This window comes from Pseudomonas sp. GW822-FHT04C11, from assembly GCF_058800905.1.
The window spans coordinates 1-57671 of sequence record NZ_JBXAMS010000005.1; the positions used below are offsets into that span (position 1 = coordinate 1).

Below are 57671 nucleotides of genomic sequence, written 5' to 3' on the forward strand. Positions count from 1 at the left end.
CTGCTCCTACGGTTTTGTGTCGTACCCACTAAAACCGTAGGAGCAGGGGGGCGCCTAGCTCTTGCTCGCGATGAAGGCGACACGGCCTCAATGATTGACGGTGTAAGCCAGCATCATCGATATCTGACACATTGGCCGGCCGCTCTCGGCGTGCCATTGGTTGAAGGCGTTCTGCACCGTCGCCAGATCGCGCAGGCTGGTCGGCACCTTGTCGATGATCTGTTGCGCATTCAACGCCGCGACCACGTCATAGCTCGGCACGAAGGTGTCCTTGCCGATCATCCGCAAAAACCGTGGTGCCGATAACCCACCCAATTGATGCCCGTGTTTGGCCAGGTACTTCCACAGGCCAACGATGTCGGTCACCGGCCATTCGGCGATCAACTCGCCGAAGCTGCCCTTCTCTTTCGCCACATCCAGGATGAACTGCGCATTGCGCGGCACGCTCTTGAGCTTGCCCAGGTGGCGGATGATCCGTGCGTCCTGCATCAGTCGCTCAAGGTGTTCGGCGCCCATCAGCACGACCTTTTCCGGATCGAACCCGAAGAATACTTCTTCGAATGCCGGCCACTTGGCGTCCACCAGGCTGTGCTTGAGGCCTGCGCGAAACACCCGCAACGCCAAGGTCGACAGGTAGCGATCATCGCTGATCTGGCGCAGCTGTGCCGGGGTCTTGGGCACGGGCAGATGGGCTTCCAGTTCGGCTGCCGAACCAAAACGGTTCAGACAGTATTCGTGCAGCCACTTGTAATCGCGCATGCCCTCTCCTGAGCAATGAAATAAAAACGGCGCCCGCGAGCGCCGTTAAGTCAGAACAGTCCAGCAATCAGAGATTCACCACGTTCACAAAACGCGACGCAGCGGTTTCGTCGATACGCAGGTTGGTGAAGTCGAACAGGTTACGGTCCGCCAACTGCGACGGAATGACGTTCTGCAAACCACGGAAAATGCTTTCGGTACGGCCCGGCGTCTTGCGCTCCCACTCCTGAAGCATTTCCTTGACCACCTGACGCTGCAGGTTTTCCTGGGAGCCGCAGAGGTTGCACGGGATGATCGGGAACTGCTTGAAGTCCGAGTAAGCCTGAATGTCTTTCTCGTTACAGTAGGCCAATGGGCGGATCACTACGTTACGGCCGTCGTCGGCACGCAACTTCGGCGGCATGGCCTTGAGCGAGCCGTTGTAGAACATGTTCAGGAAAAACGTCTCGACGATGTCGTCGCGGTGATGACCGAGGGCCATTTTGGTCGCGCCGATTTCGTCGGCGAAGGTGTAGAGCGTGCCGCGACGCAGGCGCGAGCACAACGAGCAAGTGGTCTTGCCTTCTGGCACCAGTTCCTTGACCACCGAGTAGGTGTCCTTTTCGACGATGTGGTATTCCACACCCAGCTCTTTCAGATAAGCCGGCAGCACATGCTCAGGGAAACCCGGCTGCTTCTGGTCCATGTTCACCGCGACGATCTCGAACTTGATCGGCGCCACCTTCTGCAGGTGCATCAGCACGTCGAGCATGGTGTAGCTGTCCTTGCCGCCGGACAGGCAGACCATGACCTTGTCGCCGTCTTCGATCATGTTGTAATCGGCGACGGCTTCACCGGCCTGTCGACGTAGACGTTTCTGCAGTTTGTTCTGGTTGACCGAAAGAGTGCCCATGGCGCTTGAAATCCGCGAGGTGTGACGAAAGGCCGACATTTTACGCAAAAACCCTTCGGGGGCGAAGAGCCTGGAGTCCGCGCTTTGTCCGACTTGAGCATACCCCTGTGGCGAGGGAGCTTGCTCCCGTTCGACTGCGCAGCAGTCGTAAAACCTGCTGCTACGGTTGCGCTGAAAAAAACGAAGTGTCTGTATTGGGGCCGCTTCGCGCCCCAGCGGGAGCAAGCTCCCTCGCCACAGGGGCGATACCCAGATCGAGCAGCAATTAACCCCGGCTTTTACAGCGCGATTTGCTCTAAAGCCCCCCACCTGTGACAGCCAGTACTTTCTATACTGCGTCATAAGGTCGCGCGCATTTCAGACCTCTACTTACTTGGCCGCTGGCCCGTAGGCGCTCCGCTGGGGGGCGATAGCAATCACGAAGGAGTGACTGACTATGATCCATCACGTCGTGGGGCTTTTCACCCACCCTGATCAAGAATGGAAAGAAATCCGTGGCGACCAAGAGGAAAGTATCAGCCACATGTACCTCACCCACACGCTGATTCTGGCGGCAATACCGGCTATTTCGGCGTTTATCGGTACCACCAAGGTCGGCTGGGTCATCGGTAGCCGCGCGCCGGTCATGCTGACCCAGGAAAGCGCGCTCTGGATGACCATCATGTCGTACCTGGCGATGCTCGGCGGGGTTGCGGTGATGGGCGCGTTCATTCACTGGATGGCTCGCACCTATGACGCCAGCCCGAGCCTGGCGCGCTGTGTCGCGTTTGCCACCTACACCGCCACGCCACTGTTCATCGGCGGTCTGGCGGCGCTGTATCCGCACATGTGGCTGGGCATGGTCGTTGGCACTGCAGCCATCTGCTACACCGTGTACCTGCTGTACGTGGGGCTACCGACCTTCATGAACATTCCGTCGGACGAAGGTTTTCTGTTCTCAAGTTCAGTGCTTGCCGTAGGGTTGGTGGTGCTGGTGGCGATCATGGCATTCACCGTGATTGTCTGGGGCCTGGGCGTTGGCCCGGTCTATACCAACTAGAATCGGCAACTTAAACGGGCAAATGAAGCGGGCGAAGGACGCTGCCTATAAAACAAACAGGGATCTGCCAACACAGGCCGCCGCAAGGCGGCCTTCTCTATTGCGCGACGACCATTCGGCGCCTGGGCGATTCGCAATGAGCACGGTTTGCAGCATACTCGACGCCTCTGGAGATCCGCCAAGCATGCCCGAGCAACTCAATTCCCGCGTCGAAGACTGTTTCCAACAAGCCGAATCTTTTTTCAAGCGACCTTTCAAACGCCCGGTGGTCAGCCTCAAGTTGCGCGGCCAGAAGGCCGGCGTAGCGCACCTGCATGAAAACCTGCTGCGTTTTAATCCGCAGCTGTACCGGGAAAACGCCGAAGACTTCCTCAAACAGACCGTGGCTCACGAAGTCGCGCACCTGATCGCCCATCAACTGTTCGGTGACCGTATACAACCGCATGGCGAAGAATGGCAATTGATCATGCGCGGGGTGTACGAACTGCCGCCCAACCGCTGCCACACCTACGCCATCAAACGCCGCAGCGTGACCCGCTACATCTACCGCTGCCCCTGCGCCAACAGCGATTTCCCGTTCTCGGCCCAGCGCCATAGCCTGGTGCGACAAGGGCGGCGATATTTGTGCCGACGTTGCCGGCAGACGCTGGTATTTACCGGTGAGTCGCGGGTCGAATGACCGCGTGGGAACGATCACAGCACTACCTTCGCTGTACGCAACTCTTTGATTTGTTCAGCGCTATACCCCAACTCACCCAACACCTGATCGGTATGCTCGCCCAATGCCGCGCCGATATGTCGAGGCTCGGGTAACCCGCCTGAAAACTTCAACGGACAAGCCATCTGCGCCTGCGCGGTGCCGTCGTTGCGTGGCACCTGGGTGACCAGATCCCGAGCCTTCAGCTGAGGGTGCTCAACCGCTTCGGCCAGGCTCAGCACCGGCTCAACGCAAGCATCGAGTCCGGCAAACAATGTGCAGAGCTCGGCAAAGTCATGTTTTTCGAATTCGATCTGAAACGCCAGCTTGAGCGTCTTCTGCTGCTCGGGGACGGGCGACAAACCCAGTACCGCCAGATCCGGCTGCCCCAGCGCCGTGCACAGCTGCTGCATGAAATCCGGTTCCAGGCTGCCGACAGACATCCAGCGACCATCGCGAGTGCGGTAATAGTCGTAGAAGCTGCCGCCATTGAGCATCTGATCTTCACGCCCCGGTGTGACACCACAGGCCAGATACCCCGCGCCCGCCATGGCGTTCAGACTGAATGCGCAATCGGTCATGCTCACGTCCAGGTGTTGCCCCAGGCCACTGTGCTGACGGGCAATCACCGCCGCCAGCAGGCCGATCACCCCATGCAGCGAACCACCGGCAATGTCCGCGACCTGAACGCCCAACGGCAACGGCCCACTATCCTCGTGCCCCGTATAGCTGGACACGCCGGCCAGTGACAGATAGTTGATGTCGTGACCGGCGCGGTCCTTGTAGGGGCCCGTCTGGCCGTAGCCGGTGATCGAGACGTAAATCAGCCGCGGATTGATCGCCTTCAAAGCCTCGTACCCCAACCCCAAACGCTCCATCACTCCCGGGCGAAACTGCTCGAGGAGGATGTCGTGGTCTTGCAGCAGTTGCTTGACCACCTCCAGCGCTGCCGGCTGCTTGAGGTCCAGCGCCAGGCTGCGCTTGTTGCGATTGAGGTAGGCGTGGCTGGCAGAAGTGCCATGGTCGTGGGGCGGTAAAACCCGCAACAGGTCCATCCGGGTCGGTGATTCGATCCGCAGCACTTCGGCGCCCATGTCCGCCAGCAACAACGAGGCGAATGGCCCCGGCAACAGCGTCGAAAAATCCAGAACCTTGAGTGATGCCAGTGGGCCTTGCATGGTCATTCTCCGTCAGCGATACCTAAAGCCTAGGCAGCCGATGACCTGGCAGCAATCACCTTAACCATCAGCCGGACTGACCTTTGCGCTCAAACCTGCGGCAATAAAAAACCCGCCGAAGCGGGTTTTTCATCAACTCAATGAATTACTTCACCGAAGTCGGGGCTGGGCTTTCAGCCACATGCACATCGTCTTCGCCATGCGTATTGGTGATTGCGCGACCACCGGAAGCCAGTTCCTCATGCATCTGGTCGACATCCAGCTCTTTGACCCACTTGGCCACGACCAGGGTAGCAACCGCGTTACCCACCAGGTTGGTCAGGGCGCGGGCTTCGGACATGAAGCGGTCGATCCCGAGGATCAGCGCCAGGCCGGCAACCGGCAGGTGACCGACCGCCGACAGGGTGGCGGCCAGCACGATGAAGCCGCTACCGGTCACACCGGCGGCGCCTTTGGAGGACAGCAGCAACACAACCAGCAAGGTGATCTGGTGAGTGATGTCCATGTGGGTGTCGGTCGCCTGAGCGATGAACACCGCGGCCATGGTCAGGTAGATGGCAGTCCCGTCGAGGTTGAACGAGTAACCGGTCGGGATCACCAGACCCACGACGGATTTCTTCGCGCCCAGGCGCTCCATCTTGATCAGCATGCGTGGCAGTACCGATTCCGAAGAGGAAGTACCCAGTACGATCAGCAGCTCTTCACGGATGTAGCGAATCACTTTCAGCACACTGAAACCGTGAGCGCGCGCGATGCCGCCCAGCACGACCAGAATGAACAACAGGCAGGTGATGTAGAAGCACGCCATCAACTGACCCAGTTGCACCAGCGAGCCGACGCCATAAGCACCAATGGTGAAGGCCATGGCGCCCAGGGCACCGATTGGCGCGAGCTTCATGATCATGTTGATGATGTTGAACATCACGTGGGCGAAGCGATCGATGAAGTCCAGGATCGGCTTGCCGTAGGCACCCAGGCGATGCAGGGCGAAACCGAAGATCACCGAGAACATCAGCACTTGCAGGATGTCGCCGTTGGCGAACGCGCCGACGATGGTGGCCGGGATGATGTTCAGGATGAAGCCAACGACGCTTTGATCCGCACCGGCAGCGACATAAGCAGCCACTTTGGAAGCATCCAGAGTGCTGACATCGATGTGCATGCCGTTACCTGGCTGCACGATGTTGACCACTACCAGACCCACCAGCAATGCGATGGTCGAAACGATTTCGAAGTACAGCAGCGCGTAACCGCCGGTCTTGCCGACCGATTTCATGTTCTGCATGCCCGCGATACCGCTGACCACGGTGCAGAAGATGATCGGAGCGATGACCATTTTGATCAGTTTGATGAACCCGTCACCCAGTGGCTTGAGTGCCACGGCGGTTTGCGGGTAGTAGTGACCGAGCGCGATGCCGATAGCGATGGCAATGATCACCTGGAAATACAGGGATTTGTACAGTGGCTGACGAGTCGTCATTACAAAGTTCCTCAAGAGCACCGCGCTGCAATCAATCATCTGAGGCAGGCGACACCTAAAGTGCGAACCCTCCTGCACCGGAGGGATTTGTTTTGTCGAGCTGCGCGCTGGCAGACCTCTCACCCTTATCGCAAAGCCCGTGCCACCTTGCCAAAATCGTCCAAAAGCCTTTTGCCATCAGGGTTGCCGGGGTTCCTTCATCCCTTGACCACCCGACCGGGGTGGCGGATTTCCGCCCACCAACCGGCTCTCGTCCTACAATTTGGCGGATATCCGCCTTGTCCCGCCACCAGGCCGTGGCTAAGATCCGCCACTCAATGGACGGATCAGACCCCAATGCGCGAACGTACCATCGCCAGTCATTTTGCTCGTGCGGCCCTCGGTGGCGCGCGCCGACGCGGCTATGACTATTCGGGTCTGTTGCAACAGCTGGGGATCAGCGTCGAATTGCTCGACGAACCTCGCGCCAGGATCGCGCCCGAACAGTTCACCAGCCTGCTGCAAGGGCTCTGGCAAGCGCTGGATGACGAATACCTGGGCTTTGCCCGCGGCCCAAGCAAACGTGGCACCTTCGCCATGATGTGCCATGCCTTGATTCACTGCCGCACGCTCGAGAAAGCACTCAGTCGCGGCTTATTATTTTATAGCCTATTCCCCGACGCTCCGCGCCTGACCCTGACCCGCGAAGGTGAAATGGTGCGTTTGAGCCTGGATGATTCTCAGCTGTGGGACCCGGATCACTTTTTCAGCGAATGTCAGCTGGTGATCTGGCATCGACTGGGCAGTTGGCTGATCGGTCAGCGCATTCGCCTGGAACAGGCCTGTTTCAGCTACCCGAAACCCGAGCACGCTGCCGAGTACGACCTGTTGTTCCCCTGCCCGATGGTGTTTTCGGCCGAGCAAAGCAGCCTGTTGTTCCACAGCCGTTACCTGCAGATGCCGTTGTTGCAGGACGAACGTACCCTCAAGCATTTCCTCGAACGCTCGCCCGCCGATCTGCTATCGCGCCCGGATGACGGCGATAGCCTCAGCAGCCAGTTACGCCGCCTGCTCAGCCGCGACAGTGCGCGCTGGCCAGACCTGGAAGCGGTTGCCGCACACCTGCACATCAGCCCGCAGACCTTGCGTCGGCACTTGCGTGAAGAGGGTTCGAGTTTTCAGGAATTGAAAGACCAACTGCGCCGCGACATCGCGATTTATCACCTCAGCCGTGCCGACCTGTCGTTGCAACAGATCGCCGAACAGCTGGGATTCTCCGAGCCGTCGGCGTTTCACCGGGCGTTCAAGAAGTGGACCGGGTTGACGCCTGGCGCTTATCGCGCACAAGAGAATTAAGATCAAAAGATCGCAGCCACACCGCCATTTTCACACCACCGGAAAATGAATCCGGAATGCCGCGCCGCCCAAAGCTGAATCCCCCAGGGTCAACTGTGCGCCGTAGCTCTCGATGATGTCCTTGACCACCGCAAGGCCGATACCCTGCCCCGGGTGCTGGCGGTCCAGCCGTTCGCCGCGCTGAAGAATCCGCGCACGTTGATCCGGCGGTACGCCCGGGCCGTCATCTTCGATGCACAACTCCACACCATTCATGGTTTGCCGCAGGCTGACGCGCACTTCGCCCAGGCACAGGCGATAGGCGTTTTCCAGCAGGTTACCGAGCATTTCCAGCAAGGCGCCCTGCTCGATCGGCACGTAGCACGGGTTCGGCAGGTCGAACGAGGTCCGTACCTGCTTGTCGCGATAGACCTTGTCCAGAGTGTCGCAAAGGCTTTGCAGTACCGGCCGCAACCGCACCTGGTGACGCACCAGACCGCTTTTACGCAAGCTCGCGCGCTGCAACTGATAGCTGATCTGTTGGCTCATGCGCTCGATCTGCGATTGCAGCACCCACGCCTGCTCCCGATCTTCCGGCCGCTGGGCCATGTCTTCACTGACCCCTTGCAACACCGCCAACGGGGTTTTCAGGCTGTGGGCCAGATCATCCAGAGAGTCGCGGTAGCGACTGCGCTGCTCACGCTCGCTGCGCAGCAAACGGTTCAGCGAGCCGGTCAGGCGCAACAATTCGCGGGGGTGTTCTTCGCTGAGGCTTTCAAGGGCACCGTTCTCGATCTGGTCGAGTTCCTGGCTCAAGCGTTTCAAGGCCTGCAAGCCCCAGGTCAGGCCGATCCACAGTAGCGACAGCAACACCAGCAACGCGGCGCCAAACCCCAGGTAGAGATTTTCCCGCAGGCCGTCGAGCGTCTGCTCGTACTCACGCACCGGCTGCAGCGCGACGATACTGAACGCTGCGCTTTTACCGCCGAGCAACTTGACCTCGACGTCATAAACGAAGAATTCCTGGCCGTTGGCCTCACGAATACGCGCGAATTGATCGCCGTGTCCGTCGTAACGCGGTCGGTAACTGATGCCCTCATCATGAGTCGCCCGCGAGCGCCAGACCAGATGACCGTCGCGATCATAGATGTAGCCCAACAGGCGACTGTCGGTGAGGTTGAGGAGCTCATCCGGCAACTGCGTGGGCATCACCAATCGGTTGTTTTCAACCCGCGCAGCAGATATCAGTGTGGTGACATCCGAGGCCAGGCGCTGCTTGATCGAATCTTGCAGCGCCAGGCTGAACGCGCCCTGCATGGCCGGCAACAAGGCCAGCATGAACAGCACCGCCAGTGTCGTGGCGGCCAGCATCAGGCGCAGGCGCAGCGATCGAATCACCGGCAGCGCTCGTTGAACAGGTAGCCCAGGCCACGCACGGTATCGATCGGCTTGAAGCCGGTCGGCCCTTCCAGCTTGCGCCGCAGACGGCCGACCAGCACTTCGATCACGTTTGGATCACGCTCGTCGTCGTCCGGATAGAGCTGTTCCATCAAACGGTCCTTGGCGACCACCTGCTGGTGATGACGCATCAGGTATTCGAGAATCCGGTACTCGTAGGCGGTCAATGCCAACGGCTGCTCGTCGAGGGTCGCCTGCTTGCGATTGAGGTCCAGCACCAGCGGCCCGGCAATGATGGTTGACTGGGTAAAACCGCTGGAGCGGCGCAGCAAGGCGTTCAGGCGCGCGTCCAGCTCTTCGAACTGGAACGGCTTGACCACGTAATCGTCGGCACCGGCGGCCAGGCCTTCGACCTTGTCCTGCCAGTTGCCGCGCGCGGTCAGGATCAGGATCGGAAAGGTCTTGCCTTGTGCACGCAGTTGGCGAATCAGGTCCAGCCCGCCCATGCCCGGCAAACCGAGGTCGATCACCGCCAGGTCATGGTTGAATTGCCCGGTCTGGTACAAGGCCTCTTCGGCATTGGCCACGGACTCGACCACGTGGCCATTGTCGGTCAGGCGGGTTTGCAGGTGATGACGCAACAGCGCTTCGTCTTCGACGACCAGCAGTTTCATAACGCTCTCCCAGGCAAAATCAACATCTCCACAGGTCCCTCGCACCTCGATTGCTAATACGCCAGTAACGGTAACCTGATTCAACCAAGGTGTTTGGCAAAACCTGCTGCATCATCCCGGACAACCCTGACGAAGTAACCGATACCACAGTTGTGACTGTAGGTTAACCACAACCCGCTGAACTCGGACTGAACAGGATCGACTAGGCTGTCTGGACGTCTTTTAAAGGAGCATCAACCATGCGCGTATTGATCGCACTCGTTTTATTCGCCCTGAGCAGCCTCAGCCAAGCGGCAATCAAGACTCAGGAGATTCCTTACAAGAGTGCCGACGGGACTGAAATGATCGGCTATTACGCCTACGACGACAGCATTCAGGGGGCTCGCCCGGGCGTGGTGGTGGTCCATGAGTTCTGGGGGCTCAACGACTACGCCAAGCGCCGGGCCCGCGACCTCGCCGGGCTGGGCTACAGCGCGCTGGCGATCGATATGTATGGCAAAGGCAAAAACACCGAGCACCCGAATGACGCCATGGCATTCATGAATGAAGCGCTGAAAAACAGCGCAACGGCCAGTGCCCGCTTCAATGCCGGGCTTGATCTGCTGAAAAAACAACCGCAGACCGACCCGAAAAAACTCGCGGCGATCGGTTACTGCTTCGGCGGCGGGATTGTCCTCGATGCTGCCCGCCAAGGGGCACCGCTGGCGGGTGTGGTGAGTTTCCACGGCGTATTGGCGACCAACACCCCGGCGACGCCTGGCAGCGTCAAGACCAAGCTACTGGTAGAGCACGGTGCTCTGGACAGCATGATCACCGCGGATCAAGTGGCAGCGTTCAAAACCGAAATGGACAAGGCCGGCGCCGACTATAAGTTCGTCAGCCTGAAAGGTGCCAAGCATGGTTTCAGCAATCCGGACGCTGATCGCCTGAGCCACGGCGATCACGGCGGCCCGGACATCGGCTACAACAAAGCCGCCGATGAAAGCTCGTGGGCGGACATGAAGGCGTTCTTCAAAAAAATCTTTGGCTAATCGCTGACTGCGCCCACCTTGTGGCGAGGGAGCTTGCTCCCGCTGGGTCGCAAAGCGGCCCCCAAAACCTGCACATGCATTCACTCGAATGTACCAAGTACGCAGGGTTTGCGATGGCTACGCCATCGAGCGGGAGCAAGCTCCCTCGCCACAACAGCGCTGCGCGCCAGATGATTACAAAGCGGCCACTACCCAGCGCCAGGTCAACCCGGCAAAATGCCGGGATGAACCCGCTCCCCGCTCTCCCCGCCTGCTGCAAACCGCTCGACGCCCACTGGCCGTTGCCTGATGCGCTGCCCGATACGGTGCTGCTCAGCACTCGTTTCGATCCGTCGTTGCTGGTGTTCGACGACTTCCGGCGCAGCACCATCGAACCGCCCCCCAGTATCCAGCGCTCGGTCGCCAAACGTCAGGCCGAGTTTCTCGCCGGGCGGGTGTGCGCCCGGGCCGCCTTGCAGCAACTGGAGGGTCTGGACTGCATTCCGGCGATTGGCGAGGACCGCGCGCCCGTGTGGCCCGCGCATATCTGCGGCTCGATCACCCACAGCACCGGCCGGGCCGCCGCTATTGTTGCGCGCAAGACGCATTGGCGCAGCCTGGGCATGGACCTGGAGAACCTGCTGAACGCCGAACGCGCCGAGCGTCTGGCCGCCGAGATCCTCACTCCGCCCGAGCTCGAACGCATGGCCGCGGGCCGTCAAGATCTGCTGGCGTTGTGGGTGACCCTGACCTTCTCGGTCAAGGAGAGCCTGTTCAAGGCGCTCTACCCTATCGTGCAGAAGCGTTTCTATTTCGAACATGCCGAAGTGCTGGAATGGGCCGAGAGCGGGCATGTGCGCCTGCGCTTGTTGACCGACCTCTCCAGCGAGTGGCATTACGGCACAGAACTGGATGCGCAATTTGGCGTGCACGATGGGCAGTTGTTGAGCCTGGTCAGTATCAAGGCCTGAAGAACTTCAGTGCCTGTTCGACCGTCATCGCGGGCAAGCCTTGCTCCTACAGGTGTTGAGTCAAATGCGACTAACACAAATCCGTAGGAGCAAAGCTTGCTCGCGATGAGGCCCTTACAGACGGCAAAGATCTCAAGGTTTTTCCTGATTACGTGGCCAGCTCAGACTAAAACACGCGCCACCCAGGCTTTTACTCTTGCTGATCAACGCCCGACCGCCATGCCAATGAACGATCCGGCGTACGATTGAAAGCCCCAGGCCGTGCCCGCCGGACGCTCGGGTGCGGCTGTCATCCAGACGTAAAAATGGCGTGAAGATCTTTTCCCAGGCACTTTCCGGCACGCCCGGCCCATCGTCTTCGACATCGACGCGACAACGCTGCTGCCCCACCTGATAACTGATCGACACCTGGGACTGGGCATGACGCATCGCGTTGCTCACCAGATTCTGCAACGCCCGGTGCAGATAGCGCGGCTCAGCCTCGACCCAGGCGCCATCGCAATCGGCAGCCGACAGGCACAGGCCGCGATGCACCGTCACATCGGCGCGCAATGGCGCCAGTTCACCGATCACCTGATTGACCAAGGCATCGAGGTCGACGCGCTGGAAGTTCAGCGCTGGCGAACCCTGCTCCAACCGCGCATACGTGAGCATCTCGTCCACCAGGCCATCGAGGTCCTGGATATCGTGATCCATGCCCTCCAGGTATTTCTCCCGCGCTTGTGGCGTGTTCGCCGTGCTGATCATCTCCAGTCCAAAACGCAACCGCGCAACAGGCGTGCGCAGCTCATGGGACACCGCGCGCACCAGCTCACGCTGAATCGCCAACAGTTGCTGAAGGTGCTCGGCCATGCCGTTGAACGCCGCCGCCAATCGCCCCACCGAATCCGCACCGCGTGCCGGCACGCGGGTTTCCAGGCTGCCTTTGGCGATCCGTGTGGCGGCCGACTCCAGACCTCGCAAGCGGCGCTCCAACTGGCGCACCAGCAAATAGACGATCAACCCGATCAGGCTCAGGCCCAATGCAGCGATCAGTACCAGCCACTCCGGCGGGTAGGGGTTCATCTGGTACAGCGGGCCGATTTCCAGCACCCAGGGCGTACCGACCATCCCGGCAAACACCCGGATCGAATCGCCGCCCTTGCCCAGCGCCATCACCGTGTCGCCTTCAGAGACCCGACGGCTCTGGTCCTCGTCCATGTCCGCCTGATCGACCGTAATCAGTTGCAGCTCGAAGCCAAAGCCCTTGTCCTTCTTCAACGCCTCAAGACGCTTGGGCTGCTCGGCCACCGGGTAACGCACCAATTCATCGGCCAACAGGTAAATGGTCGCCCGCGCCAGTTGCTCGCTGATCTGTTGCACTTCTCCCGTCAGAACAAGCTGCTCTTTATCGCTGACCAAACGGTAGACCTTTGCCGCGTGCGGGCCGGTCTGCTCCACCAATGCCTGGCCGTGCAGCACCCGCGTGCGCTGGCTCAAGTCGAGGTCGGTCTGGGCGAACGTCTGCAAGCTCAAGGGAATGCCCAGCAAACGCTCCCACACCAGCAACGCTCGATGACGCTCGGTCTCGTTCATCGGTTGCAGATTGTCGGCCATCAAGGAAAACGTGCCGTGGGCCAGGCGTTCACGGTATTGCTCGCTGCGCACCTGGTTGAGCAGGTGCAAGGCCAGTACACCAAGCACCGCCACCAGAATCAGCGCGGCGCACATGCCGCCATAAATGCGCAGGAAGATCGAGTTCACAAGGGTTGATCTACACAGGCTTCAGGAACGAACAGATACCCCTTGCTGCGAATGGTCTTGATCAGTCGCGGATGGTCCGGGTCATCGCCGATCTTCGGCCGGATCCGCGAAATGCGAACATCGATCGAGCGATCCTGACCGTCGTAGCCAATGCCTCGCAGCGCCGTGAAAATTTCCTCGCGGGACAGAATCCGCCCGGCGTTGGCCACCAGCAACCAGAGCAGATCGAACTCGGCACTGGTCAACTCGATGCCAGTGTCCTGCAGCCACGCCTCACGCAGCGCGTTGTCGACGACCAGCGGGCCGAACTGCAAGCGACGGAGTTTTTCCGGTGCCGCAGGCTCGGGTGCTTCACTGCGTCGCAGCAAGGCCTGGACACGCGCCAGCAACAAACGCGGGCGCACCGGTTTGCACACGTAGTCATCGGCGCCCATGTCCAGGCCCTGGATCTGGTCCATGTCGTCAGTGCGCGCCGTGAGCATCAGGATTGGTCCGTCGTAGTGATCACGAACCTTGCGGCAAATCGTCAGGCCGTCTTCGCCGGGGAGCATCAGGTCGAGGATCACCAGGTCCGGTTGCTCGGCGATAATCCGCGCCGCCGCCAGCGCTCCATTGCCTTCGAGGGTGACCCGCAGACCGTGGCTTTCGAGATACTCACGAGTCAACTCAGCCAAGCGCTGGTCATCCTCGACAATCAATACCTGCCAGGCTTCTTGCTCCACGGGTGACCTCTTTGCCGAACGCTATTAAGGAAGGCTCCACTCGTCTTTTTGTAATGATTGGAGTGGATAAGTCTGCGTATGCAGTGACCGATTGTAGCAACGCCTTCCCTTGAGAACACAAGCTGGCAAATGCTCTCGGTAACTGCGTTTTTTTGTGATAGGGTTCGCGCCCTCAAAAATACGCCCAAGGCTATTTTTCAGGGCAAAATTCCATGACAAACGGTCCACCCCAGCAGGGTTGCGGCCTACACGCCGATTGACAGTTTCATACACATTTTACGCACAGCTTTATCCACAGGTAGTACGTTGCAATCACCCCCCAAAACGCATTATCTTGTAGCTCGCGCTAAAAAAACCCCTACATGTAGGGGTTTACGCAAAAAACCAAACACAAATCAGACACCAAATTCAAGCGCTTTTATTGCCTCTGTCTGGTTGAACCAAACGTATTTTCAGAAGCCCAAACCGCACCTGCGGATGGCGACTGTTTTTTAGCCGCCAACGGCGAAAACGGTACGGGTGTTGCAGTCAATTACTGTCACCCAAACGGAATTCGGTTTTCGGCCCCAGGCTTGAGACCAAAGACTTCGGCAAGGAAGCGGCGCTCAACAGCCCCTTCCTGACTGTCCCGAAGTTGTTATGCCCGGCGCTTGCCGGTTGTAGTGCTTCAGGACGGAACGGTGGGCGCCTTCATGGTGCCCAAACAAACATAGAGAACGTGGAGACACCCATGCAAACCGACACAACTCGCGAGAACCCGCAGGGCACCGCGCCGATGGCCACTGATTCGAATTCGGATCTGTCCGCCACCGCGCCAGGCCAACTGCGCGTGATCAAGCGTAACGGCACTGTCGTTCCTTACACCGATGACAAAATCACCGTCGCCATCACCAAAGCGTTTCTCGCAGTTGAGGGCGGCACTGCTGCTGCCTCGTCGCGAATCCACGACACCGTTGCCCGCCTGACCGAACAAGTCACCGCGACCTTCAAGCGTCGCATGCCATCGGGCGGCACCATCCACATCGAAGAAATCCAGGACCAGGTCGAACTGGCCCTGATGCGTGCCGGCGAGCAGAAAGTCGCTCGTGACTACGTGATCTACCGTGACGCCCGCTCCAAAGAGCGCGCAGTACGCGCGCCTGCCGAGGAAGCAGTACAAGCTCACCCGTCGATCCGCATCACCCGTGCCGACGGCACTTTTGCCCCCCTGGACATGGGCCGCCTGAACACCATCGTCACCGAGGCCTGCGAAGGTCTGGAAGAAGTCGACGGCGACCTGATCCAGCGCGAAACCCTGAAGAACCTCTACGACGGCGTGGCCCTGACCGACGTCAACACCGCGCTGGTGATGACCGCTCGTACGCTGGTCGAGCGTGAGCCGAACTACTCGTTCGTGACCGCGCGCCTGCTGATGGACACCCTGCGTGCCGAAGGCCTGAGCTTCCTGGAAGTTGCTGAAAGCGCAACTCACCACGAAATGGTCGACCTGTACGCCAAGGCCCTGCCTGCCTACATCGCCAAGGGTATCGAATTCGAATTGCTGAACCCGGTCCTGGCGACCTTCGACCTGGAAAAACTCGGCAAGGCGATCAACCACGAGCGCGACCAGCAGTTCACCTACCTGGGCCTGCAAACCCTGTACGACCGTTACTTCATCCACAAGGATGGCGTGCGTTTCGAACTGCCGCAGATTTTCTTCATGCGCGTGGCCATGGGCCTGGCGATCGAAGAGAAGAACAAGGAAGACCGTGCGATCGAGTTCTACAACCTGTTGTCGTCCTTCGACTACATGTCCTCGACCCCGACCCTGTTCAACGCCGGCACCCTGCGTCCTCAGCTGTCCAGCTGCTACCTGACCACCGTGCCGGATGACCTGTCGGGCATCTACCACGCGATCCACGACAACGCCATGCTGTCGAAATTCGCTGGCGGCCTGGGCAACGACTGGACCCCGGTTCGCGCATTGGGCTCGTACATCAAGGGCACCAACGGCAAATCCCAGGGCGTTGTTCCGTTCCTGAAAGTAGTGAACGACACCGCTGTCGCCGTCAACCAGGGTGGCAAGCGCAAAGGCGCTGTCTGCGCTTACCTGGAAACCTGGCACATGGACATCGAGGAGTTCATCGAACTCCGCAAGAACACCGGTGATGACCGTCGTCGTACCCACGACATGAACACTGCCAACTGGATCCCTGACCTGTTCATGAAGCGCGTCTTCGATGACGGCAAATGGACCCTGTTCTCGCCGTCCGAAGTTCCGGACCTGCACGACCTGACCGGCAAGGCCTTCGAAGAACGCTACGAGTACTACGAAGCCCTGACCGAGTACCCAGGCAAGGTCAAGCTGTTCAAGACCATCCAGGCCAAAGACCTGTGGCGCAAAATGCTCTCCATGCTGTTTGAAACCGGCCACCCATGGCTGACCTTCAAAGACCCATGCAACCTGCGCAGCCCACAGCAGCACGTTGGCGTGGTTCACAGCTCGAACCTGTGCACCGAGATCACCTTGAACACCAACAAGGACGAGATCGCCGTTTGCAACCTGGGCTCGATCAACCTGCCGAACCACATCGTCAACGGCAAGCTGGACACCGCCAAGCTGGAACGTACCGTGAACACCGCCGTTCGCATGCTCGATAACGTTATCGACATCAACTACTACTCGGTGCCACAAGCGAAGAACTCCAACTTCAAGCACCGTCCGGTCGGCCTGGGCATCATGGGCTTCCAGGACGCTTTGTACCTGCAGCACATCCCTTACGGTTCCGACGCGGCTGTCGAGTTCGCCGACAAGTCGATGGAAGCGGTCAGCTACTACGCGATCCAGGCTTCCTGTGACCTGGCTGACGAGCGTGGCGCTTACGAGACGTTCCAGGGTTCGCTGTGGTCCAAAGGCATCCTGCCGCTGGATTCGCAACAGATCCTGATCGATCAGCGTGGCCAGAAGTACATCGACGTTGACCTGAACGAAACCCTGGACTGGGCGCCGGTGCGTGCTCGCGTACAGAAAGGTATTCGTAACTCCAACATCATGGCCATCGCACCGACCGCAACCATCGCCAACATCACTGGCGTCTCGCAGTCGATCGAACCGACCTACCAGAACCTCTATGTGAAATCGAACCTGTCGGGCGAATTCACCGTGATCAACCCGTACCTGGTTCGCGACCTCAAGGCTCGCGGTCTGTGGGACTCGGTCATGATCAACGACCTGAAGTACTACGACGGTTCCGTGCAGCAGATCGAACGCATCCCGCAAGAACTCAAAGAACTCTACGCGACTGCCTTCGAAGTCGACACCAAGTGGATCGTTGACGCGGCCAGCCGTCGTCAGAAGTGGATCGACCAGGCTCAGTCGCTGAACCTGTACATCGCCGGCGCATCGGGCAAGAAGCTCGACGTGACCTACCGCATGGCCTGGTACCGTGGCCTGAAAACCACTTACTACCTCCGTGCCCTGGCCGCGACCAGCACCGAGAAGTCGACCATCAACACCGGCAAGCTGAACGCTGTTTCCAGCGGCGGCAACCACGGTGACGACTCGGTCCTGGCAGCTCCAGCCGGTCCTGCTCCAGTACCGAAGGCGTGCGCCATCGACGAGCCGGATTGCGAAGCCTGCCAATAAGCTGAGCCGGTAAGCGCCACAAGGTGCTTACCTGAAACCCCCGATCAGTCTTCTGGACTGGTCGGGGGTTTTCTTTTGCGTATGAGCTGGGGGGCGCCTAGCTCCTACAGGTTTGCCTCAGGCACAAAAAAGCCCCTCTTGCGAGGGGCTCCTTGTGTAGCGCTATCAACCAACCAGCATCAGGTCATCTGAATGATGGTCTGCATGATGGTGCTCTGGGTGGAGATGGTTTTGGCGTTGGCCTGGTAGTTGCTCTGCGCCTTGATCAGGTTGACCAGTTCGTTGGTCAGGTTGACGTTGGACTCTTCCAGGGAGTTGGACTGAATCGAACCCAGGGACCCGGTTTCCGGAGCATCGTAGCCAGGGATACCCGAGGCGAACGTTTCTTTCCAGCTGGTGCCACCTACGGCTTGCAGGCCTTGTTCGTTGGTGAAGCTGGCCAGCGCAACCTGGCCGATGGCCTTGCTCTGGTTGTTACTGAAGTTGGCGAACAGGGTGCCGGTGCCGTCAATGGTCAGGTTGGTGATCTGGCCGGTGGCATAACCGTCCTGAGCCGGGATAGAGCGGGCAGAGTCGGCATTGAACTGCGTAGTGTTGGTCATCGAAATGGTCAATTTGCTAGCGCTTGGTGCCGCGCCGTTGGCCGCCCACACACCGTTGGTGACCTTACCCGGCACCCAGTTGGCCAACGTCACGGTATTGGCTGCGTTAGGGGCCGCAGGCGTCGCCGGTGGTGTTGCCACCGAGACCAGTTTGCCAGCGGTATCAAACGTGATGGTCGTAGCAATCGGGGCGGTGACTTTCGGGTCGCTGCCGGTGGCATCCGGGTTGCGACCGTCTACCAGGGTGTAGGTCTTCCACGTGTTGGCGCCGGTCTTCACCATGTATTGATCCATGACGTGCGAGTTGCCCTGGCTGTCATAGATCGGCGTACTGAACGATTTGGTGTAGGTGGCGAGGGTGTTTGGGTCGAATGGAGTACCGGTGGCCACCGTGTCGTCAATCACCGGAGCAGTCGAATCCAGGTTGATCGTCGAGGACACGGTCGACGTCGGTTTTGGCGCCAGATTCGAAGTGTCGATCTTAAGGTCAGTCAACACGCCGTTGATGACCTTGCCATTGGCGTCCACACCGTAACCCTGCAAACGGGCAGTTTGATTGGTATTGGTGATGAAGCCATCCTTGTCGACCTTGAACGTACCGGCACGGGTGTAGGTCGTCGAGCCGTTATTGCTCAGGGTGAAGAAACCCGAGCCATTGATGCCCATGTCCAGCACGTTGCCGGTGTTGTTGATATCACCCTGGGTGAACTGCTGGGATACGTTGGCCAGGTTTACACCGCTACCGACAACTTTAGAGCCGTTGCCCAGCTTGGTTGCCGAGTAGACATCGGCGAACTCGGCGCGCGAAGACTTGAAACCGGCGGTCGCAACGTTGGCGATGTTGTTGCCGGTCACGTCCAGTTGTTTGTTGGCTGCATAGAGACCGCTAAGGCCGATATTGAAAGACATATTCCACTCCTTTATGCCGCGTTAGCCGGCTCTATAGACCAATGGTTTGAACTTTGGACAGGGCGATAGGGCCCAGACCTGCAAGATTGAGCATCAACTCGCCGCCGGTTTGGCTCAGCGTCACGCTGTTGACCGTTGCTGGCAGGTAGGTGGCCAGATCGGTCGCCGTGCCGTTGATCGGCGCATTGGCCTTGACGGTATAAGTGCCCGCAGCGACTGCGGCGCCGCTATTGTCGTTGCCGTCCCAAGTGAAGCTGGCGCTGCCTGCAGGCTGAGTGCCCAGGTTAAGGGTTCTCACAACCTTTCCGCTGGCATCGCTGATAGTCACCGTGCCATCGGTGATGGACGATGTCAGGTTCACCGTACCGGTCAGGCCCTTGCTCGGGTCGCTGATCTGAGCGGTGCTGGTTTGCGCAATCACCGAACGACCCACCAGAGAAGAAGCCTGCAAGGCCTGGGAAGAGCTGAAATTACTGGCGAGAGAACTCACAGTCGTATTGAGGGAAGTGATCCCTTCAAGGCTACTGAACTGCGCCAGTTGAGCCACGAATGCGCCGTTGTCCTGCGGCGAAAGCGGGTTCTGGTTCTTCAACTGGGTCACCAGCAACTGCAGGAACGCGTCCTTGCCCAGCGCCTTGCCACCGGTCGCGCTACTGGTTGCTGCGGAAAGGCCATTCGCGGCCGTACCGGTGCCCTTGACCGAGGAGTTCGCCAGCAGGTCGGTCATGCTCAGGCCGCCGGTGGAATCGGTAACGCTCATAAAAATCGCCCCTTATCACTGACCGAGGGTCAGGACCTTCTGCATCATGGTTTTGGCGGTGTTCATCATTTCCGCGTTGGTCTGGAACGAACGACTGGCAGAAATCATGTCGGCCATTTCCTCCACCACGTTGACGTTGGGGTAATACACGTAACCCTTGGCGTCAGCCGCCGGATGGTTCGGCTCGTAGCGTGCTTCGAGGTTGCTTTGATCTTCGACTACGCCGAGTACCTGCACGCCCTGGCCTGCGGCATCCTGATTCTGGAACAGCGAATTGCTGCCACCGGACTGACCGCCCTGGAACATGGTGGCAAACACCGGGTGACGGGCACGGTAGGTCTGATCGATGCTCGAAGAGACGGTCTCGGCGTTGGCGATGTTACTGGCGACGGTGTTCAAGCGAGTGGTTTGAGCACTCATGCCGCTACCGGCAATGTTGAATACACTGGACAGAGACATGGATTACTCCCCGCGCAGGGCTGATACCAGCCCTTTGAATTTGCTGTTGAGCAGCGTGAAGCTGGCCTGGAAGTTGACCGCGTTTTGCGCGTAGTTCGACTGTTCCAGTTGGGCGTCCACGGTGTTTTGGTCAATCGACGGTTGCATCGGCGTGCGATACAGCAACGACTCCTCACCACTGCTCATACCCTGGGCTTCGATATGACGGCTATTGGTCATGTTCAAAGCAAAGGTGCCGTTCTTGTTCTTGTCGTTCTGGGCAGCCAGCACCGACGAGAAGTCCAGATCCCGAGCCTTGTAGTTCGGGGTATCGGCGTTGGCAATGTTGTTGGCCAGGACTTCGGCACGCTGAGCGCGGAAGCCCAGGGCTTGTTCGTGGATACCGAGCGCTTTATCGAAGCTGATGCTCATGTCGGAAACCTTTGGGTGACCTGATTTTTCGTAACAGGGTTATAGCAAGCCCCGTGCCAGCTTCTAAAACCCCATAAACCGGGGCTTTGCGAGCGGCGGCAAAGCGGCAATGCCAGAAAAGCGGCAACGGATTTCCGGCGCCTGCCGCTTTTCTGCCGCCTGTCCCCCCAAAGCTCCTACAAAGAAAACAAAAAAAACGGGAGCCCCTGAGGACTCCCGTTTTTTTTTCAGTACCGACGACTGGCCGATCACTTCGCCTGATAGATGATCCCCGGGCTGCACTGAACCATCTGATAATGATCCGGCAAACCGTTCAACGCTTCGGAAGCCCCCAGGAACAGATAACCGCCCGGCTTCAGCGTGCTGTGAATCCGCAGCAGAATGTCTTTCTTCACTTCGGCAGAGAAGTAGATCAATACGTTGCGGCAGAACACGATGTCGAACTTGCCGAGACTGGCGTAGCTGTCCAGCAGGTTGAACGAGCGGAACTCCACCCGACTCTTGATCGGTGCCTTGATCGCCCAACGTCCCGGCCCTTTCGGATCGAAGTAGCGTTGCAGACGCTCCGGTGAAAGACCTCGACCAATCGCCAGGCTGTCGTACTCACCGGTCTTGCAGTTGGTCAACATGGTCCCGGACAGGTCGGTGGCAACGATCTGCACCCCCATCTTCAACTGCCCCATATTGACCCGCTCGAACTCGTCGATCGACATCGACAGCGAATACGGTTCCTGCCCGGACGAGCACGCCGCCGACCAGATCCGCAGGCGCTGCCCGGGACTGGCCTTGATGGACTCAGGCAGCACTTTGTTCTTCAAGACTTCAAACGGATAGGTGTCACGAAACCAGAGGGTTTCGTTCGTCGTCATCGCGTCCACCACCATCTCGCGCAAACCACTGCGCGGTTGGGTCTGCATCCGCTGCACCAACTCACCCAAGGACTTGATGCCTTGCTGTTCCATCAGTTTGTTGAGACGGCTCGACACCAGATACTGCTTGTTCTCACCGAGCAAAATGCCACAGGCTTTTTCCAGGAAGACCCGGAACTGTTCGAAATCCAAATTACCCGTAGACAATGATGCCGCCTCTTAAATCGTATTGACCGCCAGGAGCGAAGGCCACTAGCTGATATCTGCTGCTTTGATCCGGTCGACTACCCGGGATGCCAGGTCATCAGGACGGAATTTGGCAAGGAAGTCATCGGCACCGACTTTCTTCACCATCGCCTGATTGAATACACCTGACAACGAAGTATGCAGGATGATATGGAGCTTTTGCATGCGAGGGTCGCTGCGGATCTCGCTCGTAAGGGTGTAGCCGTCCATTTCGGGCATTTCGATGTCGGAAATCATCATCAGAAACTCTTCTTCCGGCTTCTTGCCCTCATCGACCAGTTTGCGCAGGTAATCCAGCGCTTGCCGGCCGTCGTTCAACGCAACGACTTCAACCCCCACCGTCTGCAGGCAACGCGAGACCTGCTTGCGCGCCACCGACGAGTCATCGACCGTGAGCACTCGCAACGAAATCGCCTTGTGCTGGGTCTCGGCATCGATCACGCCCACCGAAATCACATCCGACGTCGGCGCAACTTCCGCCAGGACCTTTTCCACGTCGATGATTTCGACCAACTGATTGTCGACTCGAGTCACTGCGGTCAGGTAATGATCGCGACCCGTGCCCTTGGGCGGCGGATGGATTTCTTCCCAGTTCATGTTGACGATCCGCTCGACCGACCTCACCAAAAAACCCTGAGTCTTGGTGTTGTACTCCGTGATGATCACGAAGGGATTGCTTTGATCCTGCAACCCGCCTGAGCCGGTCGCCATTGCCAGATCCAGAATCGGAATGGTTGCCCCACGAATATTCGCCACACCGCACACGACAGGACTGGACTTGGGCATCAGGGTCAGTTTGGGGCATTGCAGCACCTCCCGAACCTTGAACACGTTGATCCCGTAAAGCTGCTGGCCGTCGAGACGGAACAACAACAGCTCCAGGCGATTCTGCCCTACCAGTTGCGTGCGCTGGTTAACCGAATCCATTACACCAGCCATGCCCAGACTCCTACACCAACGCTAAGTGTGTTGCGACGCACATTCATCACTAAACGGCACGGCGCTTGCTTTTTAACTGCCATGAACACAAAAACGACATTTTCCCGACGCCTGACATCAATGTGCCGTAAATTCCTCGGCGCCCTGTCAGCCGTATGCCTGTTGAACGTTGGCAGCCCTGCCTTTGCTGACCCGGTTACCTTGCCTGATCTACTTATCGGCGTCACTCAGGGCTTTCTTGAATTCACCGTAGAAGACTATCTGGCCACCAGCCAAACCGCAGGGCGCTACGAAATCGAAGTCAACAAGCTCGACCCGCGCATGCACATGCCGGCGTGCGACAGGGAATTGACAGCGACATTGGAGAGCCCCGCGATACCTCTGGGCCGGGTTACGGTGAAAGTCCGTTGCGATGGCGTCTCCCCCTGGACAGTCTTCGTACCCGCTCAAGTCCGCCTGTTTCGCGAGGTCGTCACGACCACCCGCCCCCTCAAACGAGCCGGAATCATCGACCCTTCGGATGTCATGTTGCGTGAGCGCGATATCAGCCTGATCAATCAGGGATATCTGACAAACGTCGATCAAGCCATCGGACAAAAACTTGTCCGACCAATGGTCAGCGATCAAGTGATTACGCTTGTTCATCTGGAGCAGGCAGAAGTCGTGCGCAAGGGTGATCAGGTGGTCATCACCGCCCGCAGCGGCACGCTCAGCGTGCGGATGCCGGGTGAAGCGCTGTCCAATGGCGGCCTTAACGAACAGATCAGAGTCAAAAACCTCAACTCCCAACGGGTCATCAAGGCGCAAGTCATGGCCCCGGGGCAGGTGGAAGTCTCCATGTAGATAACTGGCGCACAACCGTCCTGTTCCCTAAACTGTGCCTCACGCAGGGCAAATACCGACGCGCCCGGGCTCATCGACTATTGAGCCTAAAGTTTTCCCGGGCATGGCCGAAAACATGGCAAGCGTCCAAATTCCCAGAGGTTTTTTTATCATGGTCATCGATTTCAGCCGTTTAAACAGCTCTCCCACGCTCGCAAGCAGCACGCGGACCAGCGTCAGCAAGGACACCGGCGATGCCGGCAAATCCGCGCCGCTGAGCACCTCGACCGAACAGGTCGGTGCCACCCAAAGCGGGGAATCGGTACACCTCAGCAATGAGGCTCAACAGTTGCAGAAGATCACTGACAAGCTGCACGATCAGCCTGCCGTCGACAACGCCCGCGTGGCCGAGTTGAAAGCAGCGATTGCCGATGGCAGCTATAAGGTCGACAGCAACCGTGTAGCCAGCAAACTGCTTAATTTCGAAGCCCAGCGCTAGCCAAAGGCCTGCGCCAGGCTTTTGGACGCTTAAAACCCAAGGCCAGCCATGCACGACACTCATTTACTGCAACTGATCACCGATGACCTCGCTCCAGCGCAACAATTGCTGGAGCTGCTGAAGACCGAATCCCTCGCCCTGCACGGCCGTGACATGCCGCTGCTCGAAGAGATTCTGGCGCAGAAACAGGGGTTGATCATTCTGCTGGAACAGCATGGCCGCAAACGCAGCGAACTTCTCGCGAGCCTGAATCTGCCTGCCAACCGCGCAGGCCTGGAGCAGTTCGCCGCCCACTCAAGTATCGGCGATCAGTTGCTGACCCAAAGCGACGCCCTGACCCAACTGCTTGCAGATTGCCAAACCGCCAACGAGCTCAACGGCCGCTCGATCCAGGTGCAACAAGCCACCACCGCCAATCAGTTGAAAATCCTCAACGGTGGCGAGTCTCCGACCCTTTATGACGCTCGCGGATCAACCGCAATGCTGGTGAAACCCCGCGCGCTCAGTCAGGCTTGAACTCATAAATAAGCGTGCTCTATCAAGGCACGAAACATGCTGGCAGAATGCTAGCTCTTGCGTGTGATCGTATTCTGTCTGGAGATTGATAAACCGTGTTCAACGCCTCAAGCGCGGAAGATGCTCCGCAGCCACCCAAGGTGCTCAGCACCCCGCTGGAAATCACCGGCAACCTGCGGATGCTGCAAGAGAGCCATGATCCCCTGATCATCACGTTCCATGAACGCAGCCAGCGATTTCAGAGCTACCTGATCGATATCGATCGCGACAGCAACATGATCGCCCTGGACGAAATGATCCCCCGCGATGGTGAACGCTTCCTGCTTGCCGGCGAAGCTTTTCGGGTTGAAGGCTTTCATGAAGGCGTACGTATTGCTTGGGAAAGCAACGGCACACTGACCATCGACGAGTCCAACGGTGGCCGCTGCTACCGTGGCACGCTGCCCGATGAAGTGGTTTACCACCAGCGTCGCAATGCGTTTCGCGCAGCCTTGAAACTGGCACAACTGGTAAACATCGAACTCGGTGGCGAAAAGCTCAAGACGCCTGTCAGCGGTAAACTGCTGGATATCTCGGCGACGGGTTGCAAGCTGCGCTTTGATGGCGACATCACCAGCGGACTTCAATTGGGTCAGGTCTATGAACGCTTCATCGCCGCCCTGCCCTTCGGCAGCATGACCGCACCGGTCGAGCTGCGTTATCTGCATCACGAAGAGAAAATCGACACCACTTTCGCCGGCGTACGCTTTCACAACATGAGCGGACTGGTGCAGCGTCAGGTCGAGCGCTTCGTCTATCAGTTGCAACGCGAAGCGCGCCGCTTCGACAAAGACGACATCTGATCCAGACGCTTGAAAAAACGGGCAGTCCCTTGCGGTGACTGCCCGTTTTTTTTGCCCTAAGGCCTGGCCTCGGTAAAGCTTTTCGGGCGCTCCGCCCCCGGATCATCAGTCTGTTCATCAGCGCTGTCGGTGTCCTGAGCTTCGGACTTTGCATCCTGCTCAGGATCCAGATCAGGGCTCGCGCCATTTTGCATCTGGTCATGCACGACCTGCTCATCGACCCGCGGGTCGAGAGCTGCCACCAGTGGCGAACTCGACATGCTGTCCGGCATCGCCACGTGATGCAGCGGCGCGTCTTCCACCTGATGCAGATTGGTCACCGCTTTCGGCCGGATGCGCCATACCAGCACCACTGCGAAGAAACTGAAGAACGCGTACAGCATCTGACTGCCGAACAACTTCATCAGCACACCCGCCACCAGCGGACCGATGCTCGCCCCCACACCGTAGGTCACCAGCAACATGGCGGTCAGCGATACCCGCCGATCACCCTCGACGTGGTCGTTGGAAAACGCCACCGCCAACGGGTACAGACAGAACTGCACCAGCGAGCAGGCGAAGCCAGCGATAAACAGCACCTCAAGCGGCACCTGCGGCATGATCGCCAACGGCAACGCTGCCAGCGCCAGGCAAAAGGCAAAACTGCGAATCAGCAGCGCCCGATCATAACGATCCGACAACCAGCCCAGTGGCCACTGCACCAGCAACCCGGCAAAAATGCAGCTACCCATGAACAGACCGACCTGCTCAGTGGAAAGCCCTTGCTGGGACGCGTACAACGGCGCCAGACCATAGAACGAACCGACGATCAGGCCAGCGCCGAGCACCGTACTGAGAGACTGCGGAACCCGCTTCATGAAAAAGCGCGGCTCCATCGGCGCCGGGTGCAAGGGCGCCGGGTGAATCCGCCGCGTCAGCGCGACCGGCACCAGGCACAGCGCAAAACACAACGCCACCAGCATCAGCAATTCCAGCCCCAGGGACGGGTGCATGACCAGAATCAACTGGCCCAGCACCAGCCCCAGGTACGAAGCGATCATGTAGCCGCTGAACACCAGCCCGCGCTGCTTGGCTTCGGCCTGCTCGTTCAGCCAGCTCTCGATGACCATGTATTGGCACATCATGCCCAGACCAACGACCATCCGCAGCACCAGCCAGGCCGGTAGCCAATCGATCAGACCGTGCCCCAGCACCGCCGCACCGACGATCCCGGCACAGGCCGAGTAGGCCCGGATATGACCGACCCGTGCGATCAACCGGTGACCGATTTTTCCGCCCAGCACCAGGCCGAAATAGTTAGCCGCCATCAGCGCCCCGACCCACAGACTGTCGACATGGTCCGCTGCCAGGCGCAAGCCCAGGTAAGTACTGAGGAGGCCCGAGCCGATCAACATCATCAGCGAGGCGAAATAAAGCGCTCGAAAGGATTTCAGGATTTGGCGCATCGGCGTTCCGAGCGGCTCCTTGCAGTGAGTACCGGGCTACCGACAACGATAGCCCGACAGCGACGAATCGGTTAGGCCTGGGCGGCCAAAACACGCCGCTCCCAGGGAGTGATTTCATCAAGAAAACTGCTCAACTCCATGGTCTTCGAAGCGATGTAGCCTTCGATGAACTCCTTGCCAAACAGTTCCTTCGCCAATTGGCTACGTGTCAGACGCTCAAGAGCAGCATGCAAGGTACACGGCAACGACAAACTGTCCGGCACTTCAAACTGGCCTTGAATGGCCGGCGTCGGCTCCAGTTCGTTTTCAATGCCATACAACCCGGCCGCCAGACTGGCGGCAATCGCCAGATACGGGTTGGCATCGGCGCCCGGTAGACGATTCTCGACCCGACGCGCTTCTGGCGAGCTGGCTGGAATCCGCAAACCCGCCGCCCGATTGTCATAAGACCAACAGGCATTATTCGGCGATGCGTAAGGATGGCACAGACGCTGGTAAGAGTTCACGTTCGGCGCAAACAACGCCGTGAAATCTGCCATCCCTGCCTGCTGGCCACCGATGAAATGACGGAAGATTGCAGTCGGCTGTCCAGCGTCATCGCTGAACACATTTCGGTCCGTACCCGCCTCGACGATGCTCTGGTGAATGTGCATCGAACTGCCCGGCGTATGCGCCAGTGGCTTGGCCATGCAGACCACGGTCAGGTGGTGCTTGAGCGCGACTTCCTTGAGTAGATGCTTGAACAGGAATGTCTGGTCGGCCAGCAGCAGTGGATCACCGTGCAGCAGATTGATTTCAAACTGGCTGACGCCCATCTCGTGCATGAAGGTATCGCGCGGCAAACCCAGGGCTGCCATGCATTCGTAGACTTCATTGAAGAACGGGCGCAAACCGTTGTTGGAGCTGACACTGAATGCCGAATGACCTTCCTCGCGACGTCCGTCCAGTCCAACCGGCGGCTGGAAAGGTTGGGTCGGGTCGGTGTTCGGTGCAAAAACAAAGAACTCCATCTCGGTTGCCACCACGGGCGCCAAACCGCGAGCGGCATAACGGGCGATCACCGCTTTCAACTGACCGCGAGTCGAGAGACGCGAGCTTTCCCCGCTCAACTCATCGGCATCGCAAATGGCCAACGCGCGGGGCTGCTTGCTCCAGGGCAAACGGTGAATTTGTTTCGGATCGGCATTGAGCGCCAGGTCGCCGTCGTCACTGCCGTAAAATCGTGCCGGCGGATAACCGCCCATGATGCATTGCAGCAGCACGCCACGCGCCATTTGCAAACGCCGTCCCTCAAGGAATCCTTCTGCGGTCATGACCTTGCCACGCGGCACGCCATTGAGATCCGGGGTGACGCATTCAATCTCATCAATACCCGTCAATCGTTGTGCGAGTGAACGCTGACCATCGGTCGTCATGACTCTATCCTTGAAGTTGTGCAAGCCGCGAACGGCGACATGTACAAAATAGGCACCAGCTGTTCGGAATATCAAGCACCGGGACATAAAAATGTCCTACAAAAATGCTGCGTGCCGTGGCGGATATCAGGGCAGGTAGAGATTGAACAACCCGCCTCCCAACGGGCCGCCATTACGGATTTCAGTGCGCCCGTGCACGCCACTGCGCTGGTGCAGTTGTGCAATACGCGCAGCGAAGTACAGACCCAGGCCGGTGCTGCCACTGGCCGGATTGATGCCCTGTACGTAATCCGCCTGACGCTCGATCATCTGGTCCGGGAAACCCTCGCCGTCGTCATTGATCGACAACAGCAACTGCCCGGTTTCCTCACCGATGCTGATCAATAGCGAATGCCGGGCATGACGAATGGCATTGTTGATCGCATTGGCCAATACCGTTCCAATCAGCTCCCGGTCGAAGAATCCGAGAGGGCTCAAGGGATCGATCTCATAAGTCACGACAATGCCGCGACTCTTGAACACGTCCTGATGAGCCGCCAGCTGCGCTTCGATGAAATCGTCCAGTTCGTGATAGTCCGGACGCAACGGCAACTGGTTGACGCCGAGCTTGTAGAGCCCCAGCAACTGCACCAGCATGCCGTTCAGATGAGCGAACTCATAGTCGATCACGCCCTGCTCGGCAGTGTGCTGCTGAGCCGCAGGCAAGCGCGCAAGCCACTGTCCGTGGGCCTGCATCAGCAACGCCAGGGAGTTCTTCATGTCGTGTACGGTGGAGGCGATCACCGTGGAAAAGTCGAGCCCCTCGTCAACATCATTCATTCGCCAAACGCCTTGCTTCGCAGCTTCTGATAACGCGGATAACGCGCATCGCTCTCGGGCATCATGCCCACCATTTTCAGGCACGTACGGCACTCTTCCAGCAGCGCTGAATCGAGGCTTGCATCAGCCCCGTGCAACAGCGATTGCGCCATGTTGAGGGCAATACTGATGTTCTTCGGTTGCAACAACAGTGCACCGCGGAAAAGCTCCCGCGCCTCGGGCAACGCGCCCGCCTTGTAACTGCGCACGCCCTGGCGGTTGAGATCTGCCGCCGCGTTGCCGGAGTTGAGAATCGCCGGGTCGTCGGTCTGCTGGGCAATGCCTTGCATCACCACCGGGTCGTCGCCGTAAATCTCGGCGCAGTTTTTCAACATCGAATTACCGGCGTCAGCCTGCCCCAGCATCTTCAACTGCTTGGCGACCAGCAACGCCGCTTCGGCGCTCATGAACTGCTCCATGCCATCGAGACGGGCCAGTGCTTGCTCCGTCAGCTTCTCAGCGGTTTCGGCATCGTTGAGCAGCAGACTGGTGGCTTTCATCAAGCGCGCTCGGATCTGCAGCCCCGGATCGTTGATGTTTTCCTTGGCGACGGCACTCAGGGTCTGGTTGATCTCCAGTCGAGTGCGGGTATCCAGGCCTTTTTCACTGCCTTTACTGATGAGCGCATGAGCCAGGCCAAGATTGCTTTCTGGGTCCTTGAAACGTGACTGCGCCCCCTGGGAGACCGCTTGACGATAGGCTTTCGCCGCACCTTCGAAGTCTTCGTTGGTCATCGCCAACTTGCCCAACAACGATTGCCTGCGCACCGCCAATGGCGACAGGCGAACAGCCTCTTCCAGCACATTCTGCGCAGCCTTGGTGTCGCCTTCGGCGACCAGCACATCGGCCAGTCCGTCATACAACGCCGGCATCATCGGGAAAGCCTTTAGCGCCTTTTCGTAGACAGCTTTTGCCTGAGCGATCTGGCCACGCTTGAACATCAATCGCCCCAGACCGACATAGGCCCAAGGCAATGGACGATCCGCCAGAATGCTGTTGTACAAGCGCTCCAGCACCTCATTCTGATTCATGTCGCGCAACGCATCGGCACGGTAACGCAGGCACAGCGGCGAATAGCGCGGGTCCTGCTTGCACAGCTCGATACAGGCATTCAGGACTTCAACCGGCTTACCCCGATCCAGAGCCTGCAGAATCGGTTTGAGCAACGTCTTGCGCTGCTCCAGTCGCTCCAGCCGCTGGGCCAGGCCAGCGCGGTTGAAAGGCTTGGTCAGATACGCATCCGGCTCATGCTCGAGCGCACTGAGCACCATCGCCTGACTGCTCTCGGCGGTGACCATCAGAAACACGCTTTCATGGCTGATCAGCTTCTCGACCATCAGGTCTTCAAGCACCTGCTGACCGTTCTTCTTGCCATCGCCTAGGTGATAATCCTGCAAGATGAAGTCGTAGCGCTTCTGCGCACACATGCGCAGCGCCACCTCACCCGTGTCGGCAGTGTCGACATCCTTGACACCCAACTCACGCAACATCGACCTGACCGAACTACGGAAATCCGAGAAATCATCGACGATCAAAAAGCTTTTTTGGTGGTACGCCAGCATCGAAGATTCCAGGCAATTAAGAAGATGAACCCAAAGACAAATGCAGGGACCAGCTCAACTTCGCCGCCCATAGGGGCGTCGCGCAGGACAACGGCCCATCGGGTTATCGGCCAGTTGTGGCGTTCCCTTATAGGTGTTGGCAAACAATTGTGGGTTTAGTCGGAGCGTTGCAAATAAGCCGTGGAAAAGTCTCAAAAAAGCCCCACCAGGTGATTCTGAACGGGGCTGTTTCGATATCGTTTTAGTAATGCAGATAGTCCACAGTGGCTCAATGCGCGATGGTCAGCTTGCCGAAATGCCGCCCACAACCTACCAAGAGCCTCCCCAGGAATTCCGAATAAGGCCGGTGAACTCTTTGAGTGTCGCGCTTGCCTTTAATGGGCAAAGTAGTTGTGGCAAGAGAACACCGCATGTCGCGCACGAGGGAGCCGTCAGGTAGTCGGTGTAATTCGGGTTACTCCCTGCGGGGTCGTACAGCACCTCCGACATTGTCCAAGGCCGGGGTAGCGAGAGACGAATAGCATAATGAACAAGCTTGGGTGCGGCGCATCGACCAGCAATGGGTGCATTCTGCACAGTGCATGAGCGAATGAAGCTCGCCGCCAGAGGGAGACCGCCAAATGACCTGCTGCCGTCATCCGGGATGTTTCCCGCTATCACCAGTGCTGGAAGGAAGCGCTTGTGATGGCCTGTGAGAGCTCCTCGGAAGGCGTTGTAGCCTGGTGTTCCATCAGCCGGCGAACAGGCGGCAACCCATTGCCCATCGTTTGAGCGAAGGACTCCGAGCATCATAGTTGGCCCGCCGATGATACAGTCGACGATCGTTCGCGCTACCTCGTAGACCTGTTGCGTCTCGTAAATGGGATGCTTTCCGCCACACGATCCGCAGGGCACATCATCTCCATAGGCCTGCCCAGTATAAGTGTCGCCCGCATCACTACCGGCGAGGCTGCGATGCACCCTCACGCCTTTCTTTCCTTGATGAATCATCGCGAACCGTCCATGCGCAACGCTAGTGGATATCGGTAAGTGTAGTGATCCAATGCAATCCAGAGTCACCCTGCAAAAGCGTAGCCCTCACAGGGCGCGGGGGCGACCATCTCGTTACACAGTCGAGTCGACCAGCAGTTCACGCAAAGACGAAGCACCGCTGGCAGCCGCAGTACCGTGTCGATGTTGCAGGAAGACGGCGAGCAATTCGGACGGTTCAGGGGCTTAGCCTGACGCAGGAGCAGGAGTCAGTCAGCAAACAACCAGGCTCACAAACCTGCAAACAAGCGATGCTCGAGCAACCCGACACTCCGATATATTGCGGGAGTTTGTTGTACCGGCCCCAATCACGGCTGGTGTGGCGCCAGCCCGCGCCGAGAAAAAACTTAACGTCGTGTCCGGGATTAGTTGACCACTACAGATCTCAAATCTGCCCCTTCTGGATTTCAAATCCGAAAGTGGGGATGGTCCAAAACTGGGTCATCGTCGGTGTGCTCAAATCTGAGCACATCAGGTGCTGGGACGTGAAGCAGGCAAAAAGCAATCGCTGCTATCGGCCCTTAGCTCGTTACAGGTAATTCACGATGAACGTTACTTCGGTGTTCGCGGTGCCGGCTTCCAGTTTGCTGCCGGCCAGGCGGTAGTAAGCGGCGGACAGCGGTATGTTGAAGCTTGTGCCTGTGGTGTTGAACCCGTCGAACGGGTAGGTAGTGTCCAGCGCGATAGGTTGTCCTGCCTCGTTCATCAGTTGCAGACCGATGCCTTTGGCCGTCGAGCCGGCGCTCAGTGCGACGATGCCCTTTTGCGCGTCGATGACCTGGGTGGTGGCCTTAAGTGAATAGGTCACCTTTTTGATACCGCGCTGGCATTGGTTCAAGGCGAGGTTGAATTTGATCGTCCGAGGGGTATCGCCGCTCTTGTTGAATTCGTCCAGGCGATAGTCGTCGCCCATTTGAACCGACACTGCCGGGGTCTGGCAGGAGGCCGTATTTAGGATAATGGGATTGATCAGATAAAATTTGTTAAACACTGCGCTACCGGCTTGGTATTGGCCCAGATAGCCAGCGGGAACACTGTTTTCCGATGCCAATTCACTCGACTTGATGATTTCAAGTCGGTAATTAGTGGCGGGCACACTCCAGTTTCCGTTAGAAAGGTCCATGCGCGCCGCCTCTAGGTACCCTATGTCGTCGCCTATTCGGAATGAGAGCCCAGTTTTACCCAAAGGAAAGGTACTGCCGCTGGTCACGCTACCCCCCAGTGCCGGGTTCAGGACAAAGCCATAGAGTGTCGGGGCGCCACAATTGAACCGCTGATACTCCGCGCTAATGATCTCCTGGTAAATAACAGTGCCGATGGGTGCATCCTGAGGGACTGTCAGGCCTTCCGTCAGTTTGCTCCCGTAGTTCATGGTGATGGTCTTGTAGCCGCTGTAGAAGTGGCAGTCCGCAGGTGCTTCCGATGAAAATACAATCGCCATTACGGCAGCGACGCTCAGCAGAGGGCGCAGTCGGCTCTGCATTCTTGAAAGTTTCATATTGATATCGATACAGAATAGCGGGGCGATCATCTTATGGGATCTCTAAAGGCCGTGCACATAAGACACTTCTTAAAACGTCGAACGCTGCAATCCTAATCCCCTCAAATCTGAGTGCATTACCGCGCGCTTAACTACTTTGCATCCAGGCAATATACCCACCGATACCTCCTAAGGCAGACCAAGTGATCTACCATTGAATGGAGTAGCAGATGAATATCGCGAAAATAGGGAAATCGGCGAAACATTTCGCCTATCTCGTGCTTCGAATTGGCCGACTCCGCAAAAGTGTGGAGTCGTCCTCCACTCATAACGTTAACCCACCGTTATCTAACGTTAGCCAGGCCTGACAGCAGGCTGGAGCAGGTGGTAAATGTGACGATGGCTCACATTTGAGCCATCCGGAGCAAAGTGGGATTTCCTCACTTTGCCCTAACTACCTACCCGGAAACAGGGAATCTAAGTGCGTCACAACGGCGGCTTGTGATACGGGAAAATCCCGCATCTACCGGGTGCCGTTCGGAATAACACCCTCCCAGTTGCATCCCGGCTGGTTTTACGAGCAGATCGTAAAACCCCTTTGGCGAAAGGGCGAACTACCTAGGATTTCTCTGTGGTTCGAAAATCCCACCGATCAGGGGTACTTCCCCAGCGGGGGATCATCCAGATTCGGCTGCATCAGCCTGGCCGAGATCACACGAATATCCGTGGCATCTTTTCCGCGACACGTTTTCAGAATTCGCGAAACGTGTCGCGATACCTGCCCTACCGAAATGGGAGGTCAGGTCGTTGTCCGGAAATCGGACTTCAAGCCAATTCCCACCAACGGTGGATATTCCTCAAATTGAGGATTAGCCCCTGCTCGATCCTGCATCGGATTCATCCCCCACTGGGGGTTGGATGGATTTGAGATCCGACCAACTTCCTCAGGTTGAAGGTGGACGACTGAGCCGAAAACTCGGCCCTGTATCACTTTGCCTACCTCTGACTTACTGCAACAAAAACGCCCTCCTCGATCCGCTGCAAACCAACTATTTCAGTCCCATTTAATCCGGTTACGTGTAGCACTTTATGTGCACCCTAACTGATACAGGCACCAATCATGTTCATCCGCGCATACCTCCGAGCATCGACCGAAGAGCAGGACGCCAGCCGCGCCCGGAAATCGCTCGAGCAGTTCGCCAGCGATCACAACAAGGTCATTGCAAGTGTGTACCTGGAGAATGCCAGCGGCGCGACCGCAGACCGGCCTGAGCTGCTGCGTCTGCTCAAAGATGCGCGTAAGGGTGATGTGTTGCTGGTGGAGTCGATAGACCGCCTCTCACGCCTTCCTGTGGAGGACTGGCAGAAGCTCAAGGCTGCGATTGACTCCAAGGGGCTGCGAATCGTCGCGCTCGACCTGCCAACGAGCCACCAGGGGATGCAGGACACCAAAGGCGACGAGTTCACCGGGCGGATGCTGGGAGCGATCAACTCAATGTTGGTGGAAATGATGGCCGCCATCGCCCGCAAGGATTACGAGCAGCGCCGTGAGCGCCAGGCGCAGGGCATCGAGAAGGCCAAGGCCGCCGGAAAGTACCAGGGCCGGCCGGTGGACGCCGATCTGCACAAGCGCGTGACTGAGTTGCTCGCTGCGGGCCTGGGCATCCGAGCGACGGCACGGCACGCAAGCTGCTCGACCACTACCGTCCTTAGGATCAGGGATCAGATCGCCTTAGTCTAAAAAGCAAAATTGGACGATCACAAATAAATGCTTTTGGCTTTGCCTTGGCGTGCGACAGAAAATACACATATTCTCAAAGCCGCACTCGGCAAGTGCTGTCGAGCCATCTTCCCCAACCTTGCGGAAAAAAGAATGGAAGCAAACTGGGTTTTCGGAATCGGTACGATCGTTGCCACGTTGCTTGGGCCGATCCTAGCGGTTCAAGCACAGAAGTATCTTGAGCGCGTGAATGAGTCCAGAAACCAAAAAAACTGGATATTTAGCACGTTGATGGCAACTCGAGCCGCAAGGCTCTCACCCGATCATGTTCGAGCGTTGAATATGATTGATCTTGCGTTCAACGGAGGCCGCTCAAACCGCCGGAAGGCCTCAGAAACAGACGTTTTGGATACCTGGCGTGACTACCTGGAGCACCTTACGTCGACGGTAAACGAGGACAACGCGGAAAGGTGGGTCGAGAAGCAGCAAGAGCTTTTGATTTTAATGTTGAGTGCAATGGCCACGGATCTAAATCTTCGGTATGACCGGGTCCTTCTACGAAACGGAGCCTACATTCCAAAGGGCCATACAGATCTTGAACTCGACCAGCAAAAGCTAAGGCACTATGCAATTGAAGTCCTGTCCGGGCAGCAACCGATTAGCATGAACGTGACCGGTTTCCCTTTTAGTGAGGAAATGACAAATTCCCAGCTAAAGTTGCAGGAAGGTCTCTCTGATGTTCTTGCTGGGCAAGGTCACCTGAAAATTCGAATAGAGCCCGGAAGCACAGCGGAGACTGACGAGAAGGCTCCCGCCTAACTTGTTGTCAGCTCGTCGGCCGGCAAAGGTTGATCAATTGTCGTTAACTAAAAAGCCCCATCAGATTGATTCTGAGTGGGGCTTATTTTTGGCCTGCTGCTGCCACCCTGCTGTCACGGAGAAATGAAGCTGTCAGGAGAATGGCTTGAAAGGCCTGAATTATATGGTGTCCCAGGGCAGGTTCGAACTGCCAACCTTCCCCTTAGGAGGGGGATGCTCTATCCAATTGAGCTACTGAGACACATGCCGGCCGCAAGGACATGCGGCGCGATGGACGGCGTGCATGTTAACGGGCAGGCCCGGTTTTGTCATGTCGTCTGTAAGGCTTATTAAGTGTAGGCAAACACCAGCTTCGATCACGGGCTTAGATTCGATCGGCTTTTGCGCTGATACCCTCTTGCACCAATAGAGCCAGCAAATTGTCGACGGCAGTGGAAAGCTCGCCAGAATTGTCCAACCGAAAGATCCCTTCCGGATCTTCCTGAGCGGCGTCCATTAAAAACAGAGCATTGCGCTCAAGTCGGGCTTCGATTTCCTCAGCGCTCTCGCGCCCTCGCCGCTCAAGACGCTTGCGCAGGGCATCGGTTTTTACCGTCAGCACTATGGGCAACAACGACGGATAACGTGCCATGGCTTCAGACAAATGCCCTCTTGAGCCGTTGATCAGTACATGGCGACCGTCACTTAACCAGCTATCGATCTCTGCCGGAATGCCGTAATCCAGCCCATTGGCCCGCCAGCACAGTGCAAAACCGCCTTCGTGCCTCATTTGAGCGAATTGCTCCCTGGAAACACTCAAAGCGTCTTCGCCGACCGATTCAGCCGACCGGGTAATCACCCTGCGCACCACAACGCAATCAAGGCCAAGCAAAGAGTCGCGGGCCGCATCGATCAGGCTGTCTTTGCCGGAGCCGGACGGCCCCATCAAATAAATAAGTCTGCCGTGCATCCCTATATCACCCCCCATTGCGTGCTCGCCCTAGTAAATCGGCCATTTGCCACTATTCTGTATCTTGTAAGGAACGAAGATCGTATCCGCATAGCATGCACGCTCAGGGGCGCCCAAGCACGCACCTGTCGGGCAAAGAGGACGCGGTCAGATGTACGGGCCCGGTAAGTGTTTTCAAACCAGTCCGCATTTCTGATAATTGGTGCTGGCATAACGCCTGCTTCCAGTTCAATATTTGTCACAGAATTGACGCCAATGATCTGGCAATTTTGAGGCATGATGCGGGCCTCATATCAATTCAGGTTGAACATTTGGCGACGAGGCTTGTCCTACATGACATCCTGCGGCCAATTCCGAGAACCGCTCCCCTGAACTAACCGGTTAAATATATGCGCCCATTGAAACAGGCAATTTATTCCAGCCGTACGGCTGACAAGTTCGTCGTACGTCTGCCAGACGGGATGCGTGAACGCATTGCCGAGGTGGCTCGCAATCATCACCGCAGCATGAATTCCGAGATCATCGCCCGTCTTGAGCAGAGTCTTATTCAGGAAGGCGCGCTGGGCGAAGAATTGAGCATGCGCCTGGACAGCCCCGAGCTGTCATTGCACGAACGCGAACTGCTTCAACGTTTCCGTCAACTCTCCCACCGCCAGCAAAACGCACTGGTTTCGCTGATTGCCCACGACGCTGAAATGGCCGCAGACGCCTCCTGATTGCATCCCGTAAGCTCTAGCCAGCCATGTGCTGGCTTTTTTTTGCCTGAAATTCAGCCAATCACCTACTCAACGGCAAGCTCAGTTGCCATCGACATAACGCTAATAGATTGAAAAATGAAGGTGCGCGGCCTGCTGGCTTGAGCAAGACCGCACACTAGAAACTCAGAGCAGGAAGATTGTCGCCAGCCCGAGGAAGATGAAGAAGCCACCGCTGTCGGTCATGGCCGTAATCATGACACTCGCGCCCATCGCCGGGTCGCGCCCAAAGCGCGCCAGGGTCATCGGAATCAAAACCCCCATCAACGCCGCCAGCAACAGGTTCAAGGTCATGGCCGCAGTCATCACCACGCCCAGCGACCAACTGCCGTACAGCAGGTAGGCCACCACGCCGATTACCCCACCCCAGACCAGGCCATTGATCAAACCAACCGCCAGCTCCTTGCGCATGAGACGCGAGGTATTACCGGTACTGACCTGATCAAGCGCCATCGCACGAACGATCATGGTAATCGTCTGGTTGCCGGAGTTACCGCCAATACCGGCAACGATCGGCATCAACGCTGCCAGAGCCACCAGCTTCTCGATAGAACCTTCGAACAAACCGATTACCCGCGATGCAACAAATGCGGTAATCAGGTTGATCGCCAGCCAGGCCCAGCGGTTGCGCAAGGATTTCCAGACTGACGCGAAAATATCTTCCTCTTCACGCAGACCCGCCATGTTGAGAACTTCGCTTTCGCTCTCTTCACGAATCAGGTCGACCATCTCGTCGATGGTCAGACGACCAATGAGTTTGTCGTTCTTGTCGACCACCGGGGCCGAAATCAAGTCGTAACGTTCAAAAGCCTGTGCGGCATCGTAGGCGTCTTCATCCGGGTGAAAACTCACCGGATCGCTGGCCATGACTTCCGAAACCTGCTTGTCTGGATCGTTGACCAGCAGTCGCTTGATTGGCAGCACACCCTTGAGCACGCCATCGTAGTCAACCACGAACAGCTTGTCGGTATGGCCTGGCAGCTCTTTGAGGCGACGCAAGTAACGCAGAACCACTTCAAGACTGACATCCTCGCGGATCGTCACCATCTCGAAGTCCATCAATGCACCGACCTGTTCCTCGTCATAGGACAACGCGGAGCGAACGCGCTCACGCTGTTGGCTATCAAGGGTTTCCATCAGCTCGTGGACGACGTCTCGCGGCAGCTCGGGGGCCAGGTCAGCAAGTTCGTCGGCGTCCATCTCCTTGGCCGCCGCCAGGAGCTCGTGATCGTCCATGTCGGCGATCAGGGTTTCACGAACCGAGTCGGATACTTCAAGCAGAATGTCGCCGTCGCGCTCGGCCTTGACCAACTGCCAGACAGTCAGACGCTCGGCAAGCGGCAAGGCTTCAAGAATGTAGGCAACGTCGGCGGAGTGCAGATCATCGAGCTTGCGTTGCAACTCGACGAGGTTTTGCCGGTGGACCAGGTTCTCGACCAGGTCGTGATGATGACCTTCCTGGCGATGAGTCAGGTCTTCGACCACTCGCTGGCGATGCAGCAGCTCAACAACTTGAGCAAGGCGGTCTTGCAGGCTTTCTTGCGTTTTCTTTACTTCAACTTCGGTCATAGGCGAACTCCACTCCCAGCAGCGGGGCACGCCGGAAGGATCAATCAGTCAATTCATGATTGGTAAAACGGGGTACTGAGCAACTACTGGGTAAGTCCATGGAGGTATTCCACAAGCCCCGGCGGGGCTGACGGGCGCAATCATACACCGCATGAGGGTTTTAAACGTTAAAAAAACCAGCCTGAAACAAGCGCTTGCGAGATAAACCCGAGCGCTGTCCGCGTCCCTGAAACTGCGACGACTCATCCTGAAAAGAAAACACACCCCCACTGAGAAATGTACTGACTACCCTTGATCGTGACCGTCATGGAGGACGCCCAATGCCCAGGAAAACACTCACAACCCTGTTGATCACCCTGCTCTGCCCGCCTCTACAGGCCACTGCAATGACTGTGCATCGATGTGAAGACGCTGAGGGCCGCATCACTTACACGACGCTGAGCTGCCCTCCTGGAGAGGCACTGTCGCGACAGAACATTTACAACCCAAGCGTTTTCAAATTCGAGGCAATACTCCCCGGCGCCAACCACCAGGAAACATCAGGAATTAAAAGCACACAGAGAGATCCGGTCGTTATCGGCCAAATGAATGACAAATGCGCAAACGTGCTCAGCGCCAAGGAGCGTCGCGAAGCGATCATCAATCAGCGGATCGTTCCCGGCATGAGCCAGCAGGACGTTGAAAGTGCGCTAGGTAAACCTGACAAGGTCAGCATTCGAAACGCGACGACGAATTATCGCTACGACAGCAAGAAAGGTCGAAGCGCGCAAATCGTGTTCGATGAGAAGGGATGCGTAAAAGGCAAATCCCAGACAGCAAAAAGCCCGCGTTAGACGCAGGCTTTTTGGTGTTTGTGGTGCACTCGACAGGATTCGAACCTGTGACCGCTCGGTTCGTAGCCGAGTACTCTATCCAGCTGAGCTACGAGTGCAATTTGTGTTTTTAGACCAGATCACAACTGGTTGAAGCCAGGTTACTTGCATTACTGCAAACAACCCTTAAATGGTGCACTCGACAGGATTCGAACCTGTGACCGCTCGGTTCGTAGCCGAGTACTCTATCCAGCTGAGCTACGAGTGCATTTGTTGCCGCGCATTATAGGCCGTTAAATCTTTTTGTAAAGCACTTTTTCTAGTAATTTCAACAACTTACCGAAGAAGCCAGATTACAACGTACTAAATAAATAATGGCGGAGAACGGGGGATTCGAACCCCCGACACCCTTTTGAGGTGTACTCCCTTAGCAGGGGAGCGCCTTCGGCCACTCGGCCAGCTCTCCGCAACACGGGGCGTATCTTAACCAACCTTTTCCCCGTTTGCAAACATAAAAAACGATAAAAATTAATGGCTTGGTTCGTCGTCCTTCTCTTTCTTGATCCGCAGGTAGATTTCCTCACGGTGAACAGCCACCTCTTTAGGCGCGTTAACGCCAATACGCACTTGATTTCCTTTGACGCCGAGCACGGTCACAGTGATTTCGCCATCACCAATAATCAGGCTTTCTGCGCACCGACGAGTCAGAATCAGCATACCTTTCTCCTCACGCATTTCATTTCAGGGACAACAGTCTGCAAAAAAAAGGCGTTCGACCTACAACCGGAACGATCGTAGCCCTACACGCCTAAGTATTGACCAGCACGAGCAAAAGAACAGATTTCAGTCGCGCCACTCAAAAAACAAAGGGCGCGGTCAGACCGCGCCCTTAGCGGAGCATCACTCGCCCTGGCGGGCCGGTGCGTCCAGTTCGAAAGCTGTGTGCAGAGCGCGCACAGCCAATTCCAGGTACTTCTCTTCGATCACTACGGAAACCTTGATTTCCGAAGTCGAGATCATCTGGATGTTGATGGTTTCTTTAGCCAGAGCCTCGAACATGCGGCTGGCAACGCCTGCGTGAGAACGCATGCCAACGCCGACGATCGACACCTTGGCGATCTTGGTGTCGCCAACGACTTCACGGGCACCGATCTCGCGAGCGGTGTTCTCCAGCACGGTCTGCGCCGCCTGGTAGTCGTTGCGGTGCACAGTGAAGGTGAAGTCGGTGGTGTTATCGTGCGCAACGTTCTGCACGATCATGTCGACTTCGATGTTCGCGGCGCTGATCGGGCCGAGAATCTTGAAGGCCACGCCCGGGGTGTCTGGCACGCCACGGATGGTCAGCTTGGCTTCATCGCGGTTAAAAGCGATGCCGGAAATGATCGGCTGTTCCATGGATTCCTCTTCATCAATAGTAATGAGGGTACCCGGACCCTCCTTGAAGCTGTGCAGTACGCGCAGCGGAACGTTGTACTTACCGGCGAACTCGACCGCGCGGATCTGCAACACCTTGGAACCGAGGCTGGCCATTTCCAGCATCTCTTCAAAGGTGATCTTGTCCAGACGCTGAGCCACGGACACCACGCGCGGGTCGGTGGTGTAGACGCCGTCGACATCCGTGTAGATCTGGCATTCATCAGCTTTCAGGGCCGCTGCCAGCGCCACGCCGGTGGTGTCGGAACCGCCACGACCAAGGGTGGTGATGTTGCCGTGCTCGTCGACGCCCTGGAAACCGGCAACGACAACGACACGACCGGCCTTCAGGTCACCGCGAATCTTCTGGTCATCAATCTGCAAGATACGCGCTTTATTGTGCGCGCTATCCGTCAGAATCCGTACCTGGTTGCCGGTGTACGACACCGCCGGTACGCCGCGCTTGATCAGCGCCATGGCCAGCAGTGCAATCGTCACCTGCTCACCGGTGGAGACGATGACATCCAGCTCGCGCGGAACCGGTTGATCGTCGCCACTGATTTGCTTGGCCAGATCGATCAGACGGTTGGTCTCGCCGCTCATTGCAGACAGCACAACCACCAGGTCATCGCCGGCTTCGCGGAATTTCTTAACCTTGTCGGCGACCTGCTCGATTCTCTCGACAGTGCCGACTGAGGTGCCTCCAAATTTCTGTACGATCAAAGCCATTTCAAAGCCGCCTCTGCCCATGAAGGGCGCCCATTAATCACTCAAACAGCTGCGAAGCCCGCCACTAGACGACGGGCTCGGCACGCAGCCTTAAATACCCTGCTCTACAAACGGCACGGTCAGGGCCAGTGCAGCATCCAGTGCGCCAGCGTCGGTACCGCCGCCTTGCGCCATGTCTGGACGACCACCGCCCTTCCCGCCCACTGCTGCAGCGGCTTGCTTCATCAAATCACCGGCTTTGAGTTGGCCAGTCAGGTCCTTGGTTACACCCGCAACCAGCACGACCTTTTCCTCATGGACACTGCCGAGCAGGATCACTGCGCGGCCGAGTTTGTTCTTCAGTTGATCGACCAGCGCCAGCAGCGCCTTGCCGTCCTGACCGTCGAGACGCACGGCCAGTACTTTCACGCCTTTGACGTCCTGGGCAGAAGCCGACAGGTCGTCGCCCGCCGCACTGGCGGCCTTGGCTTGCAACTGCTCGAGTTGCTTTTCCAGCAGACGGTTGCGCTCAAGCACAGCCGACAGCTTGTCGATCAGGTTGTCGCGGCTGCCCTTGACCAGGTTGGCCGCTTCCTTGAGTTGCTCTTCCGCAGCGTTCAGGTAAGCCAGTGCCGCAGCGCCTGTCACCGCTTCGATACGACGCACGCCAGAAGCCACGCCGCCTTCGCTGATGATTTTCAGCAGGCCGATGTCGCCGGTACGATTGGCATGGATACCACCGCACAGCTCGACGGAGAAGTCGCCCATGCTCAGTACGCGCACGCTGTCGCCGTACTTCTCGCCGAACAGCGCCATGGCGCCTTTCTGCTTGGCGGTGTCGATATCGGTTTCTTCGGTTTCAACTTCGGAGTTCTTGCGAATTTCGGCGTTGACGATTTCTTCCAGCGCTTTCAGCTGTTCAGGCTTGATCGCTTCAAAGTGGCTGAAGTCAAAGCGTAGACGCTGACTGTCGACCAGTGAGCCTTTTTGCTGAACGTGCTCGCCCAGCACCTGACGCAATGCCGCGTGCAGCAAGTGCGTGGCGGAGTGGTTCAGCGAAGTGGCGTGACGCACCTCGGCATCCACCTGGGCCTGAACCGGCGAGCCAATGGTCAGGCTGCCCGAATCCAGCACACCGTGGTGCAGGAATGCACCGCCAGTCTTGGTGGTGTCGCGCACGTCGAAACGCGCAGCGCCTGCCTGCAGGTAACCGCAGTCACCGATCTGACCGCCGGATTCCGCATAGAACGGCGTCTGATCGAGAACGACCACGCCCTCTTCGCCTTCGCTCAATACGTCGACCGATTGCCCGTCTTTATACAGAGCAACGATTTTTGCCGAACCGCTGTGAGCGGTGTAACCGGTGAACTCGGTGGCCACATCAACCTTGACCAGGCTGTTGTAGTCCATGCCGAAGGAACTGGCCGAACGGGCACGGACGCGCTGGGCTTCCATTTCGCGCTCAAAGCCCTCTTCGTCGATGGTCAGGTTGCGCTCACGCGCGATGTCGCCGGTCAGGTCCATCGGGAAACCGTAGGTGTCGTACAGCTTGAACACCACGTCGCCTGGCACCACGTTGCCTTTGAGTTCGGCCAGATCCTGCTCGAGGATCTTCAGGCCCTGCTCCAGGGTTTTGGCGAACTGCTCTTCTTCGGCTTTCAGCACGCGCTCGATGTGCGCCTGCTGGGATTTCAGCTCAGGGAAGGCTTCGCCCATCTCGGCAACCAGTGCGCCGACGATCTGATAGAAGAAACTGCCCTTGGCGCCCAGCTTGTTGCCGTGACGGCAAGCGCGACGAATGATCCGGCGCAGCACGTAGCCGCGACCTTCGTTGGACGGCAGCACGCCGTCGGCGATCAGGAAACCGCAGGAACGAATGTGGTCAGCCACGACTTTCAGCGAAGCCTGGTTGTCGTTGGTGCAACCGATGGCCTTGGCCGAAGCGCTCAGCAGGCTCTGGAACAGGTCGATTTCATAGTTCGAGTGAACGTGCTGCAGCACGGCACTGATCCGCTCCAGCCCCATGCCGGTATCCACCGACGGTGCTGGCAACGGGTGCAACACGCCATCGGCGGTGCGGTTGAACTGCATGAACACGTTGTTCCAGATTTCGATGTAACGGTCGCCGTCTTCCTCTGGCGAACCCGGTGGGCCACCCCAGATGTCGGCGCCGTGATCGTAGAAAATCTCGGTGCAAGGACCGCACGGGCCGGTATCGCCCATGGTCCAGAAGTTGTCGGAGGCGTACGGTGCGCCTTTGTTGTCGCCGATGCGAACCATGCGCTCGGCCGGAACCCCGACTTCCTTGGTCCAGATGTCGTAGGCCTCGTCATCGCTGGCGTAGACCGTGACCCAGAGCTTTTCCTTCGGCAGGTTCAGCCACTTGTCGGAGGTCAGGAAGGTCCAGGCGTAGGTGATCGCATCACGCTTGAAGTAGTCACCGAAGCTGAAGTTACCCAGCATTTCGAAGAAGGTGTGGTGACGAGCGGTATAACCGACGTTTTCCAGGTCGTTGTGCTTGCCACCGGCGCGAACGCACTTCTGGCTGCTGACGGCGCGGGTATAGGCGCGCTTTTCCTGGCCCAGAAAGCAGTCCTTGAACTGGTTCATCCCCGCGTTAGTGAACAGCAGGGTTGGGTCGTTGCCCGGAATCAAAGAGCTGGAGGCTACACGGGTGTGGCCTTGCTCTTCGAAGAAGCGAAGGAAGGCTTCACGGATTTCTGCGCTTTTCATTAGGTTCTTCCACGGAGGCTGCGGCCAAAGGCCTGTGCGAATCGTCAACAGACGAAGCGACGGCAAAGGGCCGCATTATATCGGCGTTAGTGTGCAGGTACAGTGTGTTTGTACGATACAGACAGTCAATTGGACGGCTAACACCTTCAGTTTTGAGAAAACTCGACGAAAGTCGCGATTACCTGCTCGATCTGCGCCCGGTTGACGTCCATGTGAGTGACCATGCGCAAACGTGAGGCGGCGCTGAGTTTGATCCCGCGCTCACCGGCAAACGCCTTGAGCGCCTCGCACTTATCACCCATCTGCACGTAAACCATGTTGGTCTGTACAGGTTCGACTGTATACCCCGCCGCGCTCAGACCTTCAGCCAGAAACTGCGCGTTGGAGTGGTCGTCCGCCAGGCGTTGCACGTTGTGATCCAGTGCATACAAGCCGGCCGCCGCAAGAATGCCGGCCTGACGCATGCCGCCACCCACCATCTTGCGCAGGCGCCGGGCCTTGCCGATCAACTCGGCCGAACCACAGAGCACCGAACCGATCGGCGCGCCGAGGCCTTTGGACAGGCACACCGACACCGAATCGAAGTGCCGGGTGATTTCCCGTGCATCGACGCCCAGCTTGACCGCTGCGTTGTACAACCGCGCGCCGTCCAGGTGCAGCGACAGACCGTGCTCACGGGTAAAACTGCGAGCCCGCGCCAGATACTCCAGCGGCAATACCTTGCCTTGCATGGTGTTTTCCAGCGCCAGCAAACGGGTCCGGGCGAAGTGGAAGTCGTCCGGCTTGATCGCCGCTGCCACCTGAGCCAGGTCCAGCGAACCATCGGCTTGAACTTCCAGCGGCTGCGGCTGGATCGAGCCCAGCACCGCGGCCCCGCCACCTTCGTACTTATACGTGTGTGCCTGCTGGCCGACGATGTACTCGTCACCGCGCTCACAGTGGGCCATCAACCCCAGCAGATTACTCATGGTGCCCGTCGGCACGAACAGCGCCGCTGCAAAGCCCAAACGCCTGGCCAGTTCGGCCTCAAGCTGATTGACCGTCGGATCTTCGCCGTAGACGTCATCCCCGGTGGCCGCGTTGGCCATCGCGTCGAGCATCCCTGCGGTCGGTTGGGTGACGGTGTCGCTACGAAGATCGATAACGCTCATGAATCAGGCCTCGGAATAGGACGCTAACGTCGCTGCTGATAAAGGAAATCTCTTTCGAAGGGGATTACTGCGGCCAACGCCGCGATTAATCAAGGCCCGGACCGGAAAAGCCGGTTCAAGCCAACGGAAAAACCGATGTATATCATCAGAAAGCAGCCATGCGCAGCCCACAAATATGTGTTAAAAACTCTCCGCCGCCAGAAAACCTGGCAGCAAAACGTTCTCAGGGCGGGGTGCAACTCCCCACCGGCGGTAATTGCGCGCAATGCGCATAGCCCGCGAGCGCTTGGTGTCACTGATGCTTCGGCAGCAGGTGACGGCAAGGTCAGCAGACCCGGTGTGATCCCGGGGCCGACGGTCATAGTCCGGATGAAGAGAGAACGGGATTGGCACCAAAGGGCCGTCCGTGGGCAACGCGCATACTCTGCACGGCTGACCTGCACGTACCCTTAAATCCCATTCGATTCATAACGCCCTGTTTTTCACACAAACAGGAGTCAGAACAGATGCAACCCACCGCAATCGATAGCAAAAGCAAAAACCATCAGGGCGAGCGCGTAGCGTTTATCCAGGCGTGCTGGCACAAGGAAATCGTTGATCAGAGCCGTAAGGGCTTCGTCAGCGAGATGATCGCCCAGGGTTATCAGGAATCGGATATCGAATTTTTTGAAGTCGGCGGCGCCTTTGAAATTCCACTGCACGCCAAGCTGCTGGCCAAATCCGGCCGTTACGCGGGCATCGTCGCTGCAGGCTTGGTGGTTGACGGCGGCATCTACCGTCACGAGTTCGTTGCCCAGTCGGTGATCAGCGGCCTGATGCAGGTTCAGCTGGAAACTGAAGTGCCGGTGTTCTCGGTCGTGCTGACCCCGCACCACTTCCATGCCGGCGAAGAGCACCAGAAGTTCTTCTTTGAGCACTTCGTGCACAAGGGCCAGGAAGCGGCAAAGACCTGCGCCGACACGCTGCACAAGATGCGTGCCTTGCGTCGTAGCGAGCACCGCGCGGTAGCGGTGTAAACGCCGATCCTGTGGGAGCGGGCTTGCTCGCGAAAGCTGACTGACAGCCAACATCATTGTTGAATGTTAAACCGCATTCGCGAGCAAGCCCGCTCCCACATTAGATCTTTATCGGGATCGAGATGCTGGTCTCAGGCTAGATCGTCGTCGGTGGTCGGGACAATCAGGATACCGGCGCGCAGGCCGTTTTTGACTTTCGGGTTCGGGAAGATGATTCGCGCACCCTCCTCCTCGACGATCCAGCGGGTCTGGGCGATGTCTTCGGCCAGCAGATAACCCTTTTTCAACTCCGAGAAGTTCTCGATGTCCGCCGGCAGGTTCAAGTGGAAGCTGTCGCTGTGCTTGATGATTTCCCGCGCCACGCTGAACAGCTGCAAGCCATCCAGGCTCTCTTCTGCAGACTCCGGTTCGGTGCCTTCGATGATCTGCTTCAAAAGGGTTTCAAGGCGCGAGACGTTGACCCCGTCGTTCTGCCCGAACGGCCGGGCCTTGCCCAACTCAAGGGTGAAAGACTCGGCATCGAGCTTGTCGTAGGTGTACGAACTGAAAACGATGGACGGTTTGTTCTGCAACAGCACCGCCTCCATGCCGGCAGCGCGCAGGCGAGCCAGTTCATGACGGGAATGCTGACGACCTTCTTTCCAGGGATACAGCGCGAACTGCTCGATCTTCGAGCCACGGATCGCGGTGTGCAGATCGTAGTGCAACCGGGCGCGGTCGGGCAGATTGAAGAAACTCGCTGCCAGACGCTCCAGCTCACAGGCTCGCAGTGCTTCAGAGCCACTGCTGAGTTCGTGACGGCCGTTGAACAGCCGATTGACGTCCTGCTCGATAAAACGCTCGCCGCGACGCATGGCGTCAGGGTTGCCGAACAGGAACAGAATACGTGCGCGCGGCTTCAACTCTCCGCGGGCGATGTCATGCAACAGGCGATCGAGTAACTCGATCGGCGCTGTTTCGTTACCGTGGATGCCGGCAGACAACAGCAAGTCCAGGCCATTGTCACGAGCCTCGGGAGGCCGGACTTCCAGCGCTCCTTCGCTCAGCCAGCGCATCCGCACGCCTTCGACAGTCAGTTGAGTCTTCTCCGCCGGTTCACGGCCGGCGAGGGTCAGTTCAAGCAGTTTGCCGAGGGCGAGCATAGAGCGAATTCCTTAGTGATCGTGTTTGCAATCCGGGCCGTGCACGTGGTCTTCGTCACCGATTTCAGCCGGTTCCATTTCCAGTTGCAGACTTACCAGATTAGTCGCCAATGGGCGCAGCAGCAGGTTCGCGTATTCGGCATCGCCTTCTTCGACGTCAACGCCGATCAGCAGCTGGCCACGGCCGTCGTGCTGGATCCACAACTCTTTGCCCTGCCACATTACCGCAACGCGGGTGCAAGAGGTTTCCAGCTGAGTGCCGTCGGTGTCTTCAAGAATCAGCTGCAGGGTATCGCTCATTTTTACGTTCTCATCGGGAGATAAAGCAACGCGTCCGACTCTTCATGAGCAGGACGCGGGCTTTCAATTGATCTGGAATGGATAAACCGCGCCCAGTTTAAGGATTTGCGTCAGTTCATCCAGTGCCGTCCGGCACTCAAGCAACAATTGTGGGTCCGCCAGATCGCTTTCGGTCATGCGGTCACGGTAGTGCTTGTCGACCCATTGGGTCAGCGTGCCATACAACGGCGGGGTCATGATAACCCCTGGGTTGACCGCCGCCAGCTCGGTTTCATTCAGTGCGACACGTAACCGCAGGCAAGCCGGGCCACCGCCGTTCTGCATGCTTTGCTTGAGATCGAAGACTTTCACTTCGCGAATCAGGCCGCCAGAGCTGGTCAGCTCTTGCAGGTACTGCCAGACGCGCGGGTTGTTCTGGCACTCTTGCGGCACGATCAGCAGCATCGAACCGTCAGCGCGCGAGAGCAACTGGCTGTTGAACAGGTAAGAACGCACGGCGTCTTCGACCGACACCTGGGAACGCGGTACGCAGATCGCCTTGAACTGACCGCCACGCTTGGCCAGCTTGGCCGACAGTTCCGCCAGCATCTGCTCGGTGTCGAGGAACGCGTCCTCGTGATAGAACAGCGCTTCGCCGTTACCCACCGCGATCACATCGTTGTGAAACACGCCCTGGTCGATCACCGAAGGATTCTGCTGGGCGAACACCACACCGTCTTCGCTCAAGCCATGCAGACGGGCAACCGCTTGCGACGCTTCAAGGGTCTGACGCGCCGGGTACTTCTGCGGCGCCGGGTAGCGGGTATCGAACGCGCTGCGACCGAACACGAAGAACTCGACACCGGCTTCGCCGTATTCACGGCAGAAGCGTGTGTGGTTGGCTGCGCCTTCATCACCGAACTGCGCCACGGCAGGCAACGCTGCGTGGTGGGCGAAGTGCTTCTGGTCGGCGAACATCGCCCCCAGCACGCGGCTGGTGGTCGGGTGCTCGATGCTGCGGTGATATTTGCAGTTGAGGTTGGCGGCAGTGAAGTGCACACGACCGTCTGCGGTATCAGCGCTCGGGCTGACGGTGGCGGCGTTGGCCACCCACATGCTCGACGCCGAGCAGCTGGCAACCAGCAACGGCATCGCCTGTTTGGCCGCCTGCTCGATTACTTGAGCGTCGGTGCCGCTGAAACCCAGGCTACGCAGCGCGCCGACATCCGGACGTTCTTGCGGCGCGAGAACGCCTTGCTGAAAGCCCATTTCCATCAGCGCTTTCATTTTCGCCAGGCCTTGCAGCGCTGCTTCCTTCGGATTGGAAGACTGCTGGCTGTTGCTCTGGGACGCGACGTTGCCGTAGGACAGGCCGCCGTAGTTATGGGTCGGCCCCACTAGACCGTCAAAATTGACTTCATAGGATTTCATCAGCGAGGCTCCACGAATCTGGTTTTTATAGGCATCAAGTAGCTAAAAGTCAGGCCACATTCCCGTAGCAGTTGCCGAAGGCTACGTTCGGCCGCGAAGCGGTCGTAAAACGGCACACCGTGTTCCTGGATCAGAACCCCGATCGCCTGAATTGCGACCGCTTCGCGGCCGAACGCAGCCTGCGGCAGCTGCTACAAAAAGCGTCTTACGACATCCGCACGCCTGGGGTCAGGGCGGCCGGCAGGGTCAGGCTTGGGGTTTCCAGCGAGGCCACCGGGTACGCGCAGTAATCCGCGGCGTAATAGGCACTGGCGCGATGGTTGCCCGAGGCACCCACACCGCCGAACGGTGCGCTGCTCGCGGCGCCGGTCAGCTGCTTGTTCCAGTTGACGATACCGGCGCGGCTTTCCAGCCAGAACTGCTGATAACGCGCTTCGGAATCCGACAGCAAACCTGCTGCCAGACCGTATTGGGTGTTGTTGGCTTCCGCGATCGCCGCCTCGAAATCAGCGTAACGGATCACTTGCAGCAACGGGCCGAACAGCTCTTCGTCAGGACGATCGGCAACTGCGCTCACGTCAAGAATGCCCGGGGTCAGCAACGCTGCGTTGGCCTGTGGCTGGGTCATTTTCAGCAGCGGCACGGCGCCGTTGGCGAGCAAGTGTTCTTGCGCATCCATCAGTGCCTTGGCAGCGGCCAGCGAAACCACCGAGCCCATGAACGGTGCCGGTTGCTGATCGAACGCGCCGACGTCAATGGTCGCACTGACCGCCACCAGACGCGCCAGCAGCGTGTCGCCCCAGGCGCCTTGCGGTACCAGCAAGCGACGGGCGCAGGTGCAACGCTGACCGGCAGAAATGAACGCCGACTGAATAATGGTGTACACCGCAGCGTCGAGGTCTGCGACCTGATCGACCACCAGCGGGTTGTTGCCGCCCATCTCCAGCGCGAGGATCTTGTCCGGACGACCAGAGAACTGCGCATGCAAGTGGTTGCCGGTACGGCTGGAGCCGGTAAAGAACAGACCGTCGATACCCGGATTGGCCGCCAGGGCGATCCCGGTTTCACGCGCGCCTTGCAGCAGGTTCAGCACGCCAGCAGGCAGGCCGGCTTCGATCCAGCACTTGACCGTCAGCTCGGCGACTTTCGGGGTCAGCTCGCTTGGCTTGAACAGCACACTGTTACCGGCCAACAGCGCCGGAACAATGTGACCGTTCGGCAAATGCCCAGGGAAGTTGTAAGGACCAAACACCGCCACCACGCCGTGAGGCTTGTGGCGCAGCACGGCAGTGGCGTCGCCCAGCGGGCCGCTCTTTTCGCCGGTACGCTCGCGGTAGCTCTGCACCGAAATAGCAATCTTGTTGACCATGCTGGTCACTTCAGTCGCGGCTTCCCACAGCGGCTTACCGGTTTCTTCACCGATGCAGTGAGCCAGTTCGTCAGCGTGTTTTTTCAGGCTGGCGGCAAAGGCTTCCAGCACGCCGATGCGATCTTCCAGGGAACGTTTGGCCCAGGCCGGGAAGGCCTGCCGTGCGGCTTGCACGGCGCTTTCGACCTGAGCAGCGCTGGCGCCCTGCCCCGACCACAGCACTTGCTGGGTGACCGGGTTCAGCGATTCGAACATGTCACCCTGGCCCGCCAGCCATTCACCGGCGATGTATAGCGAATTCATTATTTCGACTCCCGAGCAGCAGACAACGGCACGGCACGTACTTGATCGCCGGCATTGAGTTGAAGACGTTTGGCGGTCAACGGGTCGACCACCAGGGTACCGGCAGCAAAGCGTGCGGGAGCGGCAGTGATCCGGCAGTCTTCGCGTTTGCGGTTGTGAATCAAAAATGGTGTGGCGTCATCACCCGGAGTGCCGATGGCCAGTACCAGCGCCTGGCTGTCGCGGACCGCGCGGATCTTGCCGGTTTCGCATTCAACGGCAGGACCTGCGTCGAAGATGTCGACGTAACCCTGGTAGCTGAAGCCTTCGCTCTTGAGCATCGCCAGCGCCGGCTCGGTGTCAGGGTGAACCTTGCCGATCACATTGCGCGCGTCTTCAGAGAGGAAGCAGGTGTACAACGGGAATTTCGGCATCAGCTCGGCGATGAACGCCTTGTTGCCCACGCCCGTCAGGTAATCGGCCTGGCTGAATTCCATTTTAAAGAAGTGCCGCCCCAGGCTTTCCCAGAACGGCGAGCGGCCGGCTTCATCGGACACACCGCGCATTTCGGCGATGATCTTGTTGCCGAACAGCTGCGGGAATTCGGCGATGAACAGCATCCGCGCCTTGGCCAACATGCGGCCATTGAGGCCAGAACGGTAATCGGCGTGCAGGAACAACGAGCACAACTCGGAATTACCGGTCAGGTCGTTGGCCAGGAACAGCGTCGGGATTTCGCGATAGATGTTCAGCTCTTGCGACGCGCTGACGGTCAGACCGACCCGAAAGTTATACCAAGGCTCACGCAGGCCGACAGCGCCGGCAATCGCGGAAATTCCCACCACGCGACCGTTATCGTCTTCGAGCACGAACAGGTAGTCCGCGTCGCCGCGCCCCGCTTCGCCGCGAAAGGTCTTTTCGGCCCAGCCAACCCGATGAGCCAGACGCTCTTCGTTGGCCGGCAAGGTGGTCAGGCCGGTGCCGGTGCTGCGGGCCAGGTCGATCAGCGCGGGTAAATCGCTGCTGCGTACGGGACGAACGATCATGCTATCTCCTCAAACGGGTCGCTCAGGCCACCCGTAAAACTCTCTGCTCTTAAGCCTGAAATCGGCCCTTAAACTGCCACCAGGCGCACGCTGGCACCTTCACCGACACCCAAGGCCTCGGCGGCTTCAAGATCCAGGGTTACCGGTTTGCCCGGCGCATAATCCAGCTCGAGCAATACCGCGCGGTAATCCTGCAACTGAGCATTGGCCACCAGGTACTGACGACCGGCACCTTTGACCGGCTCACCGATTTTCACCGGCACCACACGGCTCTGGGCGATCGAACGGATCCCCGAGACACGTGCGTGCAGGGTTGGGCCGCCGTCGAAAATGTCGATGTAGTGATCAGTCTCGAAGCCTTCGCGCATCAGGATGTCGAAGGTGATCTGCGCCCGTGGGTGCACCTGGCCCATCGCCTCTTGGGCGGCGTCCGGCAGCAGCGGCACGTAGATCGGGTAATGCGGCATCAGTTCAGCGAGAAAGGTCCGACTCTTGAGCCCGCACAGACGCTCGGCTTCGGCGTAGTTGAGGTCGAAGAAGTTGCGACCGATGGCATCCCAGAACGGCGAATCGCCATTTTCGTCGCTGTAGCCGACGATCTCGGTGACCACCGAATCCGCGAAACGCTCCGGATGGCTGGCGACGAACAGCAGGCGACCGCGAGAGTTGAGTTCCGACCAAGGCGAACCGACCAGCTCCGGCAGCACGTAGAAACTGGTCAGCAGGCTGTTGCCGGTCAGGTCGTGGCACTGGGAGAGCACATGAATCTTGTTATGAATCTTCAGCTCGCGAGAGGCGTGCACGAAGGTTTCATTACGGAAGCTGTAGAACGGCTCCGAATAGCCGGCCGACGCGACGATGGCCGAGCAGCCCACCAGTTTGCCGGTGGCGGTGTCTTCGAGGACGAAGAAATAGCTTTCTTCACCGTTGAAGCTGACCTCGGCAGCGAACGACGCTTCGCTTGCGGCGATCTTGTCGCTCAAGCGTTCGACATCATCCGGCAAGGAGGTGACACCAATCGGGCTGTCCGCAGCCAGACGCTGTACCTCGCCCAGATCAGCCATTTGCGCGGGGCGCATCACCAGCATGGTGTCACTCCTTTCTCGAAAAACTCTTTGAGGAAAATAAACCGGGCCGGCCTTGAGTCACTCAGACTCAAGTGTGGGAGCAAACTTGTGTGGCGAGGGGGCTTGCCCCCGTTCGATTGCGAAGCAATCGTAAACCGGTCTCCACTTTCTGATTCAAGAGTGTGGTGACTGGTTTTAGGGGAGCTTCGCACCCCAACGGGGGCAAGCCCCCTCGCCACACAGGCTCGCTCCCACATAAGAACCGGCCCGGCATAAGAATTTGGTTCGACGCCTAATGATCAGGCGTCGAAGGAACTATCAGGCTTGAGTCAGTTTGGCCACGGCGCGTTCGAAGCGCTCCAGGCCCTCTTCGATGTCCGCGTCTTCAACCACCAGGCTTGGCGCGAAGCGAATCACGTCCGGGCCGGCTTGCAGAATCATCAAGCCTTCACGTTCAGCCGCGTTGAACACGTCCTTGGCCTTGCCTTTCCAGGCCTCGCTCAAGACGCAACCGAGCAACAGGCCCAGGCCACGCACTTGAGTGAACAGGCCGTACTTGGCGCCGATTTGCTCCAGGCGAGTCTTGAACAGGTCGTGTTTGGCTTTGACGCCATTCAGCACTTCAGGGGTGTTGACCACGTCGATCACCGCTTCAGCGACGGCGCACGCCAGCGGGTTACCGCCGTAAGTGGTGCCGTGGGTGCCGACAACCAGGTGTTTGGCCAGCGCTTCGCTGGTCAGCATCGCCGCGATCGGGAAACCACCGCCCAGGCTCTTGGCGCTGGTCAGGATGTCCGGCGTCACGCCGTAATGCTGGTAGGCGAACAGCTCGCCGCTGCGGCCCATGCCGGTTTGTACTTCGTCGAAGATCAGCAGCGCGTTGTGTGCGGTGCACAGCTCACGAGCGCCTTGCAGGTACGCAAGATCAGCCGGCAATACGCCGCCTTCGCCCTGGATCGGCTCCAGCACTACCGCGCAGGTCTTGTCGGAAATGGCGGCTTTGAGCGCTTCCAGATCGTTGAACTTGACGTGAGTGATGCCGGTGATTTTCGGGCCGAAACCGTCGGAGTACTTCGACTGGCCACCGACGTTCACGGTGAACAGGGTGCGACCGTGGAAGCTGTTGAGCGCGGCGATGATTTCGTATTTCTCTGAACCGAAACGATCGTGGGCAACACGACGGGCCAGCTTGAAGGCGGCCTCGTTGGCTTCGGCGCCAGAGTTGCAGAAGAACACGCGCTCGGCAAAGGTCGCGTCGATCAGCTTATGGGCCAGGCGCAAGGCCGGCTCATTGGTGAACACGTTGGACACGTGCCACAGCTTGTTCGCTTGCTCGGTCAAGGCACCGACCAGTGCCGGGTGGGCGTGACCCAATACGTTAACCGCAATCCCGCCGGCGAAGTCGATCAGCTCGCGGCCAGACTGGTCCCAAACGCGGGAACCGGCGCCACGTACCGGAATGAAAGCGGCTGGCGCGTAGTTGGGAACCATTACCTGGTCAAAATCGGCGCGTTGTACCGCAGCGTGCTCAACGGACATCGGAGTCTCCTGATGAGAAACACCCGCCTGAAACTGGCGAGCGATGAGGGGGATTGTAAGGACAGTTTTCAGCCCGGCCTTGCCGCCAAGCGACAACTTCTTATAGCGCAAACACAGGTTTGACCCGGGTTTACGGCAATGCGACAAATAGCGTCGCAAAGGCGCAGTTTAAACTGCCGGAGTACGTTATAGGCAGGCTTGTCCAGCCGGACGGTAATTATGTACTGCACGGAGCACATCGCCGTTTGTTTTCCTTGTGTCTACTTCAAACGCCAAGGAATCGGCCCATGACTCAACACGACGACGAGCTTGCCGCTCATCCGGACAGCCACTACCAACACCTTTCCACACTCCTCCCGACCTGGGTCTTACAAGCGTCGCCCGAGACGCGCAACGCGCTGAAAAACGCCAGGCTCGAAACGCCTCACCGGTATCGCAACGCGACCCGCCTGCAACTGCAGACACTGAACGCACTCAACACCGAACACTGGTCCCATCGAAACCCGCTGGAGCAGATGCTGAGCAAACTGCAAAACGCCCGCGCCTTCGCCGAACCGCTGCTGAGCGAAGCGTTGAAAACCCGCTTCGGCCTGGAGCTGGACGTCAAGAGCACCTTCCTGCGCCTGTACATCCCCCAGACCATCCCCTGGCTCCCGGTCAAATCCGGTGCCGCGCGCACCTGGACAGTGTCATTGCTCGACGCTGCCCTGCACAACTTCCAGGCATCGGAGACTGAGGTGGACGCCTACGAGCCGGCCTCGGCCTTCATCACCGAACCCTCCGCCACGGGACAGTTCGACACGCTGCCAACGATCAAGCAGCACATCTCCATCGCCGGGTTTACCCGGCTGTGCCGAGAACTGGATATCGGCGGCCAGTACAGCGCCTACCTCAACGACAACCTGGGCGTGACCAATCCGCTGGTCGACGCCGTTTTAAAGCCAAGCGTCAAGAACGCGCAGCAAGCCGCACTCAAGTCGGCACTGCACCAGGGCCTGCTGCGACAGAATATTGAAAACGCTACCTGCGACGCGATTCTCGGCTTCCTGGAGGGACGCCCGGGCATGAAGCTGGACGGCGAGCCGTTGCACTGCCATGACCTGACGATGATGTCTTCGGCGTTGACCGGCATTGTCATTTTCTCCCCCAACCTTGAGCGCTCGCGCCAGGCAACGCGGATCGTGGTCTATCTCCCGGAAGACCCCGAACATCCCGTCAAACAGTATCCCGACACGCTGGCGTTCATGACGGAGCTGACCCGCAAGCTGCGCTCACCCAACTACCAGCGTTTTTTCAGCCAGTTCGTTGACCATCAGGAGAGGGGGCATTTTTTCGCCAACCTCAACCGCCGCCTGAACGCCGTAACCTGGCACCAGCATCAGCACGGCGACCCGCTGCCCAACTGGCGAGAGACGCCGATCGACAAACCCAATCTGCGATTTTCACTGAACCCGATCAACGCCGACCTATGGGCTCACCTCTATCAGCGGCAACTGAACAAGATCCTCAACGACGCACGCACCATTGCCGTCTCCACCGCCAGCGCCGACCAAAACGCACGATGGGCGCTGTGGGACGCCTTCAGCAAAGTCGCCTCAACGATCCTTGAAGTGGCCGCGTTCGTCGCCCTGCCCTTTGTTCCGTTCCTCGGCGAACTGACACTGGCCTACATGGCCTACCAACTGCTCGACGAGGCTTTTGAAGGCATCGTCGACTGGGCCGAAGGCCTGCAAAAAGAGGCGTTCGGGCACCTGATGGGCGTCGTCGAATCGCTCGTTCAACTGGGGACATTCGCGGTGGGTGGCGTCATTGCCGTTGGAGAGATCAAACCCCTGCTGCCCCGCGACACACTGGCGCTGTTCGACCGACTCATCCCCGCCAAGGCTGCCGACAGCAAAACACGTTACTGGAAGCCGGACCTGACACCTTACGAGCACGCCGCAAACTTGCCGACCGAAGCCAAACCCGATCACCTCGGCCTGTATCGACACCAGGGCCAGACCCTTCTGCCCCTTGAAGACAAGCTCTATGCCGTGCACTTGAATAGCGAGACCGGGCAGTTTGCACTTCAGCATCCGAGTCGGACCGACGCTTATCAGCCGCCCCTGCGGCATAACAACCATGGCGCCTGGCAAACCGGACTCGAACAACCGCTGCGCTGGGACCGGGAAACCGTCATGCGTCGCCTCGGCCATAGCGTCGAGTCGTTCAGCAGCGCCGAGCGCGAACAGATCCTGCGGATCAGCGGCTTTCACGACAACGTATTGCGCGAAACGCACGTCGAAAACTATCGCCCGCCGTCGCTGCTGACCGACACCATCAAGCGCTTCAAGATCGATCGGGACATCCGGGCCTTGATCGAGCAGACCAGCAGCGACCAACCCGAGCATTATCAGGCCCTGAACCAGCGCAAATCGCTGTTCGAATCTCGCTACCGCGAACTTGAAAAAACCGATGATCAGCAGGTTCAGCTACTGCTCGGTACAGTTCAGAACTTACCGACCGACATCGCGCAAGAACTGCTGAGCAATGCAACAGGCACCGAGCTGATGAGCCTGCACAACGGTCGAGTGCCGCAGCGACTCAAGGACGTGGCGCTAAAAGCCATGGAGGCCGTGCGTGTCACCAGAGCCCATGAAGGGTTTTATCTTGAAGGCATGGAGTCGGCAGATACCCACCGACTGGCTTTGCATAGTCTCGAATCAT

48 protein-coding genes, 4 tRNA genes and 1 riboswitch (1 of these 53 running past the window's edge) are annotated in these 57671 nt (G+C 58.3%); of the genes, 16 read left to right on the forward strand and 36 right to left on the reverse strand.

The features are described 5' to 3' along the window. Nucleotides 1–87: 87 nt before the first annotated feature. Both AC1RJ3_RS09740 and ttcA read right to left on the reverse strand, forming a co-directional pair. Nucleotides 88–759, reverse strand: a complete 672-nt coding sequence (locus AC1RJ3_RS09740; RefSeq protein WP_054593580.1) for a DNA-3-methyladenine glycosylase I — start codon at nucleotides 757–759, stop codon at nucleotides 88–90. Nucleotides 760–826: 67 nt separating this feature from the next. Then, nucleotides 827–1651: a tRNA 2-thiocytidine(32) synthetase TtcA gene (ttcA, locus tag AC1RJ3_RS09745; RefSeq protein WP_054593581.1), complete on the reverse strand. Its 825-nt coding sequence runs from the start codon at nucleotides 1649–1651 to the stop codon at nucleotides 827–829. A gap of 436 nt (nucleotides 1652–2087) precedes the next feature. Here ttcA and AC1RJ3_RS09750 point away from each other — a divergent pair, with 436 nt between their 5' ends. Next, on the forward strand, nucleotides 2088–2690 hold the full coding sequence (locus tag AC1RJ3_RS09750; protein WP_054593582.1) for a Yip1 family protein: 603 nt from the start codon (nucleotides 2088–2090) through the stop codon (nucleotides 2688–2690). 184 nt (nucleotides 2691–2874) lie between these two features. Next, the gene (locus AC1RJ3_RS09755) at nucleotides 2875–3369 is read left to right on the forward strand and encodes a SprT family zinc-dependent metalloprotease (RefSeq protein WP_103318731.1); all 495 of its coding nucleotides are present in this window, start codon (nucleotides 2875–2877) and stop codon (nucleotides 3367–3369) included. A 14-nt stretch (nucleotides 3370–3383) separates the two neighbouring features. Here the strand turns inward: AC1RJ3_RS09755 and AC1RJ3_RS09760 are convergent, their stop codons facing one another. Together AC1RJ3_RS09760 and AC1RJ3_RS09765 are read right to left on the reverse strand one after the other, a co-directional pair. Next, complete coding sequence (locus tag AC1RJ3_RS09760; protein ID WP_493078668.1) at nucleotides 3384–4565, reverse strand: CaiB/BaiF CoA transferase family protein; 1182 nt, start codon at nucleotides 4563–4565, stop codon at nucleotides 3384–3386. Between the two features lie 145 nt (nucleotides 4566–4710). Continuing rightward, on the reverse strand, nucleotides 4711–6045 hold the full coding sequence (locus AC1RJ3_RS09765) for a dicarboxylate/amino acid:cation symporter (RefSeq protein ID WP_489112283.1): 1335 nt from the start codon (nucleotides 6043–6045) through the stop codon (nucleotides 4711–4713). A gap of 336 nt (nucleotides 6046–6381) precedes the next feature. On the opposite strand from AC1RJ3_RS09765, the gene AC1RJ3_RS09770 reads away from it, so the two are divergent. Continuing rightward, nucleotides 6382–7380, forward strand: a complete 999-nt coding sequence (locus tag AC1RJ3_RS09770; protein ID WP_054593586.1) for an AraC family transcriptional regulator — start codon at nucleotides 6382–6384, stop codon at nucleotides 7378–7380. 30 nt (nucleotides 7381–7410) lie between these two features. Here AC1RJ3_RS09770 and AC1RJ3_RS09775 read toward each other — a convergent pair whose 3' ends face one another. Continuing rightward, nucleotides 7411–8757 (reverse strand): ATP-binding protein, encoded by a 1347-nt coding sequence (locus tag AC1RJ3_RS09775; protein ID WP_347927760.1) that lies wholly within the window; start codon nucleotides 8755–8757, stop codon nucleotides 7411–7413. Further along, the gene (locus AC1RJ3_RS09780; protein WP_054593588.1) at nucleotides 8754–9431 is read right to left on the reverse strand and encodes a response regulator transcription factor; all 678 of its coding nucleotides are present in this window, start codon (nucleotides 9429–9431) and stop codon (nucleotides 8754–8756) included. Before AC1RJ3_RS09780 ends, AC1RJ3_RS09775 begins: the two co-directional genes overlap by 4 nt. Nucleotides 9432–9670: 239 nt before the next feature. Here AC1RJ3_RS09780 and AC1RJ3_RS09785 point away from each other — a divergent pair, with 239 nt between their 5' ends. Next, nucleotides 9671–10462, forward strand: coding sequence for a dienelactone hydrolase family protein (locus AC1RJ3_RS09785; RefSeq protein WP_493078672.1), 792 nt, complete (start codon nucleotides 9671–9673; stop codon nucleotides 10460–10462). Between the two features lie 224 nt (nucleotides 10463–10686). After that, a complete protein-coding gene (locus tag AC1RJ3_RS09790; protein ID WP_493078674.1) occupies nucleotides 10687–11412 on the forward strand; it encodes a 4'-phosphopantetheinyl transferase family protein in 726 nt (241 codons plus the stop codon). 132 nt (nucleotides 11413–11544) lie between these two features. Here AC1RJ3_RS09790 and AC1RJ3_RS09795 read toward each other — a convergent pair whose 3' ends face one another. Together AC1RJ3_RS09795 and AC1RJ3_RS09800 are read right to left on the reverse strand one after the other, a co-directional pair. Next, entirely contained in the window at nucleotides 11545–13155 is a 1611-nt protein-coding gene (locus AC1RJ3_RS09795; RefSeq protein WP_493078676.1) for an ATP-binding protein, read from the reverse strand. After that, on the reverse strand, nucleotides 13152–13877 hold the full coding sequence (locus AC1RJ3_RS09800) for a response regulator (RefSeq protein WP_054593592.1): 726 nt from the start codon (nucleotides 13875–13877) through the stop codon (nucleotides 13152–13154). The genes AC1RJ3_RS09795 and AC1RJ3_RS09800 overlap by 4 nt, the downstream gene beginning before the upstream one ends. A gap of 730 nt (nucleotides 13878–14607) precedes the next feature. Here AC1RJ3_RS09800 and AC1RJ3_RS09805 point away from each other — a divergent pair. Further along, on the forward strand, nucleotides 14608–17502 hold the full coding sequence (locus AC1RJ3_RS09805; RefSeq protein WP_054593593.1) for a ribonucleoside-diphosphate reductase subunit alpha: 2895 nt from the start codon (nucleotides 14608–14610) through the stop codon (nucleotides 17500–17502). Nucleotides 17503–17681: 179 nt separating this feature from the next. Here the strand turns inward: AC1RJ3_RS09805 and flgE are convergent, their stop codons facing one another. The 6 genes from flgE to AC1RJ3_RS09835 form a co-directional block, all read right to left on the reverse strand. Beyond that, nucleotides 17682–19013, reverse strand: a complete 1332-nt coding sequence (gene flgE / locus AC1RJ3_RS09810; RefSeq protein WP_103318708.1) for a flagellar hook protein FlgE — start codon at nucleotides 19011–19013, stop codon at nucleotides 17682–17684. A 31-nt stretch (nucleotides 19014–19044) separates the two neighbouring features. Continuing rightward, nucleotides 19045–19773 carry a flagellar hook assembly protein FlgD gene (gene flgD / locus AC1RJ3_RS09815; RefSeq protein WP_347927762.1) on the reverse strand — a complete coding sequence of 243 codons (729 nt, stop codon included), beginning with the start codon at nucleotides 19771–19773 and terminating at the stop codon, nucleotides 19045–19047. 15 nt (nucleotides 19774–19788) lie between these two features. Beyond that, entirely contained in the window at nucleotides 19789–20232 is a 444-nt protein-coding gene (gene flgC, locus AC1RJ3_RS09820) for a flagellar basal body rod protein FlgC (protein WP_054593596.1), read from the reverse strand. Nucleotides 20233–20235: 3 nt separating this feature from the next. Then, nucleotides 20236–20643: a flagellar basal body rod protein FlgB gene (gene flgB, locus AC1RJ3_RS09825; protein WP_054593597.1), complete on the reverse strand. Its 408-nt coding sequence runs from the start codon at nucleotides 20641–20643 to the stop codon at nucleotides 20236–20238. A gap of 248 nt (nucleotides 20644–20891) precedes the next feature. Then, on the reverse strand, nucleotides 20892–21719 hold the full coding sequence (gene cheR, locus AC1RJ3_RS09830) for a protein-glutamate O-methyltransferase CheR (RefSeq protein WP_054593598.1): 828 nt from the start codon (nucleotides 21717–21719) through the stop codon (nucleotides 20892–20894). Nucleotides 21720–21764: 45 nt separating this feature from the next. Beyond that, nucleotides 21765–22697 (reverse strand): chemotaxis protein CheV, encoded by a 933-nt coding sequence (locus AC1RJ3_RS09835; RefSeq protein ID WP_054593599.1) that lies wholly within the window; start codon nucleotides 22695–22697, stop codon nucleotides 21765–21767. 81 nt (nucleotides 22698–22778) lie between these two features. Here AC1RJ3_RS09835 and flgA point away from each other — a divergent pair, with 81 nt between their 5' ends. The 4 genes from flgA to AC1RJ3_RS09855 all read left to right on the forward strand — a co-directional run bounded on the left by flgA (nucleotide 22779) and on the right by AC1RJ3_RS09855 (nucleotide 25376). Beyond that, a complete protein-coding gene (gene flgA / locus AC1RJ3_RS09840) occupies nucleotides 22779–23540 on the forward strand; it encodes a flagellar basal body P-ring formation chaperone FlgA (protein WP_054593600.1) in 762 nt (253 codons plus the stop codon). 151 nt (nucleotides 23541–23691) lie between these two features. Next, the gene (flgM, locus tag AC1RJ3_RS09845) at nucleotides 23692–24018 is read left to right on the forward strand and encodes a flagellar biosynthesis anti-sigma factor FlgM (RefSeq protein ID WP_347927763.1); all 327 of its coding nucleotides are present in this window, start codon (nucleotides 23692–23694) and stop codon (nucleotides 24016–24018) included. A 48-nt stretch (nucleotides 24019–24066) separates the two neighbouring features. After that, complete coding sequence (locus tag AC1RJ3_RS09850) at nucleotides 24067–24534, forward strand: flagella synthesis protein FlgN (protein ID WP_054593601.1); 468 nt, start codon at nucleotides 24067–24069, stop codon at nucleotides 24532–24534. 95 nt (nucleotides 24535–24629) lie between these two features. Beyond that, nucleotides 24630–25376 carry a flagellar brake protein gene (locus AC1RJ3_RS09855; RefSeq protein WP_054593602.1) on the forward strand — a complete coding sequence of 249 codons (747 nt, stop codon included), beginning with the start codon at nucleotides 24630–24632 and terminating at the stop codon, nucleotides 25374–25376. 56 nt (nucleotides 25377–25432) lie between these two features. On the opposite strand, the gene AC1RJ3_RS09860 is transcribed toward AC1RJ3_RS09855, so the two are convergent. From AC1RJ3_RS09860 to AC1RJ3_RS09880, 5 genes are all read right to left on the reverse strand, one after another. Continuing rightward, nucleotides 25433–26821: an MFS transporter gene (locus tag AC1RJ3_RS09860; RefSeq protein WP_493078681.1), complete on the reverse strand. Its 1389-nt coding sequence runs from the start codon at nucleotides 26819–26821 to the stop codon at nucleotides 25433–25435. Between the two features lie 71 nt (nucleotides 26822–26892). Continuing rightward, on the reverse strand, nucleotides 26893–28134 hold the full coding sequence (locus AC1RJ3_RS09865; RefSeq protein ID WP_493078996.1) for a glutamine synthetase family protein: 1242 nt from the start codon (nucleotides 28132–28134) through the stop codon (nucleotides 26893–26895). A gap of 228 nt (nucleotides 28135–28362) precedes the next feature. After that, nucleotides 28363–29055: a sensor histidine kinase gene (locus AC1RJ3_RS09870; protein ID WP_054593605.1), complete on the reverse strand. Its 693-nt coding sequence runs from the start codon at nucleotides 29053–29055 to the stop codon at nucleotides 28363–28365. Further along, nucleotides 29052–30656, reverse strand: coding sequence for a response regulator (locus tag AC1RJ3_RS09875; protein ID WP_493078683.1), 1605 nt, complete (start codon nucleotides 30654–30656; stop codon nucleotides 29052–29054). The genes AC1RJ3_RS09870 and AC1RJ3_RS09875 overlap by 4 nt, the downstream gene beginning before the upstream one ends. 1558 nt (nucleotides 30657–32214) lie before the next feature. After that, a complete protein-coding gene (locus AC1RJ3_RS09880) occupies nucleotides 32215–33216 on the reverse strand; it encodes a fimbrial protein (protein WP_237142959.1) in 1002 nt (333 codons plus the stop codon). 1069 nt (nucleotides 33217–34285) lie between these two features. Between AC1RJ3_RS09880 and AC1RJ3_RS09885 the strand changes: the two genes are divergently transcribed. After that, complete coding sequence (locus AC1RJ3_RS09885; protein WP_054593607.1) at nucleotides 34286–34906, forward strand: recombinase family protein; 621 nt, start codon at nucleotides 34286–34288, stop codon at nucleotides 34904–34906. Nucleotides 34907–34933: 27 nt separating this feature from the next. Continuing rightward, nucleotides 34934–35704 (forward strand): DUF6680 family protein, encoded by a 771-nt coding sequence (locus AC1RJ3_RS09890; protein ID WP_493078686.1) that lies wholly within the window; start codon nucleotides 34934–34936, stop codon nucleotides 35702–35704. Between the two features lie 164 nt (nucleotides 35705–35868). On the opposite strand, the gene AC1RJ3_RS09895 is transcribed toward AC1RJ3_RS09890, so the two are convergent. Together AC1RJ3_RS09895 and phnN are read right to left on the reverse strand one after the other, a co-directional pair. Further along, nucleotides 35869–35945, reverse strand: a tRNA-Arg gene (locus tag AC1RJ3_RS09895). Nucleotides 35946–36068: 123 nt separating this feature from the next. Continuing rightward, nucleotides 36069–36653, reverse strand: coding sequence for a phosphonate metabolism protein/1,5-bisphosphokinase (PRPP-forming) PhnN (phnN, locus tag AC1RJ3_RS09900; protein WP_054593609.1), 585 nt, complete (start codon nucleotides 36651–36653; stop codon nucleotides 36069–36071). Between the two features lie 389 nt (nucleotides 36654–37042). On the opposite strand from phnN, the gene AC1RJ3_RS09905 reads away from it, so the two are divergent. After that, the gene (locus tag AC1RJ3_RS09905; protein WP_003178899.1) at nucleotides 37043–37369 is read left to right on the forward strand and encodes an Arc family DNA-binding protein; all 327 of its coding nucleotides are present in this window, start codon (nucleotides 37043–37045) and stop codon (nucleotides 37367–37369) included. A 165-nt stretch (nucleotides 37370–37534) separates the two neighbouring features. On the opposite strand, the gene mgtE is transcribed toward AC1RJ3_RS09905, so the two are convergent. Then, nucleotides 37535–38977: a magnesium transporter gene (gene mgtE, locus AC1RJ3_RS09910; protein WP_347927764.1), complete on the reverse strand. Its 1443-nt coding sequence runs from the start codon at nucleotides 38975–38977 to the stop codon at nucleotides 37535–37537. A 320-nt stretch (nucleotides 38978–39297) separates the two neighbouring features. Here mgtE and AC1RJ3_RS09915 point away from each other — a divergent pair, with 320 nt between their 5' ends. After that, entirely contained in the window at nucleotides 39298–39810 is a 513-nt protein-coding gene (locus AC1RJ3_RS09915) for a cell envelope protein SmpA (protein ID WP_493078689.1), read from the forward strand. Nucleotides 39811–39831: 21 nt separating this feature from the next. Here the strand turns inward: AC1RJ3_RS09915 and AC1RJ3_RS09920 are convergent. The 7 genes from AC1RJ3_RS09920 to ltaE all read right to left on the reverse strand — a co-directional run bounded on the left by AC1RJ3_RS09920 (nucleotide 39832) and on the right by ltaE (nucleotide 45794). Beyond that, nucleotides 39832–39908 (reverse strand) — tRNA-Arg (locus tag AC1RJ3_RS09920). A 72-nt stretch (nucleotides 39909–39980) separates the two neighbouring features. Continuing rightward, nucleotides 39981–40057: transfer RNA gene (locus tag AC1RJ3_RS09925), tRNA-Arg, on the reverse strand. Nucleotides 40058–40164: 107 nt separating this feature from the next. Further along, nucleotides 40165–40255, reverse strand: a tRNA-Ser gene (locus AC1RJ3_RS09930). 62 nt (nucleotides 40256–40317) lie between these two features. Beyond that, the gene (gene csrA, locus AC1RJ3_RS09935) at nucleotides 40318–40506 is read right to left on the reverse strand and encodes a carbon storage regulator CsrA (protein WP_003178872.1); all 189 of its coding nucleotides are present in this window, start codon (nucleotides 40504–40506) and stop codon (nucleotides 40318–40320) included. Nucleotides 40507–40689: 183 nt separating this feature from the next. After that, nucleotides 40690–41931, reverse strand: coding sequence for an aspartate kinase (locus AC1RJ3_RS09940; protein ID WP_071553787.1), 1242 nt, complete (start codon nucleotides 41929–41931; stop codon nucleotides 40690–40692). 90 nt (nucleotides 41932–42021) lie between these two features. Then, nucleotides 42022–44643: an alanine--tRNA ligase gene (gene alaS, locus AC1RJ3_RS09945; protein ID WP_054593613.1), complete on the reverse strand. Its 2622-nt coding sequence runs from the start codon at nucleotides 44641–44643 to the stop codon at nucleotides 42022–42024. 146 nt (nucleotides 44644–44789) lie between these two features. After that, entirely contained in the window at nucleotides 44790–45794 is a 1005-nt protein-coding gene (ltaE, locus tag AC1RJ3_RS09950) for a low-specificity L-threonine aldolase (protein WP_493078692.1), read from the reverse strand. 215 nt (nucleotides 45795–46009) lie between these two features. After that, nucleotides 46010–46180, forward strand: a riboswitch (FMN riboswitch). Nucleotides 46181–46300: 120 nt separating this feature from the next. Here ltaE and AC1RJ3_RS09955 point away from each other — a divergent pair. Continuing rightward, entirely contained in the window at nucleotides 46301–46810 is a 510-nt protein-coding gene (locus tag AC1RJ3_RS09955; protein ID WP_493078694.1) for a 6,7-dimethyl-8-ribityllumazine synthase, read from the forward strand. 131 nt (nucleotides 46811–46941) lie between these two features. Here the strand turns inward: AC1RJ3_RS09955 and astE are convergent, their stop codons facing one another. The 7 genes from astE to AC1RJ3_RS09990 all read right to left on the reverse strand — a co-directional run bounded on the left by astE (nucleotide 46942) and on the right by AC1RJ3_RS09990 (nucleotide 54965). Continuing rightward, on the reverse strand, nucleotides 46942–47952 hold the full coding sequence (gene astE, locus AC1RJ3_RS09960) for a succinylglutamate desuccinylase (RefSeq protein WP_493078696.1): 1011 nt from the start codon (nucleotides 47950–47952) through the stop codon (nucleotides 46942–46944). A 12-nt stretch (nucleotides 47953–47964) separates the two neighbouring features. Continuing rightward, complete coding sequence (locus AC1RJ3_RS09965) at nucleotides 47965–48252, reverse strand: hypothetical protein (RefSeq protein ID WP_019693158.1); 288 nt, start codon at nucleotides 48250–48252, stop codon at nucleotides 47965–47967. A gap of 63 nt (nucleotides 48253–48315) precedes the next feature. Continuing rightward, nucleotides 48316–49662 carry an N-succinylarginine dihydrolase gene (astB, locus tag AC1RJ3_RS09970; protein WP_054593617.1) on the reverse strand — a complete coding sequence of 449 codons (1347 nt, stop codon included), beginning with the start codon at nucleotides 49660–49662 and terminating at the stop codon, nucleotides 48316–48318. Between the two features lie 205 nt (nucleotides 49663–49867). Further along, complete coding sequence (gene astD / locus AC1RJ3_RS09975; RefSeq protein ID WP_177474847.1) at nucleotides 49868–51337, reverse strand: succinylglutamate-semialdehyde dehydrogenase; 1470 nt, start codon at nucleotides 51335–51337, stop codon at nucleotides 49868–49870. Next, entirely contained in the window at nucleotides 51334–52359 is a 1026-nt protein-coding gene (gene astA, locus AC1RJ3_RS09980; protein WP_054593619.1) for an arginine N-succinyltransferase, read from the reverse strand. The genes astD and astA overlap by 4 nt, the downstream gene beginning before the upstream one ends. A 68-nt stretch (nucleotides 52360–52427) precedes the next feature. Next, the gene (aruF, locus tag AC1RJ3_RS09985; protein ID WP_019693162.1) at nucleotides 52428–53447 is read right to left on the reverse strand and encodes an arginine/ornithine succinyltransferase subunit alpha; all 1020 of its coding nucleotides are present in this window, start codon (nucleotides 53445–53447) and stop codon (nucleotides 52428–52430) included. Between the two features lie 297 nt (nucleotides 53448–53744). Beyond that, a complete protein-coding gene (locus AC1RJ3_RS09990) occupies nucleotides 53745–54965 on the reverse strand; it encodes an aspartate aminotransferase family protein (protein WP_493078699.1) in 1221 nt (406 codons plus the stop codon). 287 nt (nucleotides 54966–55252) lie between these two features. Between AC1RJ3_RS09990 and AC1RJ3_RS09995 the strand changes: the two genes are divergently transcribed. Continuing rightward, on the forward strand, nucleotides 55253–57671 hold the 5' portion of the coding sequence (locus tag AC1RJ3_RS09995) for a dermonecrotic toxin domain-containing protein (protein WP_493078701.1). It continues 2297 nt past the right edge of the window; the window shows 2419 of its 4716 coding nt (coding positions 1–2419); it begins with the start codon at nucleotides 55253–55255; its stop codon lies off the right edge, out of view.

Excerpts from the sequence above, each read along its gene's own strand:
- AC1RJ3_RS09760 (WP_493078668.1), bottom strand. The coding sequence starts at position 4,565 with ATGCAAGGCCCACTGGCATCACTCAAGGTTCTGGATTTTTCGACGCTG.
- AC1RJ3_RS09835 (WP_054593599.1), bottom strand. The coding sequence starts at position 22,697 with ATGGCTGGTGTAATGGATTCGGTTAACCAGCGCACGCAACTGGTAGGG.
- AC1RJ3_RS09885 (WP_054593607.1), top strand. The coding sequence starts at position 34,286 with ATGTTCATCCGCGCATACCTCCGAGCATCGACCGAAGAGCAGGACGCC.
- aruF (WP_019693162.1), bottom strand. The coding sequence starts at position 53,447 with ATGCTGGTGATGCGCCCCGCGCAAATGGCTGATCTGGGCGAGGTACAG.
- AC1RJ3_RS09860 (WP_493078681.1), bottom strand. The coding sequence starts at position 26,821 with ATGCGCCAAATCCTGAAATCCTTTCGAGCGCTTTATTTCGCCTCGCTG.
- AC1RJ3_RS09990 (WP_493078699.1), bottom strand. The coding sequence starts at position 54,965 with ATGTCCGTTGAGCACGCTGCGGTACAACGCGCCGATTTTGACCAGGTA.
- AC1RJ3_RS09890 (WP_493078686.1), top strand. The coding sequence starts at position 34,934 with ATGCTTTTGGCTTTGCCTTGGCGTGCGACAGAAAATACACATATTCTC.
- AC1RJ3_RS09940 (WP_071553787.1), bottom strand. The coding sequence starts at position 41,931 with ATGGCTTTGATCGTACAGAAATTTGGAGGCACCTCAGTCGGCACTGTC.
- AC1RJ3_RS09875 (WP_493078683.1), bottom strand. The coding sequence starts at position 30,656 with ATGCTGGCGTACCACCAAAAAAGCTTTTTGATCGTCGATGATTTCTCG.
- mgtE (WP_347927764.1), bottom strand. The coding sequence starts at position 38,977 with ATGACCGAAGTTGAAGTAAAGAAAACGCAAGAAAGCCTGCAAGACCGC.
- AC1RJ3_RS09915 (WP_493078689.1), top strand. The coding sequence starts at position 39,298 with ATGCCCAGGAAAACACTCACAACCCTGTTGATCACCCTGCTCTGCCCG.
- AC1RJ3_RS09880 (WP_237142959.1), bottom strand. The coding sequence starts at position 33,216 with ATGATCGCCCCGCTATTCTGTATCGATATCAATATGAAACTTTCAAGA.
- AC1RJ3_RS09785 (WP_493078672.1), top strand. The coding sequence starts at position 9,671 with ATGCGCGTATTGATCGCACTCGTTTTATTCGCCCTGAGCAGCCTCAGC.
- astA (WP_054593619.1), bottom strand. The coding sequence starts at position 52,359 with ATGATCGTTCGTCCCGTACGCAGCAGCGATTTACCCGCGCTGATCGAC.
- AC1RJ3_RS09965 (WP_019693158.1), bottom strand. The coding sequence starts at position 48,252 with ATGAGCGATACCCTGCAGCTGATTCTTGAAGACACCGACGGCACTCAG.
- AC1RJ3_RS09765 (WP_489112283.1), bottom strand. The coding sequence starts at position 6,045 with ATGACGACTCGTCAGCCACTGTACAAATCCCTGTATTTCCAGGTGATC.
- flgC (WP_054593596.1), bottom strand. The coding sequence starts at position 20,232 with ATGTCTCTGTCCAGTGTATTCAACATTGCCGGTAGCGGCATGAGTGCT.
- flgD (WP_347927762.1), bottom strand. The coding sequence starts at position 19,773 with ATGAGCGTTACCGATTCCACCGGCGGCCTGAGCATGACCGACCTGCTG.
- AC1RJ3_RS09770 (WP_054593586.1), top strand. The coding sequence starts at position 6,382 with ATGCGCGAACGTACCATCGCCAGTCATTTTGCTCGTGCGGCCCTCGGT.
- flgB (WP_054593597.1), bottom strand. The coding sequence starts at position 20,643 with ATGAGCATCAGCTTCGATAAAGCGCTCGGTATCCACGAACAAGCCCTG.
- flgM (WP_347927763.1), top strand. The coding sequence starts at position 23,692 with ATGGTCATCGATTTCAGCCGTTTAAACAGCTCTCCCACGCTCGCAAGC.
- AC1RJ3_RS09905 (WP_003178899.1), top strand. The coding sequence starts at position 37,043 with ATGCGCCCATTGAAACAGGCAATTTATTCCAGCCGTACGGCTGACAAG.
- AC1RJ3_RS09790 (WP_493078674.1), top strand. The coding sequence starts at position 10,687 with ATGAACCCGCTCCCCGCTCTCCCCGCCTGCTGCAAACCGCTCGACGCC.
- AC1RJ3_RS09755 (WP_103318731.1), top strand. The coding sequence starts at position 2,875 with ATGCCCGAGCAACTCAATTCCCGCGTCGAAGACTGTTTCCAACAAGCC.
- AC1RJ3_RS09750 (WP_054593582.1), top strand. The coding sequence starts at position 2,088 with ATGATCCATCACGTCGTGGGGCTTTTCACCCACCCTGATCAAGAATGG.
- phnN (WP_054593609.1), bottom strand. The coding sequence starts at position 36,653 with ATGCACGGCAGACTTATTTATTTGATGGGGCCGTCCGGCTCCGGCAAA.
- AC1RJ3_RS09780 (WP_054593588.1), bottom strand. The coding sequence starts at position 9,431 with ATGAAACTGCTGGTCGTCGAAGACGAAGCGCTGTTGCGTCATCACCTG.
- AC1RJ3_RS09865 (WP_493078996.1), bottom strand. The coding sequence starts at position 28,134 with ATGACCGCAGAAGGATTCCTTGAGGGACGGCGTTTGCAAATGGCGCGT.
- ltaE (WP_493078692.1), bottom strand. The coding sequence starts at position 45,794 with ATGAGCGTTATCGATCTTCGTAGCGACACCGTCACCCAACCGACCGCA.
- astE (WP_493078696.1), bottom strand. The coding sequence starts at position 47,952 with ATGCTCGCCCTCGGCAAACTGCTTGAACTGACCCTCGCCGGCCGTGAA.
- AC1RJ3_RS09955 (WP_493078694.1), top strand. The coding sequence starts at position 46,301 with ATGCAACCCACCGCAATCGATAGCAAAAGCAAAAACCATCAGGGCGAG.
- alaS (WP_054593613.1), bottom strand. The coding sequence starts at position 44,643 with ATGAAAAGCGCAGAAATCCGTGAAGCCTTCCTTCGCTTCTTCGAAGAG.
- ttcA (WP_054593581.1), bottom strand. The coding sequence starts at position 1,651 with ATGGGCACTCTTTCGGTCAACCAGAACAAACTGCAGAAACGTCTACGT.
- AC1RJ3_RS09740 (WP_054593580.1), bottom strand. The coding sequence starts at position 759 with ATGCGCGATTACAAGTGGCTGCACGAATACTGTCTGAACCGTTTTGGT.
- AC1RJ3_RS09850 (WP_054593601.1), top strand. The coding sequence starts at position 24,067 with ATGCACGACACTCATTTACTGCAACTGATCACCGATGACCTCGCTCCA.
- astB (WP_054593617.1), bottom strand. The coding sequence starts at position 49,662 with ATGAAATCCTATGAAGTCAATTTTGACGGTCTAGTGGGGCCGACCCAT.
- AC1RJ3_RS09805 (WP_054593593.1), top strand. The coding sequence starts at position 14,608 with ATGCAAACCGACACAACTCGCGAGAACCCGCAGGGCACCGCGCCGATG.
- csrA (WP_003178872.1), bottom strand. The coding sequence starts at position 40,506 with ATGCTGATTCTGACTCGTCGGTGCGCAGAAAGCCTGATTATTGGTGAT.
- flgE (WP_103318708.1), bottom strand. The coding sequence starts at position 19,013 with ATGTCTTTCAATATCGGCCTTAGCGGTCTCTATGCAGCCAACAAACAA.
- AC1RJ3_RS09870 (WP_054593605.1), bottom strand. The coding sequence starts at position 29,055 with ATGAATGATGTTGACGAGGGGCTCGACTTTTCCACGGTGATCGCCTCC.
- flgA (WP_054593600.1), top strand. The coding sequence starts at position 22,779 with ATGAACACAAAAACGACATTTTCCCGACGCCTGACATCAATGTGCCGT.